This window comes from Kistimonas asteriae (assembly GCF_018263925.1).
Classification (GTDB): domain Bacteria; phylum Pseudomonadota; class Gammaproteobacteria; order Pseudomonadales; family Endozoicomonadaceae; genus Kistimonas; species Kistimonas asteriae.
The window spans coordinates 57672-103270 of the sequence record NZ_JAEVHF010000018.1 but is presented as its reverse complement, the minus strand read 5'-3'; the positions used below and the strand labels follow the sequence as shown (position 1 = coordinate 103270).

Sequence of the window (45599 nt, the reverse complement as noted above, 5' to 3'; positions counted from 1 at the left end):
AAGAGCCGTCCAAGACCAGGACGTTGATAGGCTGGGTGTGTAAGCGTTGTGAGGCGTTGAGCTAACCAGTACTAATGACTCGTGCGGCTTGACCATATAACGCCAAAGCGATTTGAACGCCAACGACACAGATCGTTGAGAGTGTGAGCGCAGTAAATTAATCAGATTCCGGAGAGCGTAAAACGTTAACAAACGAGTAAACGTATCACGATCTCAACCCGTTTTGTCTGGCGACCATAGAGTATTGGCCCCACCTGATCCCATCCCGAACTCAGCAGTGAAACGATACATCGCCGATGGTAGTGTGGGGTCTCCCCATGTGAGAGTAGGTCATCGCCAGGCTTTAAATTTCGCAAAGCGTCCAGATGACGGTTTGCTACAGAATTGCTTGACGGCAATAGAGAAGTGGAACCACCCGATTCCATCCCGAACTCGGAAGTGAAACGCTTTATCGCCGATGGTAGTGTGGGGTCTCCCCATGTGAGAGTAGGTCACCGTCAAGCGTCTAAATAAGAAACCCCGTAGCACGTGCTACGGGGTTTTTTGCTTTCTGCACTCTCTAAAAAAACTAGATGCGACTATTGCACGTGAGAGTTTAAAGTCTGCCTATCCTCAGATGGCTTGAATTCATAACTCTGCTAATAGAATGTTTTAGTGATTTCCCGTAGACAGAAACAGGGAGTTACCGGAACAGGCTGACATTGGACTGCCAATGTATTACCCGTGCTTCGAGCCAGTTCCAGAATACCATCACGCTTAGTCCAATCAGGCTGAGTACCAATACCCCAGCAAAAAGAATATCCATTTGCGCCATACTGCCTGCTGCTAGGATCAATGAACCAATACCCTCCTGTGCACCCAGCATTTCCGCAGCGACGAGGACTATTAGTGCGATAGGGGTTGTCAGTCGAAAGGCAAGGAAGAAGCCGGGATACGCGCCTGGCAGGATGATATGTCGAATAATGGTTTTCTTTGAAAGCTGGAAACTCCAACCCATATCCACAAGATTACCTGGCACAGATTTAACGCCCTGGTAAACGCAGAACAGGGCAGGAAAAAGCACGCCTGCCGTGATGGTGATGATGCGTGAGCTATCGCCAATTCCAAACAAAATGATGAACAGTGGAAAAAGTGCGATTTTGGGTATCGGGAAAATCAACGCCAGCCAGGGGATGAATAGATAAAAGAGCCGGCGTGATACAGCTAACAGGGTGCCGAGAGTCGCACCAATGCTTATGCCAAGTAGCCAACCGGGTAGCAATCTCCCTAGTGAAGCCAACGTATGTCGGCCCAGTTCCCCTGATACTAGTAAGTCATAAAATGTTGTCAGTATTTGTAGAGGAGATGGGATTAAACCTACTTCTCTGAACAGGCTGACGCCCTGCCATAATGACAAACCAGCACCCAGGCTCAGCAGTGATAGCAGCCATCCACACTTTTTACCCTCAAACAATGGACGATCTCATTACATGCCGGTCACTGGCCTGCACTTCTTTTCGCAGGTGTTGCCAGATTTCGGATCTTAATTTATCCCGTTGAGCAGGTGATATTGAATCAGGCAAATCCATGCAATGCAGAACCCGTGCTGGCCGTGAAGATAACAGCAACAACTGGTCTGCAAGGTCAAAGGCATCGTCCAGTTGATGGGTGATCAGGATGCGCGTCATTGGCCATTGCTTACAGAGTCGATGATATTCGTCTATCAGTAGTTCGCGGGTCTGGCCGTCTATAGCCGAGAAGGGCTCATCCAGTAACAGAAGCGGTGGGTGAACGGCCATGGCACGCGCAAGTCCTGCACGCTGCTGCATGCCGCCAGACAGCTGATACGGAAATGTATCGGCAAAAGGCAGCAGGCCAGTCAACGTCAAGACTTCTTGAATACGTTCGGTAATGGCATCAGGCGATAAATTATGTGGACGCAAAACCAGCGCAATATTGTCCTGTACGGTCAGCCAGGGAAGAAGGCAGAAGTCCTGAAACACATAGCCTGTAATCAGGGTATGGGGGGCAGGGGTAATACTCCCGGTATCCGGTTGGATCAGGCCTGCGATTAACTTCAACAGTGTGCTTTTGCCGCTACCGGATGGCCCCAGTATGGCCGTCGTTTTGCCTTCTGGAAAACTGATGCAGAGATTGTCCAGTACCATCCGGTTGCCATAGGAAAAACTGAGCTGCTGGACAGACAGTGCGGTGTTAATACGTCTATTCATGGTGTGGTGAAGCTGGAAACCAGTGGTTTATCAATCACCTGATCCAGTGTGACTCGACGGTTGACCATCCCCTGCTCCTGATACCAGCGAAGTTGTTCTTCAACGCTCTTCAAGTCCAGTCGTGCATCAATATCCATATAGAGGGGATAGCGCACCATTTGTTCTGCCGTCATCACAGGGGCGATGAACTGCTGCATGCTTTCGGTCACCTGGCGTAGAGGCTGCTTGCCATCGACAAGGTTCTTGAGATTGGCTTCCGGTGAGACCTGGTTGAAACTTTCATGATAGAGGCGGCTGCCTTTTCGAAAGGCGTGAAGAAATTTCTCCACCGTTTGGCGATCCTGCGTGAGTAGGCGTGATGACACCAGGAGTCCGGTGACCTGCCAGGGGGTTTCTTCACTCACCCAGCCGATGATGTGCCCGTTGTTTTTCTTTTCCATACGGTGTGCCAGCATGCCAGGGACAATCGAGCTGTCTACCCGGTCAGTTGCCAATGCCGTGAATATTTCAGGAAAACTATGCAGTGGGATTGGCTTGATACTGCCAGGCGCAAAGGCATATTTATCGGAGAGTCTACCCGCCGTGAAGTGCAGGGTTGAACCAATATCGGTGACTGCCAGGGTATGACCGGCCAGCTGCCTAGGGTGGTGGAGTCCTTCGCGCCAGACTTTGTTGGAAACGACTATTGCAGAGCCTTCCCAACCGGGCTCTTCCCGGAAGTTGCCAGCTATCATCTTGAGCTTGCCGTGTCCGGCGAGATTGAAGACGGCAGCGGTGATGCCAGTTAGCCCGATATCCAGGTCGTTTGAGGCGACAGCCAGCGCAATTTTCTGGGCTGACGGAAAGATCATAAATTCAGTACTGAGGCCTTCCTCCTGGAAATAGCCGAAATCCTTTGCCAGCTGGAACACGCTACCGGACTGCAGGCTTAAGGTGCCCAGGCGCAGATGGATAGGCTTATCCTTCGCATGGCCAGACTCTGGCAACAAAAGGACTATTCCCAGTAATAGCAGGGAAAACAAGGTTCTGATGGGTTGCAAAGGTGTTCTTACCGCAGTTTTATAGCCATGGAATATCAGGTCTGGACGACAGCGCCACCAGAGTATAGTCTCAATCGGTCAGCTCGCACGGCGCCTGCGGTGCAGCGTGTTTCCCCATAATAATAAGAACATGGAGAACCGGTTATGGCAGAGGAATCCATCCACACGTTTCGTGAGTTTTATCCGTACTACCTGAATGAACACAGTCACCCTGTCTGCCGTGGATTGCATTATGTGGGCAGTCTTCTGGTGCTGGCATTGTTGGCTTATTCCCTGATTGCTGGCGACTTTGTGTGGCTGTTAGCTCTACCGGTTGTCGGCTATGGCTTTGCCTGGGTAGGGCACTTTGTGTTTGAGAAGAATCGCCCGGCCACCTTCCGTTATCCGTTGTACAGTTTCATGGCGGACTGGGTCATGCTGGCTGAGTTTCTATCGGGACGCTCACGGCATAAAACACAGTAATTTGGTAGACTACCGCCATTTCAAACCCTGATGAGTACCTGATGGCTGTTTTCTCTGACGATGAACAACTGGCGTTATGGGAATCCCGTTTTGTGGATTACCTGCGCCACCATGAAACCGATGACCACTCCCACGACCTTTCCCATTTCCAGCGGGTTTGGAAAACCGCCCAGCTGATTATGGCGGAGGATGACCGTCCGATTAATCGCCTGGTCGTCCTGGCGGCCTGCTATTTCCACGATATTGTTTCCCTGCCCAAGGATCATCCGCAGCGTTCGGAGTCCTCCAGGCTGGCAGCGGCGAAAACTCGTGAAATATTGCAGGAACTGGCATTTTCTGAGTCGCTGATTCCGGCTGTGGCCCATGCAGTGGAAGCGCACAGTTTTTCGGCCAATATTCCAACGGAAACGCCGGAGGCGGAAGTGGTTCAGGATGCGGATCGGATGGAGTCACTGGGAGCTATCGGCTTGGCGAGGGTGTTTTATACGTCCGGCAAACTCGGTCGTCATATCTTCAATCCGGAAGATCCCTGGGCCAGCAATCGCGAGCTGGATGACCGGAATTTTGGGATTGATCATTTTCCCCTGAAACTGCTGCGTCTGGCTGATACCATGAAAACCGAAGCCGGCCGGAAACTGGCCAGGCACAATACCGAGTATCTGAATCAGTTCCTGCAGAAACTGGCGAGGGAGCTGGAAGGCGATTACTCCTGCTAACGAGTGCGCAATTTAGTCGATCACCTTGCCCTGGCGACGTTCTTCCGGATGTCGAAACCAGCCCATGCCTGCTTTCAGGGCATGGAAGCCGAATTGCTGGTAAAACGGCATCTGCCCGGGTGAGGTGAACAGGATGATGTTATCCACATCCAGCTGTTCCATCAGATGGCTGACGATGCGTTTGCCGTAACCCTGACGCTGATGGTCTGGCTTTACTGCGATATCACAGAGTACTGCCTGATAAATGCCATCTGAAATGGCACGTCCCAGCGCGATAAGCTGGTTATCCTGAAAAAGCACGCAGGTGGCAAGGCTGTGCTGAAAGGCCTGCTCCAGAAGGGCTGGAGACCGTTCGCCCATGCGGACACGGTGGTAGATTTCTGCGGCCTGATACCAGTCGATATCACGGCAATCGGTCTTGATGACCAGAGACATGGGCTGTACTTCCTGATGACACCAGCACTGCAGACAGTATAGGTGGCTGGCACGGGCGTATCGGGCTGTATTCACCCCCTGTCATTTTGGCTTGGCCAGCCCTTCGCCCATCCGGATTTTACTGCCAGGCTGATGATCTTCGAGCCAGCTGACTACTGGCCAGGAGAACAGAACAATCACGGTGGAACCCAGTTTGAAACGACCCATTTCATCCCCCCGATTCAGGGCAATCGGGGTATCGTCGTAAAATGACCAGGTGACCTCGTGTGCATCTGGCTTGACCTCTCCAGCCCATACGGTCTCCATGCTGCCAACCACCATGGCGCCGACCATGATGACGGCCATTGGCCCGTATTCGGTATCGAAAATACTGATGACCCGCTCATTTCGGGCGTAGAGGTTTTCAACGCTATCGGTGGTTTCCTGATTGACGGAGTAGAGATCTCCCGGGACATAAGCCATTTTTCGTAGCGTGCCGGTTATCGGCATATGAACCCGGTGATAATCGCCAGGTGAAAGGTAAATGGTGCTGAATAGCCCGTTATCGAAGGTGTCGGCCAGGGCATCATTACCCGCCAGCAGGGCTTTCAGGCTGTAATCATGCTGTTTAGCCTGGATGATGCGGTCATTCTCAATCCACCCAATTTGGCTGACGGTGCCGTCTACGGGGCTGCTGACCAAGGATGGATCGTCTGGCTGAGGTCGGGCTCCCTCTTTCAGTGCCCGGGTAAAGAAATCATTGAAGTTGAGGTAATCTTCCGGGTTCTGTAAAGCCGCCTCACTCATATCGATAGTGTTTTTCTTAATAAAATCGCGAATGAGCCAGTTCTTGAGCCAAGGCCACTGTTTTTCCGCCAGAGAATAAGCAATATCGTTAATCAGGTGATGGGGAAGTAACTCCTGTAGGCCTGGTGAGATACGATAAACAGGATCCGTCTGGGAGGGCTCGGCGCCATCAGCATAGAGCGACTGGCAGCAAAGAAGTAACACAATCGTTAGTGTACGCGTCAACCATCGAGTGCCGGACATAATGGGGAATTCCTGTCAGGTGAGTCTTGGGAATTTAGACCCTTGGAATCAGGAAAAGTTACTTAGACCTTTGGTGAGTGCATAAGTGGGAGTAAAGGAAGGACTCGCGGACAGGTAACACCTGCCCGCCGTTATGAGGGAAAACTTAACTGAAGCTGCCGATGGCCTGTCCCATGCGTACCGTATCTCCGGCTTTCAGGTCATCCAGCCAGTTCATCTGGTCCTTACCGAACAGGACAATAGCCGTGGAACCGAGCTTGAACCGGCCCATCTCATCGCCCCGGTTGAGGTGGATGGCTTGTCGACCGGCCTCGGTATAGTTGAAGGCTTTCAGAATTCTGCGTGGCGGTGTCACGACACCGGACCAGACGGTCTCAATGCTGGCGACAATCATGGCGCCGACCAGAATCACGGCCATGGGGCCTTTGTCGGTATCATAGATGCAGACCACCCGCTCGTTTCGGGCAAACAGCCGGGGCAGGTTTTCTGTCGTAGCCTGGTTCACCGAGAACAGGCGGCCGGGTACATGAATCATCTGCCTCAGGGTACCGCCAGCGGGCATGTGCACCCGGTGATAATCCTTGGGGGACAGGTACACTGTGGCAAACTTGCCTTCGGTGAATTCCGTGGCCAGTACGCTGTCACCGCCGAGAAGTTCCGTCAGGCTAAAGTCGTGCCCTTTGGCCTGGTACAGGCGACCGTAGCGAATATCTCCCAGCTGGCTGATGGCGCCGTCAGCCGGGGAAATCACCGCATGGCTGTCGGCAGGCATGGGGCGGGCATCATGCTTGAGCGGCCGGGTAAAGAAATCATTGAAATGGGCGTAAGCCTTGGGGTTTTCCTCCTGCGCTTCACTCATGTCCACGTCATACTGGCGGACAAACCACTGGATTAACGCGTTCTTGAACCAGGGAATCTGGCATTCGGCCAGGCAGTGAGTCGCGCGGGAGATCAGGTGATGAGGCAGGATGGTCTGAACCGCCGCAAACAGGCGGTCGGGTAAGGGGCTGTTGGTACTACTGTTATCTGTCACGGCGGTCTCTGTCATCCGTAGGGCCTTGTCGGCGTGGTTACTTATGCTTGCAGCGGCTCGTGGCGATTGTACTTCAAGCGGTTTCGATCGGGGTATCTGTTCTGTTCCCCCATTCCGACCAGGAGCCGTCATACGCCTTGATCGATGGGTATCCCAGCAATCGGGCCACCAGGTAGGTCAGACCTGACCGGTGATGGCTCTGGCAATGGGTGATGATCTGTTTGTCTGGACTGATACCCAGTTGTGTCAGGGTTTCAGGCAGATCGGTTCTGAGCCGGAAATTGCGCGCGGGATCCATGGTCTGGGTCCATTCAAAATTGATTGCCCCGGGTATGTGACCTCCCCGCATGGAAAAGGTTCGCTCACCACTGTATTCCGCCGATGAACGGGCATCCCAGATCACGGTGTCATCGTCACCCAGGGCCGTGATGATCTGCTCGGCGTGAACTCTGGGGCTTTCGTCAATACTCAGGCTGACCGTGGTTGGTGTCGGAATGGCAGGTGTGGATTGCAGCGGAAAACGCTCCTCCAGCCAGGCGCGTATGCCGCCGTTCAGGTAGGACCAGCGTGTGTGGCCGATCAGATCCAGAGTCCAGATAAACCGGCCGGCCCAGCCACCGCCTTCATCATCATAAACAACAATGTGCTGGTCAGGTTGATAGCCAATGCGTCCGAACAGGGCTTCGAGCTGATTCAGTGCCGGCAGTTTGCCGGTCGCGGGAGGTTGTCCTGATACCAGTTCACCGGGCTGCACATGGATGGCGCCGGGGACATGCATCTGCTGGTATAGCGCCGGATTACAGAGGTCAATAATCAGTAAGTCCTTGCTGCCCAGCAGAGGCTGAAGATCTTCCGGTTCCACCAGAGGCGGCAGGAGAGGCTGGCTGCTCATTATAGTTGTCATTTCCGGGGATTGGATCGGCCTCTGATTGTACTGCAGCCATGGTCTGCTGCAAATATCACGGGTTGCGCTAAAGACGGGATAGACTATTTTTCAGGGCAATCTCACGCAGTGAGGGGCGGGAACACTGACCGACCCCTGTGGTCAGACATCCTGAAGGATGATGAAACAGGCTCCATTACCGGGAGCCTGATTAACAGCAGGTACCCAGCCATGATCAATAAAACCGGTTTCAGACGATTGTTAATATGCCTATTGCTGGTTTTTGTCCCGGTGAGCGTACAAGCCGCAGATTACCTGTTTGCGTTTTTGGGCGGAAATGCCAGGGGCGACCTCTGGCTGGTAGACAGGGCGACAGGGCAGGTATTGCTGACTGAAACGGCGGATTCAAAAACCGTGGCAGAGTACACCGGCCATTACGGCAATATTGCTTTTCACCATTTCACCGATACCGATCAACATGCCGGCTGGCTGGCAGATCACCTGATCCGTAAGGCGTTACCGGAACTTCGGCGACTTGAGCAGAGCGGCCAGCTGGAGGTGACATCACTCTCCTTTTTGTATGCCCTTGCGGGACTGAATGCTGTGGATGGAAAGGCGTCGGGCTATGATCCGGTTGCTGGAAGGCAGGCGCTGCACCAGTTCGAACAGACGGTGGATGCGGCATTTCAAAGTGACGGTCGTACCATCGCTGCGATGTATGGGGTCAGTGACAGCAAGCTGATATTAAAGGCCATGGAGGTGGTTCGGGAAACGTCCGCGGGGCCTGCGGCCGACCTGATGGTTTATGCCGATACCTATGCCATCGGTTTTTACCGTCATGATGGTGATCTACAGATTAAGGAAAGTTTTGCCGATGATCCCGCCAGAACCCCGGCGGGTGGTTTTTTCCAGTTGGGCAAGAACGGTAGCCAGACCCTGTTTAGTGACCAGGGCGAAGAACACCTGGTGGAATCGGTCCGGCAGTTCTGGGGCAAGCAGGGGCGCCATTATACGGACGAAGAACTCCGGCAGCGCTATCAGGATACCAACCGCAATGAGCTCGGTGGCGTGCTGGCAGAGATGGGAGCGAATCCTCTTCTCTGGCAGTTGGATGACAGCGATGTGTCTGTCTTGAAACAACTGGTTTTCGAAACAGCACGGGATATCGGTAAGATGCTGTCTGAGTTAATTCCTGCACCCATCGAAACAGCAACGGCTGTGCAGAAACAACCGCTCGCTATTATTGGCTTCTATGCTGATATCCTGAATGCATCCCCCACGTTTTATCAGGCGCTACGCAGCGGTTTGACCGATCGCTATGAGCCGCGATTGATTCATGGTGGGGAATTAAGCTGGGCGCTGGCGAGAGCGGCTGTCAGGCTATTCAATACGGTGGATGCGGTTCGCTATCCCTGACGGCCTATACTTTCCCACGACAACATGGGGAATCGAGCGATGGATACAACGCAGCAGAACGCCGCAGTCCTGGCGGCAGTGAACGTGGCCAGTACCGAGTGGATGGCAGCGTTTAATCGTGCGGATGCGGCAGGTTGCGCTGCACACTATGAAGCATCGGCGATCATGCATGCGCGCCCCTTCGGTACCTATACCGGGACGACGGACATCCAGGCATTCTGGAAGAAACTGATGGACGATGGATTGGCTGATGTGGCCTACAGCAATACGCAGATTGAAGTGCTGGATACTCAGAGTGCAGTGCTCACGGCAGACTGGACAATGAATAAGGCTCAGGGCGTTATTCACAGGGAGCTATGGGTTCTACAGTCTGATGGCACGGCCAAGCTCCGAGAGGATGATTTTGAAGCGCAATAACGTCCTGTTATAAAACAGTCAGCCGAATAATCACGATTATTCGGCTGACTGTCCCTTGCGATAGCTCGCGATTAATCAGTTGCCTTCCTCAAGTGATCGCACGATATGACGCCAGGATGCCATGCGCCGTGGTGTGATATGCCCTTCTTCCAATGCCTGGTGGATAGCACAGCCGGGTTCCTGTTCATGGCGGCAGTCCCGGAACTTGCAGTGACCAATGAACGGATGAAACTCCCGGAAACCATGGATGACCTCATCGGCATCCATATGCCAGAGGCCAAATTCCCGAATCCCGGGAGAGTCGATCAGCATCCCGCCATCCGGCATATGAAAGAGGTGGGCTGCGGTGGTTGTATGGGTGCCTTTACCGGTACTTTCTGACAATTCGCCCACTTTGGCGTTAATGCCGGGCATCAACAGGTTAACCAGGGAGGATTTTCCCACGCCGGATTGGCCAACAAAGACGCTGGTATGGCCTTGCAAGAGCGACTTCAGTGCGTCCAGCCCATGATCTGTCACAGTAGAGGCTTCCAGCATTCGGTAGTCGATATCGCGATAGACCTTTAAAAGGTCATCCCTTATTGCCGTTGTGTTGGTGTCATCCAGCAGATCCGTTTTGTTCAGCAGAATGACCGGTTCAATGCCCACAGACTCGGCTGCTACCAGGTAGCGGTCAATTAAATTACCATGGGGTTCCGGAACCGGGGCAATCACCAGCACAATGTAGTCAATATTGGCGGCGACAGGCTTTAACTGGCCCCGCTGGTCGGGACGCGCCAATTCACTGGTTCGGGGCAGGTGGGCGACAACCACGCCGGTTTTATCCTTGCCAGGCCGCCAGACGACCCGGTCACCGGTCACCAGGGTGGGGAGGTTGGCTCGCAGATTACAGCGAAAGGTATTGCCAGGCTCTCTAGGTGGCTCTATATCAAGCTGTACGCCGTAGTGTGCAATCACTAACCCTTCTGTCTCCGTCCCGAGATCAGTGGCGTTCAATTGCTCCAGGCTGCTCTGTTCACGGCGTGCAGCGCGCTCTGCACGTTCATCCTGGATTTTTTTTATGCGCCAATTTTGTCTGCGGTTCAGTCTTCGTTTTGACATGGTTTAGACTGTATGAAGATACGCCAGATTTTCAGATGGGCAGGCACGGAGCCTGAGGAAGTATGGCAGATACAGGGACATGTAGTTTGCATGGTGCCAAAAGTGCAGATTATGATGAACCATCGATTATGAATCAACTCAAGACCTGATAGGCAGTTTAATGGTACAAGCAGACAACCTGGTGTGGATTGATCTGGAGATGACCGGGCTTGACCCGGACACCGATCGTATCCTTGAGGTCGCGACGATCATCACCGACGGTGAGCTCAATGAGCTGGCGGTCGGCCCGGTCATTGCGGTGCACCAGCCAGACTCGGTGCTGAATGCAATGGATGACTGGTGCATAAAAACCCATGGCCAGACCGGCCTGACCGACCGGGTCAGGAAAAGTACCATCACGGAACAGGAAGCAGAAAAGCAAACCCTGGATTTCATCCGTCAATATATTGACCCGCGGGTCAGCCCGATGTGCGGTAACAGCATCGGCCAGGACCGCCGTTTCCTGCATCGTTTCATGCGTGATCTCCACGATTATTTCCATTACCGCAATATTGATGTCAGCACCGTGAAAGAACTCGCCCGCCGCTGGCGTCCCGATGTGTTGAATGGTGTGGTCAAGACCGGATCGCACAAGGCGCTGGATGATATCCGCGAATCCATTGCCGAGATGCGCTACTACCGCGAACATTTCATTAAGATTAACTGATCCCTCAAAGGCTGGTTCTCCAGCCTTTTTTATGCCGGTGTTTTTCCCTGCGGTTTCCTCTTTCCCCTTGCTTAATGCCCGGTGACACTGTTTTACAGACTCTTTACGCAAGTCCCTCCCCGTGTTCAGGTAAGGTTCAGTGACCCTCCCGTATTCTTGTTCCCGAGTTCAGACGTAATAACACACCCGCTGGACACGGCATCATCAGAACAGGCAGTCCCTGACAGTGCCAGCCAGCAACAAAGAACAGACGAGGAGAACCACCATGAAAAAAATTGCAGCCATTGCTCTTGCCGGTATTACTGCTATGAGTGTTGCTACTGTACAGGCCGATACGTTTGTCGGATTGGTAGCGGGTTCCCACAGTGCGGACATGCAGACTCCCAAGGGGCTGAAAGGCACCAACAACAATTTCGACAATATCATCAAGAATGATGGCATGTATGGCATCCGTGTAGGTCAGCAGAACGATGGCTACCGGTTCTATGCAACCTACGACAATGCATCCAACAGTTATCGTCAGTACAAGGCGCGTCAGGAGAATCTGACAGTATCTTTGGACAAGACCTTTGATATTGGTTCTGGTGGAACTCAGCTGTTTGCCGGTGCAACAAGCGGTATCACCAAGTTGACTCATGAGTCCAAGGGTGTGAGCCGTGACAGTGATATGGGTTACGCCATGGGGCTGCAGGCCGGTATCGTACAGCAGCTGAGTTCCAACTTCTCAGTAGAGGGTGGCTATCGTTACATGCGTCATAATGCCAAGGTTGACGTCAAGGACCGTGTGGAGGGCAATGTGGGTTCATCCAAGCTGAAGAGCTCTGACACCTGGTTCCTTTCTGCCAACTACCACTTCTGATTGTGTCATCGACCGGGCTTGTCAGACAGGCCCGGTTACTTTTATTCGCTTAACCTGTCTTCACGACAGAGGTATCATTCAAACGTTGTCGTTTATAGGGGCGCAGTCATGAACGTATTGCTGGTGGAAGATGATGACCTTCTGCGTCACCACTTGGGGTATCAGCTGGAGAGCTTGGGGTTTCGTGTTTACGCGGCGCCGGAGGCGCGGGAAGCCTTGTTTTTCAGTGACGAATACGCTTTTGATGTCGCTATTATTGACCTGGGCCTGCCCGGGATGGACGGCATCGACCTGATCAAAACCCTGCGTCAACGAGGCCGTACCTATCCCATCCTGATTTTGACTGCGCGTGGGAACTGGGAGGACAAGGTCAATGGCCTGGAAGCGGGGGGCGATGACTATGTCGTCAAGCCATTCCAGTTTGAAGAGCTCAAGGCCAGGCTGAATGCATTGATTCGTCGTGCGTCGGGCTTTAGTCATCCAAAAATTTCAGCGGGTCCCTACCGGCTGGATCTGTCCGCCAAGAAAGCCTGGGTCGGTGAAACCGAGCTGGTGCTGACGGCGTATGAATACAAAATCCTTGAATACCTGATGCGTCATGACCAGCAGGTGGTGTCCAAAACCAGTCTGATGGAGCAGCTGTATGCGGACGATGACCGCGACAGCAATGTGCTGGAGGTGCTGGTCGGCCGGCTGCGACGCAAATTGTCCCAGGCGGGAGGAGAGAGCCCGATTGACACCATTCGGGGGCAGGGGTACCTGTTCACGCTGTCATGTTCGTAGGACGCTCACTCAAATTCCGGGTATTGCTGGCATTCGGTGTCGCCATGATCCTGGTTTGGGCGGTTAATGCGGTCACGGACATTGAATCGTTCAAGAACTTCATGTTCGATACGACCAAACGACAACTATCATCAGACGCCAACGTGCTACTGACGGCTGCACGTATCAGAAATGGCCAGCTGGTCATGCCGCGAGAGCTGCCGGATGAAAAGTTTAACCAGGTGGAATCCCGGGTGCTTGGCATGATCTACAGCAAAAAGGGGGAGCTGCTCTGGCGTTCCCGCTCCACGCTGGATGAACCACTGCCCTATCAACCGGTTTATAACGAGCATGAGAATTTCTTCGATCTGGTTGAAGGGGAGGATGGCAGTTACTTCGTCTACGACATTGACCTGGTGTTAAAAACCGGCAGTGAATCCATGCCCCTGATTTTTGTCACCATCAAGCCTGCCCTGGAATATCAACAGAATTTACGGTACTTCAAGCACGAACTGCTGTTCTGGTCGGCGGTTCGCGGTGTTGTGATGCTGCTGGTTCTCTGGCTGGCCATGTACTGGAGTCTGATCCCGATCAAGCAACTGGTAGCGCGATTACGTGCTATTGAATCCGGTGAAAATGATCAGCTGACAGGAGACTATCCCCTGGAGATCGCCCGGCTGACCAACGCACTTAATCGCCTGTTACGTAATGAACAGCGTCAGAGGGAGCGGTATCGCGATACCATGGCGGACCTTGCCCACAGCCTTAAGACACCATTAGCTGTTTTGCAGAGCACCGGTAATACCCTGCACATGCAGCGTGAAACGATTACCCAGCAGGGGCTGGCGGAACTGGAAGAAACCATTGATGAACAGGTGCAGCGGATGAACCAGATTGTGGGTTATCAGTTGCAGCGTGCAGTGACACGTCATCGGTCATTGATCAGAAATCAGGTGTCCGTCGCGAAGAGTGTTGAACGTATTCGTAATACGCTGGACAAGGTGTATCGGGATAAGCAGGTCCAGGCAGACATCCAGGTCAGCGATGATTGCCTGTTCACCGGGAACGAACAAGACTTGATGGAAGTCATGGGCAATCTGCTTGAAAATGCCTGGCGCCTGAGCCTCCAGAAAGTCAGGGTCAGTGCCCATGTTGTCAGAGATCGTGAAGCTGGCCGTCAGGACAAACGACTGGAGCTGGTTATCGAAGATGATGGTCCCGGCGTACCGGAAGATCGTCGTGATGTAATCCTGCAGCGCGGTGTCCGGGCTGACAGCCGGACACCGGGGCAGGGATTAGGGTTGGCAGTGGTGCTTGATATCATTGAGCATTATGACGGCACCCTGACCATTGATGACTCTGATCTGGGCGGCGCACTGTTTGGTATAACGCTCGCTTGCTGAACGTTATCAGATTGTCATGATGGGGGTTACTGATCTTCTCGGGCCATGATGAGTGCGCCAGACAACGCATCGCCCTTTGGGGCGACTAAATAAGGTGTCATCGCTTCTGGTAGCCAGGGACGTATAAAACCACTGATACCTCCGACCAGCGCACACTGTTTGACACCTTTATCGAGCAATGCACGGATCATGGCTGCGGCATCCTCTGCTGCTGCCTGTAACAGCTGTATGGCCATAGAATCCTGTTTATCTGCATAGTCAAAGACAACCGGTGCGAAAGCACCATAGTCTCTGGGCAGGGCATGCGTCTGCCAGGCAATGACAGCTTCGGGCGAATTATCGAAACGGGCCATCAGAGCGGCACATAGTGGTGTTGCAGGCACAATGCCCTCGTGGGCTCGCAAGGCATAGCTGAGCGCATCCAACCCCAGCCGGGCACCACTGGCATGGTCTGACACAGGAAAGCCCCAACCACCGACACTGCCAGCATCGTTGTCACGAATCCAAAAACCGCAAGAGCCGGTGCCCATGATCAGGATGGCGCCATTGCCTCCGTCAAAGGCGCCAAGACAAGCGGTATAGGCATCGCTCCGCATCACAAGGGAAGCAAAGGGGAAGCCCCACTGCATGACCGCATTACGTTCATTGGCGTGGTTGATGCCGGCCAAACCAAAGCCAGCCGCAATACGTTGCATGTCGTTTTCCTGCAGGCCTGCTTGCTGCAGGGCCTGCCGGGTCGCCAACAGAATATTGTGACAGGTCTGGTCCAGACCGAAACGTGGATTGGCAATGCCGGTCAACCCTTCACCGAGCACCTGTCCAGTACCATCGCAGAGACGGGCACGGCAGGAGGTACCGCCACCATCAATACCCAGAAACAGTTTTTCCGTCATGACCTGTGTTCCGATTGTTGTTTTGTCTGTCCTGTGTCGTGAGATCAGTGAATAGCCAGACAGTTACGGCAAACTTGCCATGATGTGACGGGGAAGGTAAAGCCAGAACGTTGAGATTAATGCGGAATGGTATGTTATCTGTCGTGTATACCCGCTGCGCTGTTTGTAATCCCAATGCATTTTTTTCATGTTGCAGATGCGGCTTACGTAGTCGGGGAGGCTATCTCGGATAGAGAAAGCAGAACCGTTGATGATGTTTCTTGCAGGGAATCAATAATCTGGATTTTTGGAAATAAATCGGTCGGGTGTTCTAGCGACATCTACACTCGATGGATGATGTCGACTGGCAGTAACGCGCAGGGGCTGGCCATGCATACCATCTTGATCACCGGGGCAAACCGTGGGCTTGGACTGGGTTTTGTCCGCCATTATGCGGCGCAGGGAATGACGATTATTGCCACCTGTCGTGAACCTGAACAAGCGACAGAGCTTCAGGCGCTGGCGGAACAGTTTTCCCACATTGCCATTGAGGCGCTGGATATCTGTGACTATGACGCGGTAGCCAGGCTGTCAGAAAAGTATGCGGATTATTGTATTGATATTCTGATCAACAATGCGGGCATTCTCCAGTCAGTTGATACCGCTTATGACGCAGAAGTTTGGCTGAAGTCGCTGGAAACCAATGCGGTTGCACCAATGATCCTGACACAGGCGTTCCTGCCACAGGTAAAGCGCAGTGCCATTCACAAGGCTGTCTTCATCAGCAGCAGCTACGGGAGTGTTGAACTGACGACAGCGGAAGGCAGTATCTATTACCGAAGCTCAAAAGCGGCACTGAACATGGCGGTCAGGCGTTTTGTGCTGGATTATACCTATCTGGAACTCACGGCGGTGTGCCTTTGTCCTGGCTGGGTGCGCACGGATATGGGCGGGGTGAATGCGGAGTTGTCAGTCGATGACAGTGTTGCTGCGATGGTCACGACGATTGCGGGCCTGGAGTCTGAACACCATGGCCAATTCCTGAATCAATATGGCGATTTTGTTCCTTGGTAATTATCCATGATGATCTGACCACGTTATGTATGACGGGTGTTGTGTAGCCATACATAACGTGAAATCGATACATTGGCAGGCCGTTATAAGTGGGCAAAAGAGGTACTGGTAGTTGATGCCTTGCTGCCATGTTTGTTTAGATAGGCGATGCTTCTTTCAAGATCATCCGCCAGCATCATTGCCATATCCATACTCGTGCCATTACGGATCATAATTCGCTGTATGGTTTCTGTTTCCCGGCCAAGAGGCATTTTATAGGATGCAATCTGCCAGCCCCGCATACGAATATGGTCGCTTAGTTCATACAGGGTGAAAGGGCTCGCCGCTTCGTCCTGTAATGTGTAACAGAGTCCGGGGATGCCATTGCTACCATCATAAAGTATGGTGAATGGGCCCATCGCTTCGATCCGTTTCGTTAACGCTTTGGCGACGTCACGGCAATTGTTGTGGATGCTGAAGTACCCTTCCCGTCCAAGACGCAGGAGATTGTAGTACTGGGCAACGATCTGCCCCCCTGGACGACTGAAATTCAGGGCAAAGGTCGGCATATTGCCGCCAAGGTAATCGACATTGAATATCAGCTCTTCAGGTAAGTCTGCCGCATGTTGCCAGACGACCCAGCCAACACCGAGTGGACTGAGTCCAAACTTGTGGCCGGATGCATTGATGGATTTCACCCGGGGCAGGCGGAAATCCCATACCAGATCCGGGTCAATGAATGGGCAGAGAAATCCGCCACTGGCGGCATCAACATGCACTGGAATATCCAGGCCTTTGGCCTGTTGCAGCCGATCCAGTGCTTCACAGATCTCTTTGACTGGCTCATACGCCAAGGTGTAGGTCAGGCCCTGGGTGGGCACGACACCGATGGTATTTTCATCGCAGAAGTCAGCAATCTGATCCGCCGTGATGCCGACTTCATTTTTCTTGACCGGTATCTGGCGTTGTTCGACATCGAAATAGCGGCAGAACTTGTCCCAGCAGATTTGTACTGGTCCGGTGACAAGGTTGGGTTTATCGGCTGGCTTTCCTTCTGCCTGACGCTTCAGCCGCCATTTCCATTTCAGCGCCAACCCACCCAGCATGGCCGCTTCACTGGAACCCGTTGTTGAGCAACCGATCGTGGTTGCGGATTCCGGTGAATTCCATAAGTCCGCAAGAATATGCACACAGCGTTGTTCAATTTCGGCCGTCTGTGGATATTCATCCTTGTCGATCATGTTCTTGGTGATGGACAGGTCCATCAAGTAGTGGATCTCTTCTTCGACATCGGTCTGGCAGAAGGTGGCCAGGTTCATCTTGGCATTGCCGTCGAGCAGCAATTCATCCCGAATGAAATCCTTGATAAAACGTGGACTCGTACTTTTTTCCGGCAGTTTGTATTTGGATAGCGGCTCCAGGTCCACATTGGATCCAAAGCTGGTGGCGAAAACATTTCCTTCGGCGGAGCGATGATGGAGAGGCATGATAGCTTCCTGTTGATTTTTAACAATAATGCGGTCGATAACGGACAGGTGTTTATTGGTCAGAGACCTGTCGCCAGGAAGGTTTTTTGAACATATCAATGACAAAGGCCATGCCGGTAAAGACTACCGTACCGACTACGACAATCATCACGTAGGTATTTGGGCTGCCAATAGGCAGGTTATTGGGCGGGAAAAATGAAACAATGAAAGCAAACAATACGCCAAGAAAACCCAGTCCGCCGATGCAGATCATGCCGCCGTTACCGCCAGGTACCTTGTAGGGGCGTTCCATGTCTGGTTTGGTGAAACGCAGACGGATGGCGGCCGCATACATCATCATGTACATGATCAGGTACAGGGAGATGGTCATGACGCTGATCAGGAAAAAGGCGACACTGACGTTGTCAAAGATAAAGTAGATACACGACAGAATAGTCACCAGGATTCCCTGCAGCAGCAGGATATTACTCGGAATACCCTGTTCGTTAGTTTTGGCCAGTATGGGGGGCAGATGACCGAGACGGGCAGTCCATAGAAGGCCTTTGCTGGGGCCGCTGATCCACGACATGACCCCGCCCAGGGCACCGATCGCCAGCAGAGCGCATAGCAGTCGGTTCCAGTCTGCCAGTCCAACCTTGCTGAGCATGATATGAGTGGCAGCCATCAGGCCGGATTGCAGATCAATGTCATTAGCAGGCATAACAGCCGCGATCGCAAGAGAGCCCAAGGTAAACAGGACAAAGATAATCAGGGCGGAGATCAACATGGCCAGGGGGAATTCGGTTTTCGGGTTGGCCATCTCATTCGCGTGCACAGCATGGACTTCAACCCCGGCAAACAGCAGGATGATGCCGCCGAGAAAGGCAATGTTGCCGAAGCTGTTGAACTCGGGCCAGAACCGGGGGTGAACCTTGCCCCCCTCCAAGGCAACTAGTCCTGCATCCTTGGTGGTCAAATGCTCGAATGCAACGGGATTTCCCTGATCTATCCAGATCAACGCCAGAACGATGACGACGATACCGGGCAGGATGGTACCTATCAGGAAGCTGCTGCTGGTGACCTTGGCGATCACATCCGTTCCCTTGAACGTCAGCCACGTGGAGAGCCAGTAGAAGATGATACAGAAGATACCGACATAATAGCGTTCGTTCGCCAAGTCCGGCCGTGCTATGAGGTAAGCAATGCCCGCTGCGGCAAACGACATGACGGTAGGATACCAGACGACATTCTGTATCCATTGCAGCCAGATGGCGATGAAGCCGGCACGGGGGCCGAACGCCTGTTCAACCCACGTATAAACGCCGCCGCCCTGGCTTGAAAATGCACTGCCCAGTTCGGCGGAAACCAGGGCGGCAGGTAACAGGAACATAATGGTGGCGAAGCCGATATAGAAGAACATGGTCAGTTCTTCTTTTGCCATCATCGGCAAGCCTCGGAGACTGATAACCGCAGCAGCCGTCATCAAGGCGATGGACATGATCGATAATCGTTTTTCAGGCTTGCTGGATGCTGTGGTCATAATACTGTTCTTGAGAAAGGATGTGATTGGGAATAGGGAAATCTGACTGCAAGAAGGCTGATTACAAGAGGCTAGCGTTAAGTAAACCGGTTATGTTGGCAGTCCACCGTAATGAAATGCGACCGCCGATCTTCCACACTGCATTAAAAATAGCTGAATCTTTCTCGTTATTTCTCAGGAACAGGCTTTTTTCTAGAAGAATAAATACTAATAAATGACAGTAGACGGTTATTTGAGAATAAGCAGGTTGTCATCGCTTGGTATCTTTCTGAACGAGCACGGATGCGGTAGCGCCAACCCTGAGGTCAATGGTCTCAGGCCGATTTTTCAGCTGGACATGAACCGGTATACGCTGTGGCAGACGAATCCAGCTGAAGTTCGCCTGTACATCAGGAAGCAGGTCATAACCTGCTTTTCCATCCGGTGTAGCAATCCCCCAGCCAATGGCGTTAACCGTTGCGGCAAGCGGCTGATCCGGGTAGCTCATCAACGTGATAATCGCGGAGTCACCGACGGCAATACCGGCCAGAGCGTTTTCCCGGAAATAGCCAGTCACCCAGAATGTGGCGCTGTCAACCAGGGCCAGCACCGGCTGGTTGGCAACCATCTGGCTGCCGATGCTTAATTGCAGATTGGTGACATAACCGTCAACGGGGGCGTACACCTGTGTAAATGCAAGGTTCAGCTCGGCGCCGACCACTGCCTCTTTTGCGCTATCATACTGGGCTGATGCGAGTTTGAAGGCGTCTTCCTTATCGGTCAGTAACTGTTCCGAGAGACTGCCGGGATCCGTTTGGGCGAGGTCGCGGTAGCGGAGGTATTCCGTTCTGGCCAGGCGAACCTTGACGTCCGCCGCATTGGCTTCCGCCGTAGCTTGGGCAACCGTATTCTGGAACGTGACAGGGTCGATGGTAAAGAGCAGGTCTCCCGCATGGACATATTGGTCGTCAGTCACTGGCAACGAGATAATTGGACCGGAGACCCGAGGGGCAATCTGGAGCACTCGGGCTCGCACTTGCCCGTCCCGGGTCCAGGGATTCACCAGGTAGTCGGCGTATCGAACCAGAAGCACGATGATGGCAATTATGACTAACGTGCCGCTGGTGGCATAACGAATCCAGGGTCGCATGACAAACTCTCAAAATGGGGTAATGCGTGAACCTACCAGGTTGGTAAATAGGATCGTCAGGGCGAGATAAACCAGCTGGGGACTGGCCAGATAGTGGGACAACTGTAGCCGTGTGAGGACAAAGTTGACTGCCCAGGCCAGGAACATGCCGATCACCGTTGCTGTCAGCAGGGGTGGACAGAAAATACCCAGGAAGGCAATTTCATGGGGTACGCTGCTCATGGGATGGTTCTTTGTTGAAAATGGGTTCGTTGAGAAAGACCTGTGCCCGGAGTGATTCCATCGCAGTGGCAAAATGGCTCACGGCCAGGCAGAAGTTTTTGTAATAGCCGATAAAACTGTAGAGTGCCTCATCATCTTCCGTTGAGAGCGTCATGGCGCTCTCAACGTTTTGGAACAGGCGGTCTTCACTACCCGCCAGGATTGCCTCAACCCCCGTGAGAGCTTGTCTGTCAGCCGTTTCCGGTGACCGGATCCAGGTGTCGAAGAGTGCGCGCAGTGTCTCAAGCCATTCTGACACAGGCCGTTGATCCAGCAGCTGGCGGGTTCGTGTATCGTCAGTACACTGGATCAACATGTCGAGACGGTAGGACATGGATTCCAGGGCATAGATCAGTTCCCGGAGGTGGTCATTCACTTTGGATGTGTCGTGTTGTGTCTGTAGCTTTTGGAGTAAGGGCGTCAGGCGGTGTGACGTCAATAGCCAGTCTCCCCCGGAACAAAATTGTTCGGCTCTGTAGTTCACCCAGCCGCTCCACCCCTGTGGTGTCTTTCCCATCCATCGAAAGACAAAACGAACCTGACGGAAATAAAGGCGTATCAACCATAGGGAGAGGGTTTTCGGTTTGGAGGTCGGGCAGAAGGCTATGATGACGCTTAGCAGGGTGATGATAACGGCAAACATCAGGGTGATATTCAGAGGGTGGATCACATCATAAGTCTGCACGTTACTGATGGATGTGATACTGGCCAGCATGAGCAGGCTGAAAACACGGTTCAGAATCTGGTCAGGTTTTGAATAACAATAGGATGTATAGAAACTGGTACAAAACAGCATGATACCCAGACCCAGAAAAGACGACAGCATCGGCATGATCAGCAGGTAACAGCTGGAGGCAATCAAGGCAGCCTTGGCCATGGGCCAATACAGTCGTTTGACAGGAATATCCATCCGGTAGGTGAAAACGCATCCAAAGATAGTCGTAATCATCAAAAAAGCAGTGTCACCGGGTATCCGGATGTTTATCCACAGGACAAAGACAATCCACATGATGACCATGACCCGGCAGGCGGCGGCCAGTCGATAGTAATCAAGCGACAGGACATTGCTTTTCCTTATCGCTTGAAGGGGATGACAGTCTGTGGTTTTGCGGTTCATGATATCCATAGACAGGAGTAACAGCTGCCGGGTCAGTGTTGAAGTGTCACGTATCCTGTTATAGAGCAGGTAATCGCCTATTAACTGTCGTTTATTGTCGGTCTTGGGTATCTGCTGATCAGAAAAGGTGGGAAGAATAAAAGATGGTATATGAATTGTTTTAGAATTCTCCCAGATTGCCGCCCTGTTTTCTGATAGTTGAGTCAGTGATTGTTCAAAGTCCGGAAGATTGGGAATGATTGCCAGGAGGTGCTGGGTATCTGCGATGGCAATGCATTCCCTCCAGCCTTCGAGCTGACGGTGGAGTTCCCGTGATAATTGATGGAAACATCGCCACTGCCGTTTTTTTTCCATGACGGGATAACTGTCACTCGTCGCTCCTTCCAGTAGTTCGCCGAAGCGATTCAGCGAATCCAGCTCTGCTTTTCTCAAAGCTTCGATGTCGCTGGTGGGAATCGGTTGGGTCAGCAGGCGATAGTAAGCGGCCTGCAGACGGTTCTGTGCTGCAACCAGATGTCTTGTCTCAGTCTGTAGTTCCCGATAGCTGCTTTTTGGCCATAGGATGACGGTTACCGTCGTGTAAGTCACGATGCCAAGCACAGTTTCCTGTACACGAAGGACGGCCAGATTAAAGGTTTTGATATCGCTCAGATCATAGGCAATCGAATAAAAGGTGATGATGGTGGTGACGAACCCGGTCACACGCCAGAAATACTGTCGGTTGGCGCCGCCCGACATATACGTGCAGAAGCCGACAATCAAGGATAACCCGGTAATGAGCTGCCAACGGTTATTGGTCAACAGCATCAGTATCAGGAGACTGCACAGAATGCCGCTCATGGTGCCAAGGAAACGTAGGAGACCTTTATTAACTGTCAAGCCGGTCGTGGAAAGACTGATGAAGGCGACTGCAAAGCCGGCCCACATCGGTTTATCCCAACCAAAAGAGAGGGCTAGGCCATAAGCCAGCACCATGGCCAGCGCCGTTTTCAGCGCGCTTTTTAATCTGTCGTTGAACAGCATGGCCTGATTTCTCGGCCGAAGGGTAGGGGAAGCATGGGGTGTCAGCTGATACTTCTGGGAATCAGATTTTCATTGTAGATGAAACATCTGTGGCTAAAACGTTATTATCCGTATCCGCAGTATCGCTTGTGGTCAGACGGTCTCCCTGACCGGCGGTGCAGCTTCTATTGAGACGATTTCTCTGACACAGTGATCCAGCAGCTTTTCCAGTGCCAGCGGCATAAAACGTCGAGGCATGTACATGCCGTAGATATTACCGGCAGGCAGCTGCCATCCCTGCAGAACCTCCACCAGTTCCCCTTGATTGATCGCTTCCTGGCAGATCAAGTTGGGAACTGTGCCAATGCCAGCATTAGCCTTTAAGGCTTCTCGAACCGCAGTAATGTTATTCAATATCAGGTTGCCGGTCGGGTTGATGGCAATCTGTTTGCCGCCTTTTTGAAAGTGCCAGGTCTTGTGTGCAAGACTGGAATTGTTACGTATGCAGTTGTGGTTGGCCAAGTCACTGGGATGCTGGAGCTTTGGATGTTGAGCAATATAATCCGGCGATGCCAGTAACCGTACCGGGGCCGACACCAGTTTACGACACACTAGGTCCGGCTCCTGTCCTGGATCAACACGTATGGCAAGGTCAATGCCTTCCTCGATGATATCCACACGGCGACTGGTCAGTTCTGCTTCAATGGTGACCTGTGGGTAACGTTGCAGGAAGCGGGCGATAACGCGGGCGAGAAAGCGCTGGCCAAACTCGATGGGCATCACCAGTCGTAAATGGCCAGAGGGTTCTTCATGGACACGCCGCAAGGCCTGCTCTGCTTCTTCGAATGCCAGCACAATCTGACGACAGCGTTCGTAGTGTTCGGCTCCGATATCCGTGAGCATCAGGCGACGGGTACTGCGTTGAATGAGACGTACATCAAGGCGGTTTTCCATCGCCGTCAGTTTGCGACTCACGGTGGATTTCTGCATGGCCAGCCGTTCAGCTGCGGCGGTGAGGCTGCCAGCTTCGACGACACGGACAAAAATCAGGGCTTCATTCAGATCGGTCGGTTGTTGCATACAGGGAACACAGTTTTGAGTTTGGGCATTCTAATCACAGAAAAACAACAATGGTAGGATAGCCGCTACCCATTGACTCGCAGCCGCACTTTGCGTTTTGACACCTACTCCCCTGGCGGCTGCGCTTTTTTTTCCCCTTTCAAGTTTTACATTCACATTCCGAGGCAAGACTGAATGATAAAAAACATCCGGTTATCGGTGGTTATTGCTTTGATGGTGCTGGCGCTGCTGATCGGTGCTGGTTACTGGTGGCAGGTAGGCCAATACCAGGAATCTACCGATAACGCGTATGTGCAGTCAGACATCATTTATATCAGTGCCAAGCAGAGTGGTTTTGCCCAGGCAGGCTGGATTCAGGATAACCAGTCCGTCCAGGAGGGCGAGGTGCTGGCCCGTATAGACGACACAGATTTTCAATTGGACCTGGCGGAATCCCAGGCGGCGGTTGCAGCAGCCAAGGCAGGTATTGACCAGCTGGCCGCGCAACGGTATTTGCAGGAGTCCGTGATCACGGCCGGTGAATCATCCGTTGCGGCGGCGCAGGCTGAACGACAGCTGGCGGCTGCTGAACTGAAGCGTGCGCGGGAACTGCACCGCAAGAAGTATGCGTCCCAGGATGATCTTGATAACGCTATTTCCACGAATGAGCGAACCCGTGCGGCATTGTCAGAAAGTCAGGCGCAACTGGAATCTTCGCGTCGTCAATTGACCGTGCTGGATACGCAGCTGCAGGAAGCCCGTGCGACCTTGTCACAGGCCAAGGCTCGACAGGATCAGGCACAGCAGGCGCTGAGTGAAACCATCATCCGTGCACCACGCGACGGCATCATAGGACAACGCCAGGTAAAGGATGGTCAGCTGATTAAGGCAGGCCAGGTGCTGTTCGGACTGGTGGCGGCTGACACGGTTTGGGTTACTGCGAATTTCAAGGAAACCCAGATCGGGCATATGCGTCGTGGTCAACCCGTTACCCTGGACATTGATGCCTTTCCCGGACAGCCCGTGACCGGCTACATCGACAGTCTGTGGCCTGCCAGTGGTGCGAAGTTCAGCCTGTTACCCCCCGAGAATGCGACAGGAAATTTCACCAAGATTGTGCAGCGTATTCCAGTGAAGATTGCGATACCTGCGGATCAGCCGCTGGCAGGCAAACTGCGGGCCGGCATGTCAGTGCTGGCTTCCCTGAATACCTGTGATGAGCCTGTGAAGATCAGTGGGATGAACGTTGTCCACAATAACGTTGCGCCTGTGGTAGAGCATCATGTCGCAGGGTATTGAGCGCGCCAGCCGCAGGAACTGGCTGGCGGTTTATGGCGCTGCCCTGGGCGCATTTATTGCGGTACTGGATATCCAGATCATCAATGCTTCGCTGGCGGATATTCAGGGGGCATTGTCGGCATCGGTGGAAGAAGGTTCCTGGATATCCACGGCCTACATGATCGCTGAGATCGTGATGATCCCACTCAGCGGCTGGCTGGTACAGGTGTTGTCGCTCCGAACCTACATGCGTTTTACCATTGTGCTGTTTGTCGCGGCGTCGATGCTGTGCGGTCTGGCCTGGAGTCTGGAATCCATGATCCTGTTCCGGGTGTTGCAGGGCATTGGGGCAGCGCCGTTAATTCCGCTGGCGTTCAGCCTGGTGCGACTCCGTCTGCCTGCGTCTGACCAGGCCAAGGGGATGGCGCTGTTTTCCTTTTCCGCGGTGTTTGCACCGGCTATCGGCCCGAGCCTGGGTGGGTGGTTGACGGAAACGTTCAGCTGGCACTTGATTTTCTACATTAACCTGGTGCCGGGCGTCATCATGTTCCTGATGTTGAGCGCCAGTCTGGATAAAGAACCGATGCAGCTGAACAAGCTGCGGGAAGCGGATTGGCTTGGTATTTTCACCCTCTCACTGGGGCTGGCGACACTGGAGTATTTCCTGGAGGAGGGTAACCGCAAGGACTGGTTTGGCTCCGAAATCATTGTCTGGACGGCGTTAATTGCTGCCGTCTCGCTGGTGGCTTTCACCTGGTTACAGCTAACCCGTGAACGCCCGCTGTTGAACCTGCGTTTGCTGGGGCAACGGCAGTTCCTGATGGCAACACTGGCTAATATGGGGCTTGGTCTCGGCCTGTATGGCAGTGTCTATATACTGCCTCTCTACCTGTCCCAGGTGCAGGGTTACAACTCACTGCAGATCGGTGAAGTACTCATGTGGGGAGGGATGCCACAGCTGTTGCTGATACCCATGGTACCCCGATTGATGAAGCGGGTAAGTCCTCGTTTGATGGCCAGCCTGGGTTTTATCCTGATGGCATTCAGCGTCTATCTGAATACCACAATGACGGGGGATTATGCGGGTGACCAGTTCAGGATGAGCCTGCTGATCCGCGCACTGGGGCAACCCTTTATCATGATTCCACTGTCTATGCTGGCGATGGAGAAGATCATGCCGAAGGATGTGCCGTCAGCCTCCAGCCTGTTCAATACCTCGCGGAATCTCAGCGGCGCCATTGGTATTGCTTTGCTGGCAACGATCATTCAGCGGCACTCGACACTGCATGCGGCCCGTCTCAGCGAAACCCTGCCGATGTATGGTGATCTGATCCAGCAGCGGCTGGATACCTTATCTGCCGTTATGCCACAACTCAGTTTTCAGCAACAGGTTGGTCTGATTGCCCGGCAGCTGACGGAACAGGCAACCATCATGGCGTACGCTGATGCCTTTTACATCGTTGCATTCATATTGGTGCTGGGTCTTGTGGCGACGGCATTGACCAGCAACCGATTTGTATGGCTGCGAACCAGTAAGATGAAATAACCAATTGGAGAATGCCCATGGAGAGTCTCCGCGAGCTTTGCATCTACTCGCGTCGGATCAAAACCGTATTGTTTTAACGGGTTGGTCATTCATTCGAACCACATCTTAGTAGCGACCTTGAACTAATTTCCAGGTATCGGTCAAACAATATGCCTACATAACGAAATGCTGGATGGAATCATCCACTTATCATCTAGGGAGGTTATTTGTTATGGCATCATCAGTACCAACAGAGTTTTCCGGTTATCGAGGTTCAGTTAAAGAAAGCCCCGGCCAATCAGGCGGTGAGATGACAGGGAAAGTGGTCGAGGCTACAACTGGCATGGCGACTTTGACAGTGGTAGATCCTTGTTTTACGTCAGTTGAACACCCATGGAAAGATATTGTTTTAAGGGCAATAAAAATAGCTAGAGGTAAAGAAACACTTGAGTATTCGCCACTGGTCGCAAATTCCGGAGAACTACAGAAAAAACATGCTGATATAATAAAAGCAGCGCATAATGAGTTGAAAAAAATAAATAAGGCAATTAAAAGGCTGGATGAACTGAGAAAAGGGGACGTGACAGATGCTAGATCTTTCAAGTCGAGCTTAATGGGTATTCTGGTAGAGTTGATTGATAATCCTGATGTTATCGGTTTTTATGAAAGAGTTTTTACTAAAGCCGAATGTGACTCAAATCAAACGTTAGAGAATATGGTAAAGGCGTTATTGGATGTGTCTTTGTTTCGTTGTAAGCAGTTAGCACATTTTTTATCGTTAATAATTACCAATACTCATGAGTTAGCACATGGTCAAATACCGACTGAAGTGGTTTATTGGGAAATGGTCAACAATTTCAAATCGACAATGTTTAGTGAAAATCATGAGTTTGAAACCCCTACAGTTAGTCCTGCCCTGTTAAAAAACAAACATCGTCTAGTGGAAAAAATTAATCGTGCGTTCTTTGATGCTAAACAAAAGCAGGCAGCTTTGTATGCCAGCGAGATGAAGTTATCAGTAGCAGATAGAGACTTGATGAAAAAAACTGGAGTGCTTGATAAAGAAACAGGAATCGTCAGCTATAAAACAGCAAAGTTACAACCTGAATTATGGAGTGCTTTTCCTATTTTAAATCAACCATTAATAACATTGTCTACCGTAACCGCTAAGCTTCAAACCAGCTATTCATTTTCTGAAAGTTATGCCTTACATATTGTGTTTGAGCAATCCGGTTTTAAAATGGTGACTCCTCAAGGTAGCATTCCTGATTTACATAGACAGGCTGAATCTTTTATACATAAAGATCTCTTTATTACGTGGGTTATTACTCAATATTCAGCCACTGCGTTGAATGCGTTGTTTGAAAAGATGAATGTTAGTCATGTCGTTGATGTGTTTTCTGGCTATGGTATGTTGGAATCTGCAATGAAGGCTATTGGGAGCCCTGTCAATGTGCTCAGTCTTGATAATTTTTCGGATATGCATGAGCTAAGGAAACATGTGCCGGAGGGAGGAAAAAATGTATTTTTTCATCCGTATGGTTCAAAGGGCGTTATTAATACAGATTCATTGCAATATTTAACCGAACATCCTGATGTGATTACTCGAGAAACTTGTTTGTTAGTTGCATTCCCAAGTCCAATACTTCCTACAGGAACATTAAGAAAAATATTGGAACTATGGGCAGGGAATGATGAAAGCGGCCCAGTAATGATGATATCCGACGCGGTACACCGTAGTAGCGAATTGTATGGTGGTATGTTTGAAGCAGGCAGCCCTTTCAAAAGAACTGAGAGTGAAGAGCAACTGCCTGAAGCAGTTACCCGAGCAATACCTCATGGCAAGTGTGAGTTGTTTACCGTGAGGCGAAGAAGCGATGTGAACCCATAGTTACACTGATTGAATGTTACACAGTGTGTTCACACTGGAGGTAAGCCCTGCCGGAATGCTATGAAGTATTATTATCAACGGCACAGCTTACATTAAATTCCATGCCAATTGACTAGGCAGGCGACTGTCATGTGTAGAGTGATGCTTTATGTCGTGGAGATAGTCTTAATGCCTGGCCTTGTGGAGAGGGTTTTGCCCATCAATTGGTGTTTGTCATTGGTAGCTGCAGGCTGAAATAGCCGGTAAACGGATGCCCATGATCTATGGTTATGGGCATTTCATCTGCCGGAGCCTGTCCAATGAACGGTCTTATGATGGACCAACCGCTGTTGATCACAATGATCATGCAGCATGCTGAGAAGGTGTATCCTACGTCGGAAATAGTTTCTGTCACGCAAGATCAGGGCATTCACCGTTACCGGTATCGGGATTGTTTCCGGCGTGTTCGGCAATTGGCCAATGCTATGCAGCGTCTTGGCATGAACGAGGGAGACCGAATCGCTACCCTCGCCTGGACAGACTGCCGCCACCTTGAAATTTATTACGCCATTGCCTGCGCCGGGGCTATCTGCCATACCGTGAACCCCAGGCTGTTTGAGGAACAGATTCTTTATATTCTCAATCACGCTGAAGACCGCTGGATATTTATTGATCCCCTCTTTGTTCCCCTGCTGGAAAAACTGCAGTCTGAATTACCGGCCGTTGAAGGCTTTGTGGTTCTGACCAGTGAATCTGCCATGCCAGATACCTCCCTGAACAATGTCATTGCTTATGAAGCCCTTATCGCAGATGAGCCGGAAGACTATGACTGGCCCGTACTGGATGAATATACCGCCAGTTCTCTGTGTTATACCTCTGGAACGACAGGCAACCCCAAGGGGGTTCTCTACAGCCATCGCTCAACCCTGCTGCATGCCATGATGGTGGCTATGTCTAATTGCCTGAATCTCTCTGACCACGATGTGGTGATGCCGGTTGTGCCGATGTTTCATGTCAATGCCTGGGGGATGCCCCATGCTGCGCCCATGTTGGGCGCCAAACTGGTATTGCCCGGACCTAAGATGGCTGACGGCGAAATGCTGCAGAAGCTGATTGTCACGGAACAGGTCACCTGCAGCACAGGGGTTCCCACCATTTGGCAGGCTTTGCTCGATTACCTGGAATCCAGCGGCAAGCGTATTGATTGCCTGCAGGAAATTGGTGTGGGTGGCTCGGCCAGTCCGGCCAGCCTGTTTGAGCGGATGAACAAATATGGTGTTTCAGTGCATCAGGGCTGGGGGATGACTGAAATGAGCCCGGTGGGCACCTTTAACCGGGTCAGGGCTGCGGTTTGTGATAAATCGCAAGCTGAGCTCGACTCGCTGGCGCTCAAACAGGGAACACTCCTGTTCGGTGTGCAGATGAAAATAGTCGACGAGCAGGGGAATATCCTGTCCCACGATGGCCTTCAGATGGGCGAGCTTTGTGTTCGGGCGCCTACGGTCTGTTCCCGTTACTTCCAGGTAGAGGGAGCTGAAGAATCACACGATGAGGCTGGCTGGTTGCGAACCGGCGATATTGCCACCATTGATGCTGATGGCTACCTGATGATCACTGACCGGCGCAAGGACTTGATCAAGTCCGGTGGCGAGTGGATCTGCTCCATTGAGTTAGAGAATATTGCCATGAACCAGCCAGAGATAGTGGCTGTTGCGGTGATTGCTGTGCCCCATCACCGTTGGGGTGAGCGCCCTCTGCTGGTGGCGGTAGGTAAAGGGAAGCCAGTGGATAAAACCATAATGGCATCCTGGTATCAGGGTAAAGTGGCAGACTGGTGGATTCCTGATGATATCGTCTGGGTAGAGGCACTACCTTATACAGCCACGGGTAAGCTGAACAAGCGTATGCTCAGGGAGCAGTATTGTGACTATTTCACGGTTCCGAACCCACAGCATCCGCAGGTGTCTGTTCCCTAATGACCGTAGTATCGTGCTGTGACAGCGCCCATTGGACGTGTTCTCGCACCATGTCGGAGGGATGATCCTGCCGGGCTTTCAGGGCCGCGATGGTGTTGTGGGTGCTGGGTGCATTACCCAGCCCGACCGCCAGGTTGCGGAGCCATCCTTCAAAGCCTGTGCGGCGGATGGGGGAACCTGCCGTGCGGTCCAGGAATTCCTGCTCCGTCCAGAGAAACAGGTCGGCCAGGTCGGTGGAATCGAGCTTGTGACGGGGGAGAAAGTCCGTTTCTACCGTCGCTTTGGCGAACTTGTTCCAGGGGCAGATCAGCTGGCAGTCATCACACCCAAAGATGCGGTTACCAATCGCCTGGCGGAATTCAACCGGGATAGCACCTTTCAGCTCTATGGTGAGATAGGAAATGCAGCGTCTGGCATCCAGCTGGTGAGGACCGACAATGGCATCCGTCGGGCAGACATCGCGGCAGGCAAAGCAGCTGCCGCAGTGCATCGTTGCCTGTGGCTTATCCACAGGCAGGGGCAGGTCAGTAAACAGCTCGCCCAGAAAGAACCAGGAGCCGGCCTTGTTGTTCATCAACAGGGTATTCTTGCCTATCCAGCCCAGCCCTGCCTTCATGGCGATGGCTTTTTCCAGCACCGGGGCGCTGTCAACAAAAGCCCGGTAACCAAACTGACCGACCTGTTCTTCAATACGGCTCGCCAGCTGTTGCAGGCGCTTGCGAATGACCTTGTGATAGTCGCGCCCGAGTGAATAACGGGAAATATAAGCTTTACTGCTGTCTTTTAGAATACGCACGGCTTCGGTATCGGCAGGTAGATAGTCCATCCGGACACTGATGACGCGCAGGGTGCCCGGCACCAGCTCTGCCGGGCGGGAACGTTTGTTGCCGTGGTCGGCCATGTAGGCCATTTCACCGTGGAAGTCACGGGCCAGCCAGGACTGCAGGAACTGCTCGTGTTCGCCAAGGTTAACGTCCGTAATACCCACTGCCTGAAAGCCGAGTTCACGTCCCCACTGTTTGATGGCGTTGGCCAAGTCGAGCATGTCAGGGGAGGTTTTGGTTTGGGGGGCTGAATGGGTCACGGCGTTTTGATGGCAGTAAAACAATGAAAGCGAAGGATATAGGGTAAGCGCTAAAAGCGGTACTGAATAGCCGGAATATGTACTACCTGGTTTATGATTTGTCCGGAGGAGGTGTTGCCTTTATTCCCCTTGCCTGGCGTTGATTCTGGGGCGTCCTGTCTTCGGAAGGTAGCGTTGCGCCGGTCTTTTCTGTGTTACATGGCGCTTTTCGTCGCGTTTTCAGCGTTCCTCACAAATCCCTTGCTCATTTCAGGGTGGTTAAAGATGGAAATGACTATATTTCTCAATTCTTCCCACTCACAGGATTTATGGGTTAATGCAAGGTGATTACCGCTATCCCATCATTGCTACGGCTGCTGGTGGTGCGCTTGAGATGTACGATTTCTCTATTTTCCTGTTTCTATCGGATTACCTTTCCGCTGTTTTTCTACCTTTGGCCAAGCAGGGGGATTATCTTGCCGCGGGGTTGATGGTGACCGGTTATATCGCACGTCCCTTAGGGGGCATCATGTTTGGCTATTTGGGCGATTGTCTGGGGCGTAAAAAAACCTTTCTCTCTTCGTTAATCTTGATGTCCATTGCCACACTGGGGATTGCACTGCTGCCTGATGCCAGCAGTCAGGGCATTGTGGCTTATGTCTGGCTCATGGTGTTCAGGGTACTGCAGGGCGTCTCGGCGGGGGGAGAAATACCACTGGGGTATGTTTTTGTTTCTGAAAATAGCAACTATCACAACAGAGGGTTTGTGGTGGCACAGTTTAGTGCGGGCTGTGAATTCGGCTATCTGGTGGGCTTTGTGTGCAGCCAGTTATTGATGTTGTTTTTATCAGATAAGGATATTGTCGCCTGGGGGTGGCGACTCTTGTTTCTGTTTGGTGGCGCTATGGGGGGAATCGCTTACGCGATTCGGCTGTGTACTATGGAATCCAGGGTATTTCTTGATACTCCACGCAATTCCCGTAGGGGCAATTTCCCTCCCGTGGACGTGATGGTTCATTATTACCGGGAGATATTGACCGGTATCGGTATCGCGTTGAAAGACGCCGGCGCCTTAGCCTGCCTGCTTTCCATTTATAAATTGTTTCCCTCCGTGTTTGGACTCTCCGGACACGATTTCCTGTTCATGTTTGTGTTGTCCCTGTCTATTGGTATTCCATTTAGCATTCTTGGGGGGAAATTGTCCGATCTGATGGGACGAAAATGGATCATCCATCTCAGTGCAATGGTGACAGGTTTGTTAAGTGTTCTGGGTTTACTCGTTGATTTTTCACCGCCCGGCATTTTTTTCTGGTTGTTTGTGATGTCTGTTGCGGTTTTTGCAGCGTTTGGGCGTGGTGTCTATCCCAGAGTTATCCTTGACTCTTTTCCAACCCGTCTTCGATGCAGTGGTCTCGCGCTTGCCTATAATGTCGGCTTTGCACTGTTCACCGCATTAGGTGTCTGGTTATCCAGCGTGTATGCGCAGAATTCATTTACGTTTCCGCTGTGTTATATGCTCTGCTGCTCACTGGTTACCTTTGTGGTTGCCAAGCAGATACCTGAGCGCCATACGTTAACTATTTCCCATATTCCTTGAGTAGTGCATCGCTAATGACCGTCATGTCTAATGGGGCCAAGTCACCGTTTTCCTCGCAGCAATGGATATAATGAAACAAGAAGGTTAATGAAAGGGCGTGTCTCCCATGGACGAGTGGTTGCCAGAAGCATTGTATACCGCGGAACAGGTCAGGCATCTTGATGCGGTTGCCATCAATGATTACCACATCAATGGTTTTGAATTGATGAAGCGAGCCGGTCAGGCGGCGTTTGACCGTATGCTGGAGCGATGGCCGGCATTATCCCGGGGAGGAACCCTGCAGGTTTTCTGTGGTGCGGGCAATAACGGCGGTGATGGTTACGTGATTGCCAGTCTCGCCCGCCAACGTTATCTCCCAGTGCGGGTGGTTGCACTTAAGAATCCGGATGAATTAAACGGTGATGCATTGCGTGCTTGGCACTGGTTTCGTGACCTGGGCGGTTCCACGGAGTCCTGGAGTCGGCATGTGACCATCACCGGTACCGTGCTGGTGGACGCCATGCTGGGTACGGGTCTAAGCGGTGATGTTAAGGGCGATTACCGGGATGCTATTCAGATGATCAACCATTCACAGCGTCCGGTACTTGCTGTGGATATACCCTCCGGCTTATCAGCTGATACCGGAGCCGCTTTGGGGGCTGCGGTGCAGGCGGCGATGACGGTGACGTTCATTGGCTTGAAACAGGGGCTGCTGACCGGCGCCGGACCGCGTTATTGCGGCACACTCAACTTTGCCGCTCTCGCCGTACCGGATGAAATTTACCGCCAGGAATCGCCGGCCTCCCACTTGTTGCGGGAACAGGAGCTGGCAGCCTTGGTACGACCGAGGCTGGCCGATGCCAACAAAGGTACTCATGGCCATTTGCTGGTTGTCGGAGGTGATGAAGGGATGGGCGGCGCGGTCGTGATGGCGGCCGAAGCCGCACTCCGAACCGGCGCAGGACTGGTGACGGTGGCGACACGCGAGGAACACGTTGATGCCATCAACGCCCGCTGTCCTGAAATTATGGCGCGTGGTGTTCAATACGCGGATGATTTGAGTCGCTTGCTGACGGGGAAATCCGCAGTGGTTATCGGTCCTGGCCTTGGACAGTCCGATTGGAGTAAAGCGTTACTGGCGAGCATATTACGGTCAGATCTTCCTGTGCTCGCGGATGCCGATGCCCTGAACCTGATGGCTGAAGAGGGCCAGTTACCGGACAGTGCGTCTCGTTTATTACTGATGACGCCCCATCCGGGGGAAGCCAGTAGGCTTCTGCAGGAGCCCATTCCTGACATTCAGGCCAACCGTTTTGCGGCCGTTCAACAGTTGCAGCAGCAATACGGTGGCGTCGCGGTATTGAAAGGTGCAGGTTCGCTGGTTTATGACGGTGAAACGGTATCCTTGTGCGGTGCGGGCAATCCCGGCATGGCCGTAGCTGGGATGGGAGATGTGCTCAGTGGCATCATCGGTAGCCTGCTGGCGCAAGGCTATGACATGGCACAGGCGGCAAAACTTGGTGTCTGGTTGCATGCTGCGGCCGGAGATGACTGTGCAGCTGATGATGGGCAGATCGGCATGAAGGCGACGGATCTGCTGCCCTATATTCGCCGGCGCGTTAATCAGCTGGCCAATGCCTGAGTTCAGAAAGAAAAGTGTCATTAGCTGATATTCGTGACAAATACGGCATTTTTACACTGGTTTCCCGATGGTATCCTTCCCGGTGTAAGGTGATGTTATGGGAAACGTGTCGAATACGATGTCTGAGTCAATTCAACTGACCCTGGCCGGTGAAGCTCGCATGGTGGCGTTCGGCCGTCTTCTGGCAGATGCCTGCCAAGGGTATGGTACCGTGTATCTACAGGGCAATCTCGGGGCCGGGAAAACGACGTTATGTCGCGGCGTAATGCGCGGATTCGGCTACGAAGGGGCAGTCAAAAGCCCGACATATACCCTGGTCGAACCGTACGAAATGGAGCAGGCATCCGTTTACCACTTTGATCTTTATCGCCTGGGTGACCCGGAAGAGCTCGATTTTCTGGGTGTCAGGGACTACTTCGACAGTCCATCGCTCTGCCTGATTGAATGGCCGGACCGTGGTAAGGGCTTCCTTCCGGCCGCCGATATTATATTATCTATCGAGTACCTTCCGGAGGCGCGGATTGTCACGGTAGACCCGCAGACCGGGCATGGGCGGGCTATCTGTAAAACGATAGCGGACAGACAGGGAATGTTGGCGGAGGAAGTATGCTAGGGCGTCTGGCAAACACAAGCCTGATTGTCTTGCTGCTGATAGTGGCGAGCATCGCCAATGCTGCCAATATTGAGGGTGCCCGCCTGTGGCGCTCTCCGGAAAAAACCCGTCTGGTGTTTGACCTGACCGGTTCTGTAAACCACAGGATCTTTTCTCTCAGTAATCCCAGCCGCCTTGTGATTGATGTGGATGGTTCTTCCCTGAAGCAGTCGCTTGCCAGTCTGACACTGACCAATACCCCGATCCGCAAGGTGCGATGGGCAAAACGGAACAATAATGACGTGCGTATCGTGCTGGATTTGCATGAGACCGTCAGCCCACGCAGCTTCCTGCTGAAACCGAATTCCACCTATGGCCACCGTCTGGTGGTGGACCTGTTTGATAAAGGCAAGGCCAGCGCCAAACCTGCGATACCGGCAAAATCTTCCCCGGCGCCGGTTCAGGGGCGGGATATTGTCGTGGCCATTGATGCCGGACACGGCGGGGAAGACCCGGGCGCCATCGGTCATGGAAAGGCCCGGGAAAAGGAAGTCACGCTCGCTATCGCCAAAGAGGTCGCGGCGCTCTTTAACCGGGAAAAAGGCTTCAAAGCCAGGCTGACCCGAACCGGGGATTACTACATTTCTCTGCGGGAACGCACTCGTATTGCCCGGAAACACGGGGCTGACCTCTTTGTTTCCATCCATGCCGATGCGTTTGTTCAGCCCCAGGCCCGGGGGATGTCAGTGTTCACCCTGTCAAAGCGGGGCGCCACCTCTGAGACTGCGCGCTGGCTGGCCAACAAGGAAAACAATTCTGACTTGATCGGTGGTGAGGAAGGGGTCAGCCTGGATGATAAGGATGGCTTACTGGCCAGTGTCCTGCTGGATCTCTCCATGACCGATACCCAGACCCGCAGCATCAAGGCAGGCAAGATGGTGCTCAGTGAATTGGGAAGGCAGAATCGCCTGCACAAAAAGCAGGTTGAACAGGCGGCCTTTGTTGTACTGAAATCTCCGGATATCCCCTCGATGCTGGTGGAAACCGGTTTTATCACCAACCCGGAAGATGCCCGTAAGCTGAAATCCCATGCCCACCGGACGCGAATTGCACGTTCCATTTACACCGGTATTCGCAATTTCTTCCACAAACAGCCGCCACTGGGCACTTTGATCGCTCAGCAGAAAAGCAAAGGCACGCTGGTGGCATCATCGAAGGCGCGCAAGCACAAGGTGAAATCCGGTGATACCTTGTCGGATATTGCGGCTCGGTACAAAGTCTCCATGTCTGGCCTGCGGCGCATCAACGGTATCAAGGCCGCTGACCATATCCAGGTTGGGCAGTTACTGGAGATCCCCTGATATGGGGATTTCCAGTCACGGTTGAGGACGCTAACGCTTAAACGCAGTAATGATGGCGGGGCATCTGCCGCTTTCGGCAGACGCTGACGCTCAGGATCGAGTACATGTCGTCTGAGGAATGGATTTCTCAGGGGCATTGAAACGGGTGGAAGGAAATATGAGTGACAACATACTCACGGAAAGGATGCCGTTTTTTCCTAAACGAAAAAAAAATATAAAAATCAATATTGCTACGCCCTCTTATGGATCACGCTATTCGGGGAATTATGTAAGAAGTCTGTATTCTCTTTTGACGGCATCGGGCCGTTCGGGCGTGGAATTCTCTTTTTCTGATGTTGATTTCGCCGATATAGCCGTATCAAGAAATTATCTGATATCAAATTTTTTCTATAACAAGAAAGATTGCGATTATATTCTCATGATTGATGATGATATGGGATTTAATGGTGATTTAATCTATAAAATGATTGAGTTTGATAAAGCGGTTGTCGGTGTGATTGCACCACGGCGAACAATTGATTTGCAAAAATTGCATTCACTTTCAGGCGTTGAATTTGAAAAAGCCTTTGCAAAGTCATGTTCATTTGTTGGGAAGACGTTGGCTGATTGTGGAAATGGTTTTTTTGAAGTGGATTCCTGTGGTGCCGGGATTCTTCTGATATCCCGGCAATGTATTGAAACAATGGTTGATCAATGTCCAGATATCGTTGATCAATACCGCTACAAAAAACTCCCCTTTGCCTCAAGGTTTTCTCAATTTATAACCCCATTTAACAAAGTAGCGTTGGAAAAAACAGAGTTTTCGGAGGATCTGTCTTTCTGCTACCGGTGGAAACAGCTGTGTGGCGGGAAAATCTATGCCAATGGGGTGGAAAAGATCCAGCATGTATCGGAGCTTGTCATCGAATCACGGTATACTGACTCTTTCTAAGCGCCTTTCTATCCACTTCAATGGTTATATAAAAGCTTCTGGCTTGTATGAACGGTATTGAGCTGTATGGATTACTTTAAGTCGTCTGCTCATCAGACGGTTTTCTTCTGTGGCGGATAGCGTCAACAACAAGGTCATTGGTGATTTTCAGGGTCAGGAGGGTGAGCATCAGAATGTCATTGATGCGTTGGATATCATCTGCCGTCGCCGTTGATGTGTCGTACTGGAATTGACACTGCAGCCCATCACATTCTGATGCGATGATGATGGTGGCGACCAAGCCAATAAAGAAACCCATGATCCGAAACCATGGACTGAACCCCATCGTGAATATCCGGCTGACAGGCTGGGACTGATCACTATACTGCTCCATTTCCCTGACCTGATGCCAGACCAGTGCAGCAAAGGCCAGCCAGAGAAGCAGGGGCTCGGCCTGAATATCTGCCGCATAATAAAACGCCAATGAAATGATCAAAACGACAAGAGAAAAAACACCGAAATGACAGAGGAAGAACAGAATACCTGCGATTTTCAAAAGACTGGATGCCGGGCTTTCAACAGGCAGTCGACAAATGGAAATAATACCAAAAAACATGATAAACAACGTTTCGATGCCATAAAGCAGAATCAGGTCGGCACTTTGCCAATCAAGAAACACGATACCGAAAATGGGTAGGCAGTTAAGTATCAGCGTGTTTAGAATCACGGACTGCATAAAATAACCAGTACAACCTATAAATAGAGAGCCATTCATTATTCAATCGACGTTGGCCGCCATGTCTGGAGCCCTGGCGAACGTATCGACCGGTTAATTTGCGGTTTTCCAGGTTATTCCCTGACGGTGTCATAGTGGCGTCATATTACTGTCATTGCAGCGACATCTTTCATCGCTAAGTTACTTCCCCATACCTGTTAAAGAACAAGAAAAGGGAAGGCAATGAAAATGCGTCAACGGTTTGGAATCAGGCGGGTTTTCTCAGCCCTGGGGCTGAGCGCCATGTTCGGGTTCGCTGCACAGTCTTATGCGGCCACGGAATTGACGGTCTACACCGCAGTAGAAGCGGAAGACCTCAAGCGATACGTCGCTGAATTCAACAAGGATCATCCGGATATCAAGGTTCGCTGGGTGCGTGATTCAACCGGCATTATCACCGCCAAGCTGCTGGCGGAGAAGAACAACCCCCAGGCTGATGTCATCTGGGGGCTGGCGGCAACCAGCCTGCTGCTGATGAAAAATCAGGACATGCTGCAGCCCTATGCGCCAAAAGAACTGGAAAAATTGTCGCCGAATTTCAGGGACAAGGATCAAACCCCTGCCTGGGTGGGTATGGACGCCTGGATGGCGGCTATCTGCTTCAACACGGTGGAAGCCAAAAAACACAACCTGCCCAAGCCGACCTCCTGGGAAGACCTGACCAAGCCGGCTTACCAGGGCCACATTGTCATGCCGAACCCGGCTTCGTCCGGTACAGGCTTCCTGGATATTTCCAGCTGGCTGCAGACCTTTGGTGAGCAGCAGGGCTGGGGTTATATGGACCGGTTGCACGCCAATATCAGCCGTTACACCCATTCAGGCTCCAAGCCCTGTAAGCTCGCTGCCGCCGGTGAAGCCGCCATCGGGGTGTCATTTGCCTTCCGTGGCGCCAAGCTGAAGAAAAAAGGCGCCCCTCTGGAACTGGTCTTTCCCACGGAAGGTGTGGGTTGGGAGATGGAAGCCGCGGCCATCGTGAAAGGCACCAAAAAAGAAGCGGCTGCCAAAACCCTGATGGACTGGATTGTCTCCGAAAAAGCCAACCGCATGTACAACCAGGGCTACGCCATTGTCGCCCGGCCAGATATCAAAAAGCCGGTGCCGTATTTCCCGGCGGATCCTGAAGCCATCATGATCGACAACGACTTTGCCTGGGCCGCAGATAACCGTAAGGCCATCCTCGCCCAGTGGCAGGACCGTTACGACGGTAAGTCCGATCCCAAGTGACGTTTATTGATATGCATTGAGCCGGTCGCCTGTGATCGGCTCAATACTCTGGGGAGTCCCATGAAACAGTATGACCTTGCGATTGTTGGCGCCGGTATGCTTGGACTGTCGCATGCCCTGGCGGCTGCCCGAAAAGGCTTAAACGTACTGGTGCTGGAAGCGGATCGGCAGGCCGAGGGAGCATCCATTCGGAATTTCGGCATGTTCCTGCCCATGGGGATGCCGGAAGGTGACAGTTATCACCGGGCTATGCATAGCCGGGAAATACTCGTGCCGCTGCTCAGGGAGATAGGGCTCTGGAGTGACCCTTCCGGCAGTCTGACGGTGGCGCACCATGACGATGAAATGCAGGTTCTCAGTGAGTTCTGTAAGCGCACCGCCCATGGCCGCCATCACTGCCAGCTGTTGAACAGGCTGCAGATACTGGAGCGGTGTCCATCACTGAACCCCGAGGGGGTTGTGGGTGGATTGTTTTCTGATACGGAGATCACCCTGAATCCTCGTTTGTTGATACCGGCGCTGACCCGTTATCTCAGGCAACAGCATGGTGTGGATTTCCGGTTCGGCCATCGGGTTACTGATATCCGTTTGCCGGAAGTACAAACGACTCGAGAAGTTTTTCGTACCAGTCATGTTGTGGTGTGTACCGGCGCCGGTTTTGACTCCCTCTACCCCGATGTTCATGAACGCCATCTGTCGCGTTGCAAGTTGCAGATGCTGAGAACAGCGCCTCAGCCAGACGGGGTCAGGTTGCCAGCGATGATGATCACCGGGTTAAGTCTTGCCCACTACCAGGCGTTTGCCGGGTGCCCCAGTATCGGGCAATTGCAGCATCGTCTGGCAAAGGATTACCAGCAATACCTGGATTACGGCATCCATATCCTGCATGCACAGCACAATGACGGCAGTGTCCTTATTGGGGACTCCCATGAATACGATGAGCAGATCTCGCCCTTTCACAAGGCGCAGATTGAACAGTTGATCCTGGCTGGCAGCAGGGATGTCCTGAACCTCCCGACATCGGTCCTGATGGAGCGATGGACGGGGTATTACGCTAAGGCAAAAACAGGCCATTGCTTTCAACGGGAGATATCGCCAGGGATTCTGCTGGTGAACGGTGTGGGCGGAACCGGCATGACGACCGGTCTGGCACTGGCCGTCGACGGATTAAATGATTTTCTGAATGGTTGAACGGTAGGGGAAAACTGGCATGAAAATGATACAGACCCGTAATTATCTCAGGCTTTCCGGTATTCGAAAGTGTTTCGACCAGTTCGTGGCGCTGGACCAGATTGACCTTTCGATCCGTGAAGGGGAATTTGTCTGCTTCCTGGGGCCATCCGGTTGCGGTAAGACGACACTGTTGCGGATTATCGCCGGTCTTGAACAACAGGATGCCGGGGAGATCTGGCAGGCAGGCTGCAATATCAGCCAACTGCCGCCTGAGCAGCGGGACTTCGGTATTGTCTTCCAGTCGTATGCACTGTTCCCCAACCTGTCAGTGACCAAAAATATTGCCTACGGTCTGCAGGGTAAAAAGCTGACCCGAAGCCAGATCCAATCGCGGGTAGAGGGTTTGCTGGAAACCGTCGGGTTGCCCGATGCCGGTCACAAATACCCGGCACAGTTGTCCGGAGGTCAGCAGCAACGGGTCGCTCTGGCGCGTGCGCTGGCCACAGAGCCGGGGCTGCTGTTGCTGGATGAGCCTCTGTCTGCGCTGGATGCCCGGGTTCGCGCCAGCCTCCGGGAAGAGATCAAACGGATGCAGCGGGAGCTGGGCATCACCACCATCATGGTGACCCATGACCAGGAAGAGGCGCTCTCCATGGCGGATCGCGTGGTGGTGATGAACCAGGGGGGCATTGAACAGGTGGGTACACCTAACGACGTCTACCTGTCGCCCACGTCGCCGTTTGTGGCGGATTTTGTCGGTGTGATGAATTTCCTGCCGGGTACGCTGGTCAAGCCAGACGAACTGTTACTGGCTGGACGCCCTGTCTGTTGTCCCGCTGAACATGGACTGGAAACGGATAGTTCCGTCAACCTTGCCATTCGTCCGGAAGAAGTCGAGCTGGTGCCGGTGGGGCATGACGCCATGCTGTCCGCCGAACTCGAAAGTGTGGAGTTTCAGGGCGGTCTGGTGCGCTCCCGCTTGCGTCTGGAAGGCTCGGAAGACCGGGTGATGGTCGATCTCAGCAGTCGGCAGCAATCAACGTTGAATTTGCAGCCGGGTACCTGGATGGGGGTCAAGCTGCCCAGCCAGCATATCCGGTTGTTTGCCGCCTGAGGTGTTTATGCAGAATACCGCTGTTGCCATTCCCGATCATAAATCCATCCATGAAGCGCTGGCAGGCACCTGGAACCGTGAACGTGGTTTGCGCATTCTCGGGTTGATGGTTGCCTGCCTGATATTGCTGGTCACATTGATTTTGCCCCTGTATGCGCTGTTGTCCCGCAGCGTGATGTCAGAGGAGGGGCTGTTTATTGGTGTGGATAACTTTATCCAATATTTTTCCACACCCTCCCTGCTGCGCTCTTTTGGGCATTCGTTATATGTGGCTGTTTGTTCAACGGTGATTGTGATTACCTTGGCATTCGGGTTCGCCTGGGTGCTGACCCGTACCCGGTTGCCGGGACGCAACCTGTTGAAAACCATTGCCATGCTTCCGGTGCTGGCGCCATCGCTGCTGCCCGCCATCAGCCTGGTGTATCTTTTTGGGAACCAGGGCGTACTGCATTCGTGGCTGATGGGCGGCAGTATCTATGGGCCGACGGGCATTATTATCGGATCGGTTTTCTGGACGTTTCCCCATGCACTCATGATTCTCACCACGGCGTTGAAAACCGGCGATGCCCGGTTATACGAGTCAGCCCGTGCATTGGGCGCTGGACGGCTACGGACGTTTTTCACGGTGACGCTGCCTTCTGTGAAATACGGTCTTTTCAGTGCCTCGTTTGTGGTGTTTACCCTGGTGATTACTGACTTTGGTGTCGCCAAAGTCATTGGGGGTCAATACAGCGTACTGGCGACGGATATCTACAAGCAGGTAATTGGTCAGCAAAACTTCAGCATGGGTGCCGTGGTGGGAGTATTGATGCTGTTGCCGGTGCTGTTGGCGTTTGCCGGTGATCGGTATGTACAGCGTCGTCAGCATGCGCAGCTGACCAGCCGTTCCGTGCCGCTTGAGCCTCAGTCCGGCACGCTAACAAACCTGCTGGCTGTCACCTTCAGTCTGCCGGTCGTGGTGATGATTCTCGGAATGATCGGCATGTCTGTGTATGCGTCACTGGTGACCTTTTGGCCCTATAACATGGAATTGTCGCTCAACAATTACCAGTTTGACCTGATGGATGGTGGCGGTTGGGAGGCATACCGTAACTCGCTGCAGATGGCGGGGCTCACGGCACTGTTTGGTACCGTGCTGGTGTTTGTGAATGCCTACCTGGTGGAGAAAAGCCGAGGACTGACAGTGCTAAGAACCATCAACCAGGTGATGGCCATGATTCCGCTGGCCGTCCCGGGGATGGTATTAGGTTTGGGGTATATCTTCTTCTTCAACCATCCGGACAATCCGTTGAATGGCCTTTACGGCACAATGACCATCCTGATCATCTGTTCCATTGTGCATTTCTTTACGGTCTGCCATCTGACGGCAACCACGGCGCTGAAACAGATTGATCCTGAGTTTGAGCTGGTATCAGCCTCGCTCAAGGTGCCGTTTTATCGCACATTCCTGCGGGTCACCTTGCCCGTTTGCCTGCCGGCGGTATTGGATATTTCCATGTACCTGTTTGTTAATGCGATGACAACAGTATCGGCAGTGGTCTTCCTGTACGGGCCGGATACCATGCTGGCATCGGTGGCTGTCATGAATATGGATGATGCGGGGGATATTGCGCCAGCGGCCGCCATGGCGGTCATGATCATGCTGACCTCGTTGGCGGTGAAGGTTCTGCACTGGCTGTTCAGCCGGAAATTATTGCTACAGACTCAATCCTGGCGGACGCATTGAGAAAATAGCCCTGCCCATTGGCAAGGCTATCATAATCGACAGATTAACCGCCGGCAGCCATATGGAGGTTGTCGGCACTTCTCAGTCTCAGCAGATACACGGATGTTACCATCAGGCTCAGTACCAGCAGGATAATGCCCAGCGGTACCTGGTTGTGCATGGGAACCATTGAGGCTGCCAAGGTGACAAGTCCTGCCCCCAGGTTCTGTAGTCCGCCCAGCACTGCACCAGCGACACCCGCCATGGTCGGGAAGGGTTCAATCGCGCCAGTTGTGGCGGTTGGAAAAACGATGCCCGTTCCCATGAAGTAAAGGAAGCCGGGAATCAGCAGGGCAACCGCACTGATATGACCGAACAGACCTGGCAATAACAGGCCAATAGCACCGGCCAGCAGCAACAGAATGCCACGCAGCATGACTTGGCTCATGCTGAGTCGGTCAGCCAGTTTACCCGCCAGCCAGGAACCCAGCAGATAACCCGGGATCGGGACAATAAACAACAGTGACGTTGTCGTGGCGTCATAGCCCAGCACATTGCCGAACAGGACGCCGGAGGCGGCTTCAAATACGGCAATACCGGCAAAGGTCGCAATCAGGCAGAGGATAAAGCCCTGGAACTGCTCGTGCCCCAACACCGTTTTGTAGCTGTGGATAACGCCGGTACGCGCCGGTTGTTCCGGGCAGGTTTCCCTGAACTTCAGGGCAACAGCGATCCAGACTACGGCACCAAACACGGTCAGGAAGAGAAAGTTTGCCTGCCAGTTCCAGCTTTCAGTCAGCCATCCACCCAGCAGTGGTGCGACCAGCGGCGTGAAGATAAGCCCCATGCTCACGTAGCTGTTTGCCATCTGGAGATCCCTGCCTGAGTACAGGTCGCGCATAACGGTACGGGCCATTACGCCACCGGTGCCAGTGCCCATGCCCTGGATAAAGCTGGCAGCCAGCAGAAACTCAAACCGGCTCGACATGACCGCCATGATGGAGCCGGCCAAAAAGACAATCAGCCCCATCAACATAACGGGTTTACGGCCCAGCCGATCAGATAGAGGCCCATAAATAAACTGCGACAGCCCGTAAGGAATCAAATAGAACGCCATAACCGCCTGTACCTGCGACGGCAGAACCTGCAGGTCATTGGCCATCATGGGCAGTGCCGGTACATAGATCGTATTGGTCATCTGCCCTACAGCGGTGATGAGCAGTATGAGCAACAGTACTTCAAAAAAGCTCTGTTTTTTCATGGCAATTTGGCAATGTCTGATTTGAGTTGATCGTAACGACGTATACACGACCGCCAGCCTTAATTAGGGGCTGGTGTTGATCGTGTCTGGTTAGGAATATCGATTGATAGATTCAGCGCCTGCGAGTGATTAACGACGACGGTGAAATCGGTTGTGTTCCCTGTATAAGCAGATTATCAAGCCCCTTCAGGAAGGGGTAATGAGTATTTATGACTATTTGAGTTTGTTTGGTTATTTGCAGGTGTATTTTGTGTTTTGTACGGTTTTTATTTCTGTGATTTGCGTTGTTGCTGGTTGATAGTTTCTTCTGTATTTTGATGTGTTTTCAGTGGGTCAACATCTGTTTCTGGTTAGTTCGAGGTGCTTGGGTAATCACTTGGCCTGAGTGACTGAAATCAATAAAACCTTAAATATGTAAATTTAATACATGAAATGCGAAAAGTAACATTTTACCCTGTAAACACGAATATTATATGCAACAAAAGAGAGCGTGGTTACCGTGTTTTGTGTTCAGTGTGAGCAAACAATTCGTACCCCCCAATCCAGTGGCTGTGCTTATTCTGTCGGCATGTGCGGCAAAACG

41 protein-coding genes and 3 rRNA genes (1 of these 44 only partly in view) are annotated in these 45599 nt (G+C 52.5%); 26 read left to right on the top strand and 18 right to left on the bottom strand.

Features of this window, described 5'->3' with window-relative positions:
- The 3 genes from KHS78_RS18245 to rrf (KHS78_RS18235) all read left to right on the top strand — a co-directional run.
- Positions 1 to 96: ribosomal RNA gene (locus KHS78_RS18245) — 23S ribosomal RNA — on the top strand; the annotation flags it as partial.
- 130 nt (positions 97 to 226) lie between these two features.
- Positions 227 to 342, top strand: a 5S ribosomal RNA gene (rrf, locus tag KHS78_RS18240).
- A gap of 45 nt (positions 343 to 387) precedes the next feature.
- Positions 388 to 503, top strand: a 5S ribosomal RNA gene (gene rrf, locus KHS78_RS18235).
- Positions 504 to 682: 179 nt separating this feature from the next.
- Here rrf (KHS78_RS18235) and KHS78_RS18230 read toward each other — a convergent pair.
- The 3 genes from KHS78_RS18230 to KHS78_RS18220 are packed head-to-tail and all read right to left on the bottom strand — an operon-like array spanning position 683 to position 3250.
- Entirely contained in the window at positions 683 to 1453 is a 771-nt protein-coding gene (locus KHS78_RS18230) for an ABC transporter permease (RefSeq protein ID WP_211830073.1), read from the bottom strand.
- Positions 1446 to 2210, bottom strand: coding sequence for an ABC transporter ATP-binding protein (locus tag KHS78_RS18225; RefSeq protein ID WP_211830072.1), 765 nt, complete (start codon positions 2208 to 2210; stop codon positions 1446 to 1448). The genes KHS78_RS18230 and KHS78_RS18225 overlap by 8 nt, the downstream gene beginning before the upstream one ends.
- Positions 2207 to 3250 carry an ABC transporter substrate-binding protein gene (locus tag KHS78_RS18220; protein WP_211830071.1) on the bottom strand — a complete coding sequence of 348 codons (1044 nt, stop codon included), beginning with the start codon at positions 3248 to 3250 and terminating at the stop codon, positions 2207 to 2209. The genes KHS78_RS18225 and KHS78_RS18220 overlap by 4 nt, the downstream gene beginning before the upstream one ends.
- A 144-nt stretch (positions 3251 to 3394) precedes the next feature.
- Between KHS78_RS18220 and KHS78_RS18215 the strand changes: the two genes are divergently transcribed.
- Both KHS78_RS18215 and KHS78_RS18210 read left to right on the top strand, forming a co-directional pair.
- Positions 3395 to 3712 carry an Mpo1-like protein gene (locus tag KHS78_RS18215; protein WP_211830070.1) on the top strand — a complete coding sequence of 106 codons (318 nt, stop codon included), beginning with the start codon at positions 3395 to 3397 and terminating at the stop codon, positions 3710 to 3712.
- A gap of 41 nt (positions 3713 to 3753) precedes the next feature.
- Positions 3754 to 4428 (top strand): phosphohydrolase, encoded by a 675-nt coding sequence (locus KHS78_RS18210; protein ID WP_211830069.1) that lies wholly within the window; start codon positions 3754 to 3756, stop codon positions 4426 to 4428.
- Positions 4429 to 4440: 12 nt separating this feature from the next.
- Here KHS78_RS18210 and KHS78_RS18205 read toward each other — a convergent pair whose 3' ends face one another.
- The 4 genes from KHS78_RS18205 to KHS78_RS18190 form a co-directional block, all read right to left on the bottom strand.
- Positions 4441 to 4863: a GNAT family N-acetyltransferase gene (locus KHS78_RS18205; protein WP_211830068.1), complete on the bottom strand. Its 423-nt coding sequence runs from the start codon at positions 4861 to 4863 to the stop codon at positions 4441 to 4443.
- Between the two features lie 81 nt (positions 4864 to 4944).
- The gene (asd, locus tag KHS78_RS18200) at positions 4945 to 5892 is read right to left on the bottom strand and encodes an archaetidylserine decarboxylase (protein WP_211830067.1); all 948 of its coding nucleotides are present in this window, start codon (positions 5890 to 5892) and stop codon (positions 4945 to 4947) included.
- Positions 5893 to 6037: 145 nt separating this feature from the next.
- Positions 6038 to 6940, bottom strand: a complete 903-nt coding sequence (gene asd, locus KHS78_RS18195) for an archaetidylserine decarboxylase (RefSeq protein WP_211830065.1) — start codon at positions 6938 to 6940, stop codon at positions 6038 to 6040.
- Positions 6941 to 6998: 58 nt separating this feature from the next.
- On the bottom strand, positions 6999 to 7817 hold the full coding sequence (locus KHS78_RS18190; protein WP_211830063.1) for a sulfurtransferase: 819 nt from the start codon (positions 7815 to 7817) through the stop codon (positions 6999 to 7001).
- A 222-nt stretch (positions 7818 to 8039) separates the two neighbouring features.
- On the opposite strand from KHS78_RS18190, the gene KHS78_RS18185 reads away from it, so the two are divergent.
- On the top strand, positions 8040 to 9224 hold the full coding sequence (locus KHS78_RS18185; RefSeq protein WP_211830062.1) for a hypothetical protein: 1185 nt from the start codon (positions 8040 to 8042) through the stop codon (positions 9222 to 9224).
- A 39-nt stretch (positions 9225 to 9263) separates the two neighbouring features.
- Positions 9264 to 9641, top strand: coding sequence for a nuclear transport factor 2 family protein (locus tag KHS78_RS18180; protein ID WP_211830061.1), 378 nt, complete (start codon positions 9264 to 9266; stop codon positions 9639 to 9641).
- A gap of 75 nt (positions 9642 to 9716) precedes the next feature.
- Here the strand turns inward: KHS78_RS18180 and rsgA are convergent, their stop codons facing one another.
- The gene (gene rsgA, locus KHS78_RS18175; protein WP_211830060.1) at positions 9717 to 10742 is read right to left on the bottom strand and encodes a small ribosomal subunit biogenesis GTPase RsgA; all 1026 of its coding nucleotides are present in this window, start codon (positions 10740 to 10742) and stop codon (positions 9717 to 9719) included.
- 160 nt (positions 10743 to 10902) lie between these two features.
- Here rsgA and orn point away from each other — a divergent pair, with 160 nt between their 5' ends.
- The 4 genes from orn (at position 10903) to KHS78_RS18155 (ending at position 14472) form a co-directional block, all read left to right on the top strand.
- Positions 10903 to 11448, top strand: coding sequence for an oligoribonuclease (gene orn / locus KHS78_RS18170; protein ID WP_211830059.1), 546 nt, complete (start codon positions 10903 to 10905; stop codon positions 11446 to 11448).
- A 265-nt stretch (positions 11449 to 11713) separates the two neighbouring features.
- Complete coding sequence (locus KHS78_RS18165) at positions 11714 to 12307, top strand: outer membrane beta-barrel protein (RefSeq protein ID WP_211830058.1); 594 nt, start codon at positions 11714 to 11716, stop codon at positions 12305 to 12307.
- Between the two features lie 108 nt (positions 12308 to 12415).
- On the top strand, positions 12416 to 13090 hold the full coding sequence (locus KHS78_RS18160) for a response regulator (protein WP_211830056.1): 675 nt from the start codon (positions 12416 to 12418) through the stop codon (positions 13088 to 13090).
- The gene (locus KHS78_RS18155) at positions 13081 to 14472 is read left to right on the top strand and encodes an ATP-binding protein (RefSeq protein ID WP_211830055.1); all 1392 of its coding nucleotides are present in this window, start codon (positions 13081 to 13083) and stop codon (positions 14470 to 14472) included. Before KHS78_RS18160 ends, KHS78_RS18155 begins: the two co-directional genes overlap by 10 nt.
- 26 nt (positions 14473 to 14498) lie before the next feature.
- On the opposite strand, the gene KHS78_RS18150 is transcribed toward KHS78_RS18155, so the two are convergent.
- Positions 14499 to 15365, bottom strand: coding sequence for a glucosamine kinase nucleotide-binding domain-containing protein (locus KHS78_RS18150; protein WP_211830054.1), 867 nt, complete (start codon positions 15363 to 15365; stop codon positions 14499 to 14501).
- A gap of 369 nt (positions 15366 to 15734) precedes the next feature.
- Between KHS78_RS18150 and KHS78_RS18145 the strand changes: the two genes are divergently transcribed.
- The gene (locus KHS78_RS18145; protein ID WP_211830053.1) at positions 15735 to 16418 is read left to right on the top strand and encodes an SDR family oxidoreductase; all 684 of its coding nucleotides are present in this window, start codon (positions 15735 to 15737) and stop codon (positions 16416 to 16418) included.
- A gap of 83 nt (positions 16419 to 16501) precedes the next feature.
- Here KHS78_RS18145 and gad read toward each other — a convergent pair whose 3' ends face one another.
- From gad to KHS78_RS18115, 6 genes are all read right to left on the bottom strand, one after another.
- Entirely contained in the window at positions 16502 to 17884 is a 1383-nt protein-coding gene (gene gad / locus KHS78_RS18140; protein ID WP_211830052.1) for a glutamate decarboxylase, read from the bottom strand.
- A 52-nt stretch (positions 17885 to 17936) separates the two neighbouring features.
- Positions 17937 to 19403 (bottom strand): amino acid permease, encoded by a 1467-nt coding sequence (locus tag KHS78_RS18135; RefSeq protein WP_246506664.1) that lies wholly within the window; start codon positions 19401 to 19403, stop codon positions 17937 to 17939.
- Between the two features lie 250 nt (positions 19404 to 19653).
- The gene (locus KHS78_RS18130) at positions 19654 to 20532 is read right to left on the bottom strand and encodes an HlyD family secretion protein (RefSeq protein WP_211830051.1); all 879 of its coding nucleotides are present in this window, start codon (positions 20530 to 20532) and stop codon (positions 19654 to 19656) included.
- Between the two features lie 9 nt (positions 20533 to 20541).
- Entirely contained in the window at positions 20542 to 20754 is a 213-nt protein-coding gene (locus tag KHS78_RS18125) for a DUF1656 domain-containing protein (protein WP_211830050.1), read from the bottom strand.
- Positions 20735 to 22933: an FUSC family protein gene (locus KHS78_RS18120; protein ID WP_211830049.1), complete on the bottom strand. Its 2199-nt coding sequence runs from the start codon at positions 22931 to 22933 to the stop codon at positions 20735 to 20737. Before KHS78_RS18120 ends, KHS78_RS18125 begins: the two co-directional genes overlap by 20 nt.
- 132 nt (positions 22934 to 23065) lie before the next feature.
- Entirely contained in the window at positions 23066 to 23992 is a 927-nt protein-coding gene (locus tag KHS78_RS18115; protein ID WP_211830047.1) for a LysR family transcriptional regulator, read from the bottom strand.
- Between the two features lie 174 nt (positions 23993 to 24166).
- On the opposite strand from KHS78_RS18115, the gene KHS78_RS18110 reads away from it, so the two are divergent.
- The 4 genes from KHS78_RS18110 (at position 24167) to KHS78_RS18095 (ending at position 30620) form a co-directional block, all read left to right on the top strand.
- On the top strand, positions 24167 to 25270 hold the full coding sequence (locus KHS78_RS18110; protein ID WP_211830045.1) for an HlyD family secretion protein: 1104 nt from the start codon (positions 24167 to 24169) through the stop codon (positions 25268 to 25270).
- The gene (locus tag KHS78_RS18105; RefSeq protein WP_211830044.1) at positions 25254 to 26795 is read left to right on the top strand and encodes a DHA2 family efflux MFS transporter permease subunit; all 1542 of its coding nucleotides are present in this window, start codon (positions 25254 to 25256) and stop codon (positions 26793 to 26795) included. Before KHS78_RS18110 ends, KHS78_RS18105 begins: the two co-directional genes overlap by 17 nt.
- A gap of 211 nt (positions 26796 to 27006) precedes the next feature.
- On the top strand, positions 27007 to 28665 hold the full coding sequence (locus KHS78_RS18100) for a hypothetical protein (RefSeq protein ID WP_211830043.1): 1659 nt from the start codon (positions 27007 to 27009) through the stop codon (positions 28663 to 28665).
- A gap of 299 nt (positions 28666 to 28964) precedes the next feature.
- Complete coding sequence (locus tag KHS78_RS18095; RefSeq protein ID WP_211830042.1) at positions 28965 to 30620, top strand: long-chain fatty acid--CoA ligase; 1656 nt, start codon at positions 28965 to 28967, stop codon at positions 30618 to 30620.
- Here KHS78_RS18095 and queG read toward each other — a convergent pair.
- Positions 30577 to 31704: a tRNA epoxyqueuosine(34) reductase QueG gene (gene queG / locus KHS78_RS18090; RefSeq protein WP_425513976.1), complete on the bottom strand. Its 1128-nt coding sequence runs from the start codon at positions 31702 to 31704 to the stop codon at positions 30577 to 30579. The two genes, KHS78_RS18095 and queG, sit on opposite strands and share 44 nt — an antisense overlap.
- A 316-nt stretch (positions 31705 to 32020) precedes the next feature.
- On the opposite strand from queG, the gene KHS78_RS18085 reads away from it, so the two are divergent.
- From KHS78_RS18085 to KHS78_RS18065, 5 genes are all read left to right on the top strand, one after another.
- On the top strand, positions 32021 to 33280 hold the full coding sequence (locus KHS78_RS18085; RefSeq protein ID WP_211830041.1) for an MFS transporter: 1260 nt from the start codon (positions 32021 to 32023) through the stop codon (positions 33278 to 33280).
- Between the two features lie 106 nt (positions 33281 to 33386).
- Positions 33387 to 34901, top strand: a complete 1515-nt coding sequence (locus KHS78_RS18080; protein WP_211830040.1) for an NAD(P)H-hydrate dehydratase — start codon at positions 33387 to 33389, stop codon at positions 34899 to 34901.
- 118 nt (positions 34902 to 35019) lie between these two features.
- The gene (tsaE, locus tag KHS78_RS18075) at positions 35020 to 35514 is read left to right on the top strand and encodes a tRNA (adenosine(37)-N6)-threonylcarbamoyltransferase complex ATPase subunit type 1 TsaE (RefSeq protein ID WP_211830039.1); all 495 of its coding nucleotides are present in this window, start codon (positions 35020 to 35022) and stop codon (positions 35512 to 35514) included.
- Complete coding sequence (locus tag KHS78_RS18070) at positions 35508 to 36854, top strand: N-acetylmuramoyl-L-alanine amidase (RefSeq protein ID WP_211830037.1); 1347 nt, start codon at positions 35508 to 35510, stop codon at positions 36852 to 36854. Before tsaE ends, KHS78_RS18070 begins: the two co-directional genes overlap by 7 nt.
- A 157-nt stretch (positions 36855 to 37011) precedes the next feature.
- Positions 37012 to 37785 (top strand): hypothetical protein, encoded by a 774-nt coding sequence (locus tag KHS78_RS18065; protein ID WP_211830035.1) that lies wholly within the window; start codon positions 37012 to 37014, stop codon positions 37783 to 37785.
- A 76-nt stretch (positions 37786 to 37861) separates the two neighbouring features.
- Here the strand turns inward: KHS78_RS18065 and KHS78_RS18060 are convergent, their stop codons facing one another.
- Positions 37862 to 38500 (bottom strand): DUF6498-containing protein, encoded by a 639-nt coding sequence (locus tag KHS78_RS18060; RefSeq protein ID WP_211830034.1) that lies wholly within the window; start codon positions 38498 to 38500, stop codon positions 37862 to 37864.
- Between the two features lie 228 nt (positions 38501 to 38728).
- On the opposite strand from KHS78_RS18060, the gene KHS78_RS18055 reads away from it, so the two are divergent.
- The 4 genes from KHS78_RS18055 to KHS78_RS18040 are packed head-to-tail and all read left to right on the top strand — an operon-like array spanning position 38729 to position 43776.
- Positions 38729 to 39763, top strand: a complete 1035-nt coding sequence (locus KHS78_RS18055; protein WP_211830077.1) for a putative 2-aminoethylphosphonate ABC transporter substrate-binding protein — start codon at positions 38729 to 38731, stop codon at positions 39761 to 39763.
- A gap of 60 nt (positions 39764 to 39823) precedes the next feature.
- Positions 39824 to 40954, top strand: coding sequence for a TIGR03364 family FAD-dependent oxidoreductase (locus KHS78_RS18050; RefSeq protein ID WP_211830033.1), 1131 nt, complete (start codon positions 39824 to 39826; stop codon positions 40952 to 40954).
- A 19-nt stretch (positions 40955 to 40973) separates the two neighbouring features.
- A complete protein-coding gene (locus KHS78_RS18045) occupies positions 40974 to 42050 on the top strand; it encodes a putative 2-aminoethylphosphonate ABC transporter ATP-binding protein (RefSeq protein WP_246506663.1) in 1077 nt (358 codons plus the stop codon).
- A 7-nt stretch (positions 42051 to 42057) separates the two neighbouring features.
- Entirely contained in the window at positions 42058 to 43776 is a 1719-nt protein-coding gene (locus tag KHS78_RS18040; protein ID WP_211830032.1) for a putative 2-aminoethylphosphonate ABC transporter permease subunit, read from the top strand.
- Positions 43777 to 43819: 43 nt separating this feature from the next.
- Here KHS78_RS18040 and emrD read toward each other — a convergent pair whose 3' ends face one another.
- Positions 43820 to 45016 carry a multidrug efflux MFS transporter EmrD gene (gene emrD / locus KHS78_RS18035; protein WP_211830031.1) on the bottom strand — a complete coding sequence of 399 codons (1197 nt, stop codon included), beginning with the start codon at positions 45014 to 45016 and terminating at the stop codon, positions 43820 to 43822.
- Positions 45017 to 45515: 499 nt separating this feature from the next.
- Here emrD and hcp point away from each other — a divergent pair, with 499 nt between their 5' ends.
- Positions 45516 to 45599, top strand: partial view of a hydroxylamine reductase gene (hcp, locus tag KHS78_RS18030; RefSeq protein ID WP_343216935.1) — the start only. The gene runs 1581 nt beyond the window's last position; 84 of the gene's 1665 nt are visible here — the first part of the coding sequence; it begins with the start codon at positions 45516 to 45518; its stop codon lies off the right edge, out of view.

Excerpts from the sequence above, each read along its gene's own strand:
- KHS78_RS18080 (WP_211830040.1), top strand. The coding sequence starts at position 33,387 with ATGGACGAGTGGTTGCCAGAAGCATTGTATACCGCGGAACAGGTCAGG.
- emrD (WP_211830031.1), bottom strand. The coding sequence starts at position 45,016 with ATGAAAAAACAGAGCTTTTTTGAAGTACTGTTGCTCATACTGCTCATC.
- KHS78_RS18125 (WP_211830050.1), bottom strand. The coding sequence starts at position 20,754 with ATGAGCAGCGTACCCCATGAAATTGCCTTCCTGGGTATTTTCTGTCCA.
- KHS78_RS18130 (WP_211830051.1), bottom strand. The coding sequence starts at position 20,532 with ATGCGACCCTGGATTCGTTATGCCACCAGCGGCACGTTAGTCATAATT.
- KHS78_RS18045 (WP_246506663.1), top strand. The coding sequence starts at position 40,974 with ATGAAAATGATACAGACCCGTAATTATCTCAGGCTTTCCGGTATTCGA.
- KHS78_RS18160 (WP_211830056.1), top strand. The coding sequence starts at position 12,416 with ATGAACGTATTGCTGGTGGAAGATGATGACCTTCTGCGTCACCACTTG.
- KHS78_RS18185 (WP_211830062.1), top strand. The coding sequence starts at position 8,040 with ATGATCAATAAAACCGGTTTCAGACGATTGTTAATATGCCTATTGCTG.
- KHS78_RS18135 (WP_246506664.1), bottom strand. The coding sequence starts at position 19,403 with ATGACCACAGCATCCAGCAAGCCTGAAAAACGATTATCGATCATGTCC.
- KHS78_RS18205 (WP_211830068.1), bottom strand. The coding sequence starts at position 4,863 with ATGTCTCTGGTCATCAAGACCGATTGCCGTGATATCGACTGGTATCAG.
- rsgA (WP_211830060.1), bottom strand. The coding sequence starts at position 10,742 with ATGTCAAAACGAAGACTGAACCGCAGACAAAATTGGCGCATAAAAAAA.
- KHS78_RS18100 (WP_211830043.1), top strand. The coding sequence starts at position 27,007 with ATGGCATCATCAGTACCAACAGAGTTTTCCGGTTATCGAGGTTCAGTT.
- KHS78_RS18145 (WP_211830053.1), top strand. The coding sequence starts at position 15,735 with ATGCATACCATCTTGATCACCGGGGCAAACCGTGGGCTTGGACTGGGT.
- KHS78_RS18085 (WP_211830041.1), top strand. The coding sequence starts at position 32,021 with ATGCAAGGTGATTACCGCTATCCCATCATTGCTACGGCTGCTGGTGGT.
- KHS78_RS18055 (WP_211830077.1), top strand. The coding sequence starts at position 38,729 with ATGCGTCAACGGTTTGGAATCAGGCGGGTTTTCTCAGCCCTGGGGCTG.
- KHS78_RS18040 (WP_211830032.1), top strand. The coding sequence starts at position 42,058 with ATGCAGAATACCGCTGTTGCCATTCCCGATCATAAATCCATCCATGAA.
- tsaE (WP_211830039.1), top strand. The coding sequence starts at position 35,020 with ATGTCTGAGTCAATTCAACTGACCCTGGCCGGTGAAGCTCGCATGGTG.
- KHS78_RS18215 (WP_211830070.1), top strand. The coding sequence starts at position 3,395 with ATGGCAGAGGAATCCATCCACACGTTTCGTGAGTTTTATCCGTACTAC.
- gad (WP_211830052.1), bottom strand. The coding sequence starts at position 17,884 with ATGCCTCTCCATCATCGCTCCGCCGAAGGAAATGTTTTCGCCACCAGC.
- KHS78_RS18070 (WP_211830037.1), top strand. The coding sequence starts at position 35,508 with ATGCTAGGGCGTCTGGCAAACACAAGCCTGATTGTCTTGCTGCTGATA.
- KHS78_RS18065 (WP_211830035.1), top strand. The coding sequence starts at position 37,012 with ATGAGTGACAACATACTCACGGAAAGGATGCCGTTTTTTCCTAAACGA.
- KHS78_RS18060 (WP_211830034.1), bottom strand. The coding sequence starts at position 38,500 with ATGCAGTCCGTGATTCTAAACACGCTGATACTTAACTGCCTACCCATT.
- KHS78_RS18050 (WP_211830033.1), top strand. The coding sequence starts at position 39,824 with ATGAAACAGTATGACCTTGCGATTGTTGGCGCCGGTATGCTTGGACTG.
- KHS78_RS18110 (WP_211830045.1), top strand. The coding sequence starts at position 24,167 with ATGATAAAAAACATCCGGTTATCGGTGGTTATTGCTTTGATGGTGCTG.
- asd (WP_211830067.1), bottom strand. The coding sequence starts at position 5,892 with ATGTCCGGCACTCGATGGTTGACGCGTACACTAACGATTGTGTTACTT.
- KHS78_RS18115 (WP_211830047.1), bottom strand. The coding sequence starts at position 23,992 with ATGCAACAACCGACCGATCTGAATGAAGCCCTGATTTTTGTCCGTGTC.
- KHS78_RS18225 (WP_211830072.1), bottom strand. The coding sequence starts at position 2,210 with ATGAATAGACGTATTAACACCGCACTGTCTGTCCAGCAGCTCAGTTTT.
- KHS78_RS18095 (WP_211830042.1), top strand. The coding sequence starts at position 28,965 with ATGAACGGTCTTATGATGGACCAACCGCTGTTGATCACAATGATCATG.
- asd (WP_211830065.1), bottom strand. The coding sequence starts at position 6,940 with ATGACAGAGACCGCCGTGACAGATAACAGTAGTACCAACAGCCCCTTA.
- KHS78_RS18150 (WP_211830054.1), bottom strand. The coding sequence starts at position 15,365 with ATGACGGAAAAACTGTTTCTGGGTATTGATGGTGGCGGTACCTCCTGC.
- KHS78_RS18165 (WP_211830058.1), top strand. The coding sequence starts at position 11,714 with ATGAAAAAAATTGCAGCCATTGCTCTTGCCGGTATTACTGCTATGAGT.
- KHS78_RS18120 (WP_211830049.1), bottom strand. The coding sequence starts at position 22,933 with ATGCTGTTCAACGACAGATTAAAAAGCGCGCTGAAAACGGCGCTGGCC.
- orn (WP_211830059.1), top strand. The coding sequence starts at position 10,903 with ATGGTACAAGCAGACAACCTGGTGTGGATTGATCTGGAGATGACCGGG.
- KHS78_RS18190 (WP_211830063.1), bottom strand. The coding sequence starts at position 7,817 with ATGAGCAGCCAGCCTCTCCTGCCGCCTCTGGTGGAACCGGAAGATCTT.
- KHS78_RS18210 (WP_211830069.1), top strand. The coding sequence starts at position 3,754 with ATGGCTGTTTTCTCTGACGATGAACAACTGGCGTTATGGGAATCCCGT.
- KHS78_RS18155 (WP_211830055.1), top strand. The coding sequence starts at position 13,081 with ATGTTCGTAGGACGCTCACTCAAATTCCGGGTATTGCTGGCATTCGGT.
- KHS78_RS18105 (WP_211830044.1), top strand. The coding sequence starts at position 25,254 with ATGTCGCAGGGTATTGAGCGCGCCAGCCGCAGGAACTGGCTGGCGGTT.
- KHS78_RS18180 (WP_211830061.1), top strand. The coding sequence starts at position 9,264 with ATGGATACAACGCAGCAGAACGCCGCAGTCCTGGCGGCAGTGAACGTG.